A 57,001-nucleotide genomic window follows, 5' to 3' on the forward strand; every position below is an offset into this window, starting at 1 on the left:
CGCCCCCGCGCTCACGCCGGGCGGCACCCGCCCCCGCGCTCACGCCGGGCGGCACCCGCCCCGGCGTGAGCGCTTCCGGCGTCCGTGTTCACCGCGTCCGTGCTCACCGCGCACGTGTTCACCGCGTCGGTGCTCATCGCGTCCGTGTTCACCGCGTCCGTGCTCACCGCGTCCGTACGACCGTCGCCGCCCACCCCAGCACCAGCCACGCACCCGCCACCGCGCAGACCCCGCCCCAGCCCCAGTGGCCGTAAGCGGGGCCCGCGAGTGCCGAGGCCAGGGCGCCGCCCGCGAAGCCGGACACGACGTACGCGGTGTTGGCGGTGGCCGGAGCGGAGGTGGTGGTCAGGGCGAGGGTCTGGTTGGCGACGTGTGAGGCGACCAGGGCGGCGTGCACCAGGACCGCCGCCGCGCACAGGGCCGCCATCGCCTGCCCGCCCAGCCAGAACAGCGGCACCGAAACGGCGGCGAGCAGATACGCGGACCGTACGACCCTCGCGGCGCCGAACCGGTCGACCAGGCCGCCCGCGAGCGGCGCGACGACACTCGCCGCGAGCCCGAACAGGCCGAACAGCCCGGCCGCGGCGGTGGTCATGCCGTAGCCGTCGCCCCCGGCCAGGAGCAGAGCCAGCGAGGTCCACAGGGCGCTCCAGGCGCCGTACATCCCCGCCTGGCGCACGCAGGCGCGCCACAGGTCTGGCGAGCGGCGCACCACGCCGGGCAGCGCGGCGAGCCCGGCGAACAGCGAACCCTCACGCCGGCGCCGTTCCGCGGGCAGGACGTACGCGGTCGCCAGCCCCAGTACGGCGGTCAGGACGGCCGCGCCCACGAACACCACGCGCCAGCCGTAGGCCTGCCCGACCAGTCCGCCGAGCACGCGGGCCGCCACGATGCCGGTGAACAGGCCGGCGATGACGGCCGCGACATGACGGGCCCGGCGGTCGGCCGGGGCGCGCTCGGCGACCAGCGGGACCAGGAGCTGCGGGACGACGGTCGCGGCCGAGGCGACCAGGACGGCGCCCGCGAGTGCGCCGGTCCCGGCCGACGCGGCGCCGACGACCAGGGCCGCCGCGGCGACCAGCGCCAGGACGGCGACCAGGCGGCGCCGGTTCACGCTGTCCCCGAGCGGGGCGAAGAAGAGCAGGCCGGCCGCGTAACCGAACTGCGCGACCGAGGCGAGCCAGGCCACCGCCGAGGGCGTGGAACCGAAGTCGTGGGCGATGAGGGGGAGCAGCGGCGCCGCGAGGTAGATGTTGGCGGCCGTGACGGCGGTGCAGACGGCGATCAGGGGGAGGAAGAGACGGGAGGAGGCGGACGGCCTCTTCCGGGGCGCGTCGCGGACCTCGCCCTCCGGCGTGGTCCGGGTGGTGGCGGCTGACGGTGACGACATGGGCGGAGCGACTCCTTCGAGCGCACTAACAACTAACTGGTTGGTTGGAAGCAACTCCCGGAGTGTCATCCGCCTCCCTCCGCCTTGTCAACCAAATAGTTGGTTACCGCGCCCGCCCCGCTACCCTGTCCCCATGGGAGCAAGGGACCCCGAGGCCACCAAGGCTCGGATCTTCGAGGCCGCGGTCGCCGAATTCGCCCGCTACGGCATCGCCGGCGCCCGCATCGACCGCATCGCGGCCGAGGCCAAGGCCAACAAGCAGCTGATCTACGCCTACTACGGCAACAAGAGCGAGCTGTTCGCCTCCGTCCTCGAGAAGAAGATGCTCGACCTCGCGATCTCCGTCCCCGTCGACCCGGACGACATCGAGGGCTGGATCGACCGCCTGATGGACTACCACACCGCCCACCCCGAGCTGATCCGCCTCCTCTTCTGGGAGGGCATGGAGTACGGCACCGCCGAGCTGCCCCACGAGGCCGAACGCCAGGACCACTACGTCCGCAAGGTCGCCGCCGTACGGGACGGCCAGGCGCGCGGCGTGGTCACCGACGCCATCCCGGCGCCCGACCTGCTCTTCCTGCTGGTCGCGATGACCAACTGGGCGTCCGTCGTGCCGCAGATGAAGCGCATCCTGGTCGGTGGCGAGGACACGGACGCCGACCGCCTGCGCGCCTCGATCAAGGAGGCGGCGCGCAGGATCGTCTCCGGCCGGGGCTGCTGAACCCGGACCGGCGTCAGTTGGTCCCGATCCGCGAGAGCAGCTCGACGATCCGGGACTGCACCTCGCCGCTCGTGGAACGCTCCGCCAGGAACAGCACCGTCTCGCCCGAGGCCAGCCGCGGCAGGTCGGCCTGGTCGACGGCGGCGGTGTAGACGACGAGCGGGGTGCGGTTGAGCTGCCCGTTCGCGCGCAGCCAGTCGATGATCCCGGCGTACCCGGCCTGCCCGCGCTGCACCCGCATCAGGTCCATCACGACCAGGTTCGGCCGGAACTGCCCCGCCAGCGTCACCGCGTCGGCGTCGCTCGCCGCCCGCGCCACCTGCATCCCGCGCCGCTCCAGCGTCGCGGTCAGCGCCAGCGCGATCTCCGCGTGCTCCTCGATCAACAGCACGCGCGGCGGGTGCTGCTCGCTGTCCCGGGGCGCGAGCGCCTTCAGCAGTACGGCGGGGTCGGCGCCGTAGGCGGCATCGCGCGAGGCCTGTCCGAGCCCGGCCGTGACCAGTACCGGCACCTCGGCCGCCACGGCGGCCTGCCGCAGCGACTGGAGCGCCGTACGGGTGATCGGCCCGGTCAGCGGGTCCACGAACAGCGCGGCGGGGAACGCCGCGATCTGCGCGTCGACCTCCTCGCGCGAGTGCACGATCACCGGCCGGTAGCCGCGGTCGCTGAGCGCCTGCTGCGTGGAGACGTCCGGCGCGGGCCACACCAGCAGCCGGCGCGGATTGTCCAGCGGCTCCGGCGGCAGCTCGTCGTCCATCGGCTGCGGACGCGGCGGGTCCGCCACCTCCACGGCCCCGCCGGGCCCGTCCAGCGGCTCGGGCCCTTCGGCGGCGTTCTTGTCCGGCGCTCCTATGGCGTACGACCGTCCGGCGCCCTCGGTGACCGGCGCGCGCCGGGGCTGACCGCCGGCCGGCGACGGCTGCTCCTGCCCCTGCGACCGGCCCTGGGGCTGGGGCTGTTGCTGTGGCTGCTGCTGGGCCTTCGGCTGCGCCGCGGCGGGCGGCTGTTCGGCCGACGGATGCGGGCGGGCCGACGGTTCCGAGCGCGTCGCGGCCGGGTCGGGCGGCGTACCCAGCTTGCGGCGCCGGCCCGAGCCGCCCGGCTGGTGCGGGGCGGGGGTGGCCGACGGCTGCTGCACCTGGACCGCCTGCCGGTTGAACGGCACGCCCTGGCCCAGCGTCCGCACGCTGATCGCCTGTCCCTGCGTCGAACTCGGGTCGACGGGCGCGGACGCCTCGGCGGGTAGGGGCTGCGCCGCGCGCGGAGCGGGAGCGTTCTCCGGGGGCAGCGGGGTTCCCCGGCTCGGCGTGGAGGCGGGGACGCCCTGCGGGGGCGTCGAGGCGGGGGGCGCGGCAGGGGCGGGGCCAGTGGTGCCGCTCGGGGGTACGGGGGTGCCGGCGTCCGTGGCGTCCGCGGTGGCGGGCCACGGCTGCGGGGCCGGCTGACCGGCGGCAGCGGGCTGCGCGGTGTCGGCGGTGGCCTCGACGGGCTGGGGCGACTCGGGGTGGGCGGCAGGTGCTGGTGCGGACTCGGGTGCTGGTGCGGCCTGAGCGGGTACGCCCTGACCGGCCGTGTTCTGCGCGGCGGGGTGCTGTGCGGCGGTGTTCTGCGGAGGTACGGGGGCTCCCTGCGCGGGGACTCCATGTACGGGGGCTCCCTGCGCGGGGGCTCCGTGCACAGGTGTCCCCTGCACGGGGCCGCCCTGCGCAGGACGGCCACCTTGCGACGTCGACGCCGGCACCGCTTCTTCGGGCTGCTGGGCGGCGGCACCGGCCCGGCGACGCCGTCCCGTGGGTGCCTCGGCCGGGTGCGGCTGCGGCGGGGTGTGGTCGTCGGACTGGTCGTGCGGTACGGCGTCGTGCCGGCCGTCGTCGAGCGGGGCGTCCCCGGAAGCGGCCGGGCCGGGCACCTGGAGCTGCCCCGTGGGCGCCGTCACGGGCGCTGCGGCGCCGGCTGCCCCGTGCGGCTCCACCGTCCCGTCCCCGTCGGACGGCCGGTCCGCGTCGGCGGGCGGCAGGGCGAACACCTGACGCGGCGCCGCCTCCTGCGCGGCGGCACGCTCGTTCGCGGACGCCAGGGCACGTCGCCGGCGCCCGGTCGGCCGGGACGCGTCGTCCGGGTCCGACTCGCCGGCCTGCGCGGGCAGGGCCGGCGGCAGCGCCTGCTGCTCACCACCGTCCCGCCGGGCGCGCCGACCGCCGGGCGCGGGCACACCCTGCGGCGGTACGGTCCCGCCGAGACCGGTGTTGGAGGCCGCGGACCCTCCGCCGTGCTCGCCGGCCATGACGACGGCGCCCTCGGACACCCCGGGGGGCAGGCCTTGGGGCAGTCCCTCGACGGAGGCACCGACGGCCTCCGCGGACCGCCCGCGCCGGCGTCCGGTACCGCCGGACCCCTCGCCCGGCGCCGCCTGCGCGGGAACCGGAAGCGGTACGGACACCGGGACCTGTCCCTGCGAACCGTGGACCTGCTCCAGCGACCCCTGCCCTTGCTCCAGCGACCCCTGGACCTGTCCCTGCGATCCGTGGACCTGCTCCAGCGCCCCCTGCCCTTGCTCCAGCGACCCCTGGACCTGTTCCAGCGATCCCTGGACCTGCTCCTGAGCCTGAGCCGCACGCCGCCTGCGCCGTCCGGTCGGTGCGGTACCCGAGCCTTCGGGACCGGTGACGGCCCCTTCGTCGCCCTCGCCCGCCGCGCCCGCGACCTCGCTCCCGAGGAACGCGTCGACGGACGCCCGCCGAGCCCGCCGCCGCCCGCCACCGGGGGACGGCTCCTGAACGGCCAGGGCGCTGCCCGCACCCGCGGCACCCTCGACCTCGGCGGCCTGTGCCTGTGCCTGCGTCTGTGCCTGCGCCTGCGCCTGTCCTTGGACCGGGCCCGGGGCCTGGGCCCCAACAGCCCCCGCCCCACCACCGATCGGCACCTCCAGCACGTACGCGTTGCCGCTCATGCCCGGCACCTCGTGCGTCTGCAGCACGCCACCGTGCGCCCGCACGATTCCCCGCACGATCGGCTCGTGCACCGGGTCACCGCCGGTGTACGGACCGCGCACCTCGATGCGTACGACTTCGCCGCGCTGCGCCGCCGCGACCACGACGGTGTTGTCCAGGTAGCCGCCCGTCGCCGACACGGGCGAGTTGCCGGTGGCGTCGACGCCCGCCACGTCCGCGACGAGATGCGCGAGCGCGATGGCCAGCAGCCGGACGTCGACCTCGGCCTCGATGGGCGGCGCGTGCACGGCGAACTGCACCCGTCCCGGCCCGATCAGTTCCACGGCCCCGTCGACGCCGGCGGCCACGACGGCGTCGAGCATCACCTTCGAACGGGAGACGTTCTCGTTGCCGACGTCGAGGCGCTGATAGCCGAGGACGTTGTCGATGAGGGTGGTGATGCGCGAGTAACCGGCCGAGAGGTGGTGCAGCACCTGGTTGGCCTCGGGCCACAGCTGCCCGGCGTCGTCCGCGGCCAGTGCGGCGAGCTCCTGCCGCAGTTCGTCCAGGGGACCGCGCAGGGAGCCGCCGAGGAGGGTGAGCAGCTGCTCGTGCCGGGCGGCGATCGCCTCGTAGCGGTCCTTCTCCCGCTCACCGAGCGCGGCGTAGCGGTCGGCGTCCGCGGCGACCTCCTCCGCATGCTTCTCCCGCAGCTCCTCCAGCTCGGCCACGTGCTGTTGGCGCAGCGCGGTCAGCTCGGAGGCGTGCTCCTCGGCGAGCCGCTCCAGTTCCTCGGCGTGCCGCTGCTCCGCCTCCTCGTGCTCCTTGACGAGCGCGTCGTAGGGGCGCCGGTCGGTGAAGGTCATCACGGCGCCGACGAGCTGGTCGCCGTCGCGCACGGGCGCGGTCGTCAGGTCGACCGGCAGCTGGTCGCCGCTCTTGGCGAACACCACCTGCCCGCGCACCCGGTGCTTGCGACCCGAGCGCAGGGTGTCGGCGAGCGGGGACTCGTCGTACGGGAAGGGTGAGCCGTCGGCCCGGGAGTGCAGGATGAGAGTGTGCAGCTCGCGGCCGCCGAGGTCGCTGGCCCGGTAGCCCAGTATCTGGGCGGCGGCCGGGTTGACGAGGACGATCCGTCCGTCGGTGTCGGTCCCGACGACGCCCTCGGACGCGGCCCGCAGGATCATCTCGGTCTGCCGCTGCGAACGCGCCAGCTCGGCCTCGGTGTCGACGGTGCCGGAGAGGTCGCGGACGACGAGCATCAGGAGTTCGTCGCCGGTGTAGCCGTAGTTGTCGTAGGCCTGCTGGCCGGTCTCCAGGTTGGCGCTGGTGACCTCGACCGGGAACTCGGTCCCGTCGGTGCGTCGGGCGACCATCCGCGTGGGCTTGGTACGCGCCCGCGGATCAATGTGGTCCGGCCGCCGCATGGACCCGGGGATCAGCCGCGAGTCGAACTGCGGCAGCAGATCGAGCAGCCCGCGCCCGACCAGCGCGGTGCCCGGAGTCTCGAAGGCCTCCAGCGCGATGGTGTTGGCGTTGACGACGGTGCCGTTGGCGTTGACCAGTACCAACGCGTCCGGCAGAGCGTCCAGTATGGCTGCGAGGCGAGCAGTGCCTCGGGATGGCCTGCTGCTCACGAGACGCTTCCCTCCTGTTACCGCACTTGCCGACCGCCCGGGCCATATTGCCAATCGGTCCGCAGCGTGTCACGCGAGGGAGTCTAAGGGTTGGGGCCGGGCGGGCGGTGTGGGATGGCAGGGACGACGCACGAGGAAGTGACGCAGAACGTGTGACCGAGCGCCCGCGCACCGCCCTCCCGGCGCCGTACCGGAGCGCCTACGACCGTCCCCGCGCCTGCGGTCCCACCTCGGGCAGCAGCGGCACCATGCGGTCCCAGCGGGAGATCTCGCAACCGTCGCGGCGGTCGTACGTCACGTCGACGGGGCGTCCGGCCCAGGTCCCCGTGACGTGCGCGGTGGCGGGACCGCCGTACTGCATGGTGCAGACGCTGCCCTCCGGGACGGGGGCGAAGGTGTCCTCTCCCCACCGCGTGTCGCGCTCGACGACGGCACAGGCGCCGTCCGGGTCGGGGTGGCTGCCGCCGTGGGGGTGGCAGTACAGCTCGTACGTGCCGTCCGCGCCCGCGCCGGCGTCCCGGACGGTGACCGTCAGGTGATCGACGCTCGGCGCCTCGGTAGCGGCGGCGGCCGGGTGCGCGGCGGACAGGGAAGCGAGGGAGGCGACGGACAGGGCGGCGGCGCCGAGGAGACGGGCGGCGGCGGGGAGGCGGGTGAGCTGGAACATGACCTGACTAACGCGCCGACCTGCCGGACGTTGCGCGGCCGGGCGGTAAGGGCTTTGCCCTGCGGCCTGCCCGCCTAGTACCGTAGGGGTCGATTGGTGACAGCGCGCTCAACTGTGTCATCATCGGCACGCGCCACTCGCGCTCGCACGCGAGAGGTGATGTTGTCTGGAGGCGTCGCCTAGTCCGGTCTATGGCGCCGCACTGCTAATGCGGTTTGGGTCTTAAAGCCCATCGAGGGTTCAAATCCCTCCGCCTCCGCACGGATCATCGAAGCCCCGGCCCACCCGGCCGGGGCTTCGGTGCTGTCCGGGCACGTCTGGTCTCGATAGCTCGTTTCCGCAGGTCACAAGCGGTGCGGCCAATGGATTTCACATGGCGGCGGCAGTCATGTAATGTTCTTCCTGTCGCCGCGAGCGGGCCGAAAGGGCCGGGAGCGGCGGTAAAACTGAACAAGACAAGCACTCGTAGCTTAACGGATAGAGCATCTGACTACGGATCAGAAGGTTGCAGGTTCGAATCCTGCCGAGTGCACAGCAGAGCAGAGGCCCCGTCGAGGTGATCGACGGGGCCTCTGGCGTTCCACCGCCGGGGTGATCGCCGTTCGCGACTGTGTCTAGGGTGTGCCCATGTTGCGAGGACGCTTCTTCATATCCATCCGGATATCCATCCGGCCGAGCCTCGACGGAGGACGTCGGTGAACAAGCCGCTGAGGGCCGTGGCGATCTTCTGCGGGCTGCTGGTGCTCGGCCTGCTGATCCGCGCGAACTGGCTGCAGTACGTCCGGGCCCCGGAGCTCGCCTCCGACACGAAGAACCGGCGGGTGCAGATCGAGCAGTTCGCCACCGCGCGCGGGGACATCATCGTCGGCGGCCGGGCGATCACCGGCTCCACCGAGACCGAGGGCACCGACCTCAAGTACAAGCGCACCTACGTCGACGGGCCGATGTACGCGCCGGTGACGGGGTACGCGTCGCAGGCCCAGGGCATGACGCTGCTGGAGAAGACCTACGACTCCATCCTGACCGGCAAGGACGACCGGCTGGCCTTCCAGCGGTTCGCCGATGTCGTCAGCGGTGAGGGCCGGCGGGCCGGGTCGGTGGTCACCACCATCGACCCGAAGGCGCAGAAGGCCGCCTGGAAGGGGCTGACCGACCTGAAGGGCGCGCGGGGCGCCGTGGTCGCGCTGGACCCGGCGACGGGGAAGGTGCTGGCCATGGTGTCGGCGCCCTCCTACGACCCGTCGGTGTTCGCGGGCAGCACCTTCAAGGAGTCCGACCGCTTCGTGGCGCTGGACAAGAAGAAGAACAAGCCGCTGGCCAACCGCGCGCTGCGGGAGACCTACCCGCCGGGCTCCACCTTCAAGATCCTCACCGCGGCCGCCGCGCTGGAGCACGGGGTGGTCACCGATGTCGACGCCCGTACCGACGCCGTCTCCCCGTATCCCCTGCCCCAGTCCACCAACAAGATCGGCAGCGAGGCCGGCGACGCGGTCTGCAACAAGGCATCGATGAAGACCGCGATGCAGTACTCCTGCAACAACGTCTTCCTGGACGCCGCCTCCAAGCTGGGCCAGGACAAGCTGCGCGAGACGGCCGAGAAGTTCGGCTTCAACGAGAACGTCTACTCCGACGACTTCGGTGACCTGCTCGCCACGAAGAGCCTCTACCCCGAGAACCTCGACGCGCCGGGCACCGCGCTCACCGGCATGGGGCAGGGCAGCCTCACCAGTACGCCCATGCAGATGGCCATGGTCACCGCCGGGCTGGCCAACGACGGCAAGGTGATGCAGCCGTACATCGTCGACGAGGTCAAGGGCCCCGATCTCGGCACCCTCGAGAAGACCGAGCCCGCGGTGATGAGCGAGGCGGTCTCCGCCGAGACCGCGCAGAAGGTCCAGCAGATGATGGAGTTCACCGCCAAGGAGGGCAGCGCCCGCCGCGCCCAGATCGACGGCATCACGGTCGGCGGCAAGACCGGCACCGCGCAGCGCGGTGTCAACGTGGACGACGAGGTGCCGTACGGCTGGTTCGTCTCCTACGGCAAGAAGGACGACGGGTCCTCCGTCGCCGTGGCCGTCTTCATCGACCCGACCGACATGGACATCTCCCGTGAGGACATCTCCGGTGGCGGTCTGGGTGCGCCCATCGCCAAGAGCGTCATGGAGGCGGTCCTCAAGCAGTGACGCCGGAGGCGGTGGTGGTCAGGCGCCCGCGGCGTCGTACGCCTCGCGGGCCCGCTCGACCGCCGCCATCCGCCGCTCCGTCCACAGCGCAAGGTCCCTGACCTGCTCGGCCGCCTCACGGCCGAGGCCGGTCAGGGAGTAGTCGACGCGGGGCGGGATCACCGGCCTGGCGTCCCGGTGGACCAGACCGTCGCGCTCCAGGGTGCGCAGGGTCTGGGCCAGCATCTTCTCGCTGACCCTGCCGATCTCACGGCGCAGCTCGCTGAAGCGGTACGGGCGCTCCAGCAGCGCGATCAGGATCAGGGTGCCCCAGCGGCTGGTGACGTGCTCCATGACCAGCCGCTCGGGGCACATCGGCTCACTCTCTGCCATGTCCATACGGTACTTCCGCCGTTGTCAGTGGCTGCCTCTAGTCTCGACGGCGATGGCACAGGCATGGAAGTGCGCGGGACTTCGCTGGACGGGCGAAGGCCCCGTGCTGACGTGGGTCGGGGGCCGCGGCAGCGCGCTGTCCCGGGGGAAGCGGGTGGCCTTCGGGGTCGCCGAGGGGGGTGCGCGGACATGCGTGGGAGCGCGGGGGCACGCGTGTCCGGTGCGGGCCGGTGTGACGGGGCGGAGTACGGGGGCGCGGTGCGAGGAGTGTGCGCGGCTGGACCGGGCGCACTCCGTGGCCGCCGACACGATCGCGGACGATCCGCGGCCGTACCGCGTCTATCTGGCGTGGTTCGGACCGGGCCTCGTCAAGGTGGGGATCACCGCGTACGAGCGGGGAGCCGCCCGGCTGCTGGAGCAGGGGGCCGTCTGTTTCAGCTGGCTGGGTCGCGGGCCCCTGATGTCCGCGCGCCGGACCGAGGAACTGCTGCGGGCCGCGCTGGGCGTGCCCGACCGGATTCCGTACGCCCACAAGCGGGCGGTGCGGGCCGGGTTGCCGGAGACGGAGGCGGAGCGGGTGGCCGAGATCGCGGAGTTGCACGCGCGGGCGGTGGCGCTCGGCGGCTGGCCGGAGTCGCTGACGCCGGAGCCGTTCCGGGGCGTGGACCATGCGGGCGTCTTCGGGATCGAGGGGGACGGCCGTGGGCCGGCCGCCGTGGGGGAGGTGGCCGAGCTGGTGGTGGGCGGGGCGATCGGTGGTGACCTGGTGGCGGCCGCCGGGCCGGATCTGCATCTGGCGACGGAGCGCGGGGTCGTCGTGCTGGACACGCGGCTGATGACGGGGTGGGAGCTGGTGTCCGCCGAGGGCGAGCCGTGCGCCGTGCCCGTGCGAGAGCTCAGACGAGCGGCCGGAGTACAGGACGGGCTGTTCTGACCTCGTCCCTGGCTCCCTCCTCTCCCCCCGGCTCCCTCCTTTTCCCTCGTCCCCGGCTCCCTCCTCTCCCCTCACTCCCGGGCCCCTCACGCCTCGCCCCCTCGCCCTCTTGTCCGCGGGCGCGTGGGACGCGATCGTGGCCCCATGAGTGATCAAGAGGCCGGAGAGGTCCGCCGGTTCTGGGAGGAGCTGGAGCTGCCCGGACTGGTCGACGTGCACACCCACTTCATGCCCGAGCGGGTGCTGCGCAAGGTCTGGGGCTACTTCGACGCCCTCGGGCCGCTGACCGGCGGAGTGGAGTGGCCGATCACCTATCGGCAGGAGGAGGGCGAACGCGCGGCGCTGCTGAGGAAGTTCGGGGTGCGCGCCTTCACCGCCATGCTGTATCCGCACAAGGCGGGCATGGCACGGTGGCTGAACGGCTGGGCGGTGGACTTCGCCCGCCGGACCCCCGACTGCCTGCACACCTCCACCCTCTTCCCGGAACCGGGCGTCGAGACGTACGTCCGCGAGGCCGTCGAGGCGGGGGCGCGGGTCTTCAAGGCGCATGTGCAGGTGGGGGCGTACGACCCGGCCGACGAGCTGCTCGACGCGGCCTGGGGCGTGCTCGCCGAGGCGGGCGTGCCGGTCGTCGTCCACTGCGGCTCCGGGCCCGCACCCGGCAAGCACACCGGGCCCGAGCCCATCGCGCGGGTGCTGGCGCGGCACCCCCGGCTGCGGCTGGTCGTCGCGCACCTCGGGATGCCCGAGTACGAGGACTTCCTGGACCTCGCCGAGCGGTACGGCGAAGTGCGGCTGGACACGACGATGGCGTTCACCGACTTCAGCGAGCGTCTCGCCCCCTTCCCCGGACGGGCACTGCCCCGGCTGGCCGGCCTCGGCGACCGCATCCTGCTCGGGTCGGACTTCCCCAACATCCCGTACCCCTACCTGCACCAGCTGCGCGCGCTGGAGCGGCTGGAACTGGGGGACGCGTGGCTGCGGGGCGTGTGCCACGACAACGCGGCCCGGCTGTTCGGGCTGGCCGGCCACCGAGGAGCCTGACGGACAGTACCCGAGAGGCCTCTGTGGGTTTCTCAGAGAAATCACAGCTTGGGGAAAGGGTGCTCTCAGAGCGCCCCGACATCGTGTCCGGTATGACCACGACCTCGCCCCAGGGGCGCACCGAACTGCTGAGGCCGGACGGGAGCCCCGTCCGGGTGCTCGTGGTGGACGACGAGCTGTCCATCACCGAGCTGCTGTCCATGGCCCTGCGCTACGAGGGCTGGCAGATCCGCAGTGCCGGGGACGGACACGGTGCCGTCCAGGCCGCGCGCGAGTTCCGGCCCGACGCCGTCGTGCTGGACATGATGCTGCCCGACATGGACGGGCTGAGCGTGCTGGGGCGGCTGCGCCGCGACCTGCCGGACGTGCCGGTGCTGTTCCTGACCGCCAAGGACGCGGTCGAGGACCGCATCGCCGGGCTGACCGCCGGCGGGGACGACTACGTCACCAAGCCGTTCAGCCTGGAGGAGGTCGTCGCCCGGCTGCGCGGGCTGATCCGGCGCACCGGTGCCGCCGACCGGCGCGCCGAGTCCGTACTCGTCGTCGGCGACCTCACCCTCGACGAGGACAGCCACGAGGTCACCCGGGGCGGTGACGGCATCCACCTCACCGCCACCGAGTTCGAGCTGCTGCGGTTCCTGATGCGCAATCCGCGGCGCGTGCTGAGCAAGGCGCAGATCCTCGACCGCGTGTGGTCGTACGACTTCGGCGGACAGGCCAACGTCGTCGAGCTGTACATCTCCTACCTGCGCCGGAAGATCGACGCCGGTCGCGAGCCGATGATCCACACCCGGCGCGGTGCCGGCTACCTGATCAAGCCCGCCGCGTCATGAGCGGACGGCGACGACCGCGGCCGCGGACCCTGCGGACGCGGCTCGTCGTCGCGTCGGTGGCGCTGATCGCGGTGGTGTGCGCGGTGATCGGCACGGTGACGACGGTGGCGTTGCGGTCGCACTTGTACGACCAGTTGGACGACCAGTTGTGGGACGTGTCGATGCGGGCCGTGGGCGGTCCGGCGGACGGCCGTCCCGGCCCGGGCCCGAACCCCCTGGACGACCGCGACCCGCTCGAGTTCGTCGTCAAGGGCCCGCAGGCCATCGGCACCATCGGGGCGACCGTCGAGGACGGCGAGGCCACCGAGGGCCTCGTCAGCCGGGCCAAGGAGGAGAACGGGGTCAAGACGGCCGAGGCCGTCGTGCTCGACGAGAGCGGGCTGGCGACTCTCGACTCCGTCCCCAAGGACAAGAACCCGCACACCGTGGACATCCCCGGGCTGGGCGACTACCGCGTGTTGTACCAGAGTGGCAACGACGGGGAGTTCTACGTCGCCCTCCCGACGGAGGACACCGACAACATCGTCAACACCCTGATCCTCGTGGAAGTCAGCGTCACCGCCGCCGGCCTCATCGCCGCCTCCCTCGCCGGTACCGTCATCGTCGGTGTCGCCACCCGCCCCCTGCGCAGGGTCGCCGCCACCGCCACCCGCGTCTCCGAACTTCCCCTGCACACGGGCGAGGTGAACCTCGACGAACGGGTCCCGGAGTCCGAGTGCGACCCGCACTCCGAGGTCGGCCGGGTCGGTGCCGCGCTCAACCGGATGCTGAACCACGTGCACGGCGCGCTGCACGCACGGCAGGCGAGCGAGACGCGGGTCCGGCAGTTCGTCGCGGACGCCAGCCATGAGCTGCGTACGCCACTCGCCTCCATCCGCGGGTACGCCGAACTCACCCGCAGGGGACGGGAACAGGTCGGCCCCGACACCCGGCACGCGCTGGGCCGCATCGAGTCCGAGGCCGGGCGCATGACCCTGCTGGTGGAGGACCTGCTCCTGCTCGCCCGCCTGGACGCCGGGCGGCCGTTGCAGTTCGAGCGGACCGACCTCGTACCGCTCCTCGTGGACACCGTCAGCGACGCCCGCGCGGCCGGGCTCGACCACAACTGGCGGCTCGACCTGCCCGAGGAACCGGCACTGGTGTCGGCGGACGCCGCCCGGCTCCAGCAGGTGCTGGTCAACCTGCTGGGCAACGCCCGCAACCACACCCCGCCCGGTACGACCGTCACCGCGCGCGTGCGGGCCGACGGTGCCTGGCTGTGCGTGGACGTCGAGGACAACGGGCAGGGCATCCCGGCCGAGTTGCTGCCGCGCGTCTTCGAACGGTTCGCGCGCGGCGACTCCGCGCGGTCCCGCGCCACCGGCTCGACGGGGCTCGGGCTCGCCATCGTGCAGGCCGTGGCGTCCGCGCACGGCGGTGCCGTGACGGTCGACAGCGTGCCGGGGCGGACGGTCTTCACCGTGCACCTGCCGGCGCTCCCGGCCGGCGAAACGCAGTGGCAGCAGCACTCACAGGCACGGCACAGCGTCACCACACGGGCACGACAGGGGACTTGAGAAGAGTCGGTCCCATGCGAACCGACTCTTCTCCCGGCTCCCTGCCGGCGCGGGAGCATCTCCCGGCCGCAGGAGCCGGTACGCCTGTCCTGGACGTAGTGGTCCCCGTCTACAACGAGGAGAAGGACCTCCGGCCGTGCGTCCTGAGACTGCACGATCACCTGACGCGGACGTTCCCGTACGCCTTCCGCATCACGGTCGCCGACAACGCGTCCACGGACGCCACTTCGCACGTCGCGGCGCGGCTGGCGGCGGAGCTCGCCGAGGTCACGACCTTCCGGCTGGAGCAGAAGGGGCGCGGCCGGGCCCTGCGGACCGTCTGGTCGGCCTCCGACGCCCCCGTCCTCGCCTACATGGACGTCGATCTGTCCACCGACCTGAACGCGCTGCTGCCGCTGGTGGCCCCGCTGATATCCGGTCACTCGGACCTCGCGATCGGCTCCCGGCTCGCCCGCAGCTCCCGGGTGGTGCGCGGCGCCAAGCGGGAGTTCATCTCCCGCTCCTACAACCTCATCCTGCGCGGCTCCCTCCAGGCCCGCTTCTCCGACGCCCAGTGCGGCTTCAAGGCGATCCGCCGGGACGTGGCCCAGGTGCTGCTGCCGCTGGTGGAGGACACCGGCTGGTTCTTCGACACCGAGATGCTGGTGCTCGCCGAACGCGCGGGGTGCCGGATCCACGAGGTGCCGGTCGACTGGGTCGACGACCCCGACTCCACCGTGCACATCGTGAGGACGGCGACGGAGGACCTCAAGGGCGTGTGGCGGGTCGGCAAGGCCCTGGCCACCGGTTCGCTGCCGCTGGACCGGCTGGCGCGGCCCTTCGGCGATGACCCGCGCGACCGCGACCTGACGGACGTACCGCAGGGGCTGGCCCGGCAGCTCGTCGGCTTCTGCGTCGTCGGCGTCCTGTCCACCCTCTTCTACCTGCTGCTCTACAGCGGCTTCCGCCACTTCGGCGGCTCGCAGCTCGCCAACGCGCTCGCCCTGCTGGTCTCGGCGGTCGCCAACACCGCCGCCAACCGGCGGCTGACCTTCGGGGTGCGGGGCCGCGGCGGCGCCGTACGGCACCAGGCGCAGGGGCTGGTCGTCTTCGGTATCGGTCTCGCCCTGACCGCCGGTTCGCTCGCCGCCCTGAACGCGGCGACGGCCGACCCGGACCACTCCACCGAGCTGGCGGTACTGATCGCCGCCAACCTCGCGGCCACCGTGCTGCGCTTCCTGCTCTTCCGCGCCTGGGTGTTCCCGGACGCGCCGCCCGCCGTGGACGCGCCGCCGATCGCGGATCCGCCGGACGGTCGGCTTCCGGAGCCGTACCGCACCTGGAGCGACGCCACCGTGCGCCTGCAGCCGGTGCCCCCCGCCGACACCGACCCGAGGGACGGACGATGACGACGCACTACGACCGGACGACCCGCGCGGGGGACGCGCACCCCCCGGACGGCCAGGACGGGGCACCGCCGCCGGCGCCGCACGCCCCCGTGGCCGCGCCCGCGCCCGCTCCCGCTCCCGCGCAGCCACGGGAGCCACGGCAGCCCCGCCTCCGCAGACTGTGGCGGGGCCGCCCCGAGGACCCCCGCTGGGTGCGCCCGGCCTTCCTCGGCCTCCTGCTGGCCACCGCCCTGCTTTACCTCTGCAACCTGAGCGCCTCGGGCTACGCCAACTCCTTCTACTCGGCCGCCGTGCAGGCGGGCAGCCAGTCCTGGAAGGCGTTCTTCTTCGGCTCGCTCGACGCCGCGAACGCCATCACCGTCGACAAGCCCCCGGCCGCGCTGTGGCCGATGGCGCTGGCGGTGCGGATCTTCGGGCTGAGCTCGTGGTCGATCCTGGTCCCCGAGGTGCTGATGGGCGTCGCGACGGTCGCCGTCGTGTACGCGGCGGTGCGCCGCCGGTTCAGTCCCGCGGCCGGGCTGATCGCGGGTGCCGTGCTGGCGCTGTCGCCCGTCGCGGCGCTGATGTTCCGGTTCAACAACCCGGACGCGCTGCTGGCGCTGCTGATGTCCGTCGCCTGCTACCTCGTCGTCCGCGCGCTGGAGGACGGCCGGACCAAGTGGCTGGTGTGGGCCGGCGTCGCGATCGGCTTCGCGTTCCTCGCGAAAACCCTCCAGGCCTTCCTGATCCTGCCCGCGCTCGCCCTCGTCTACGGCGTCTGCGCGCCGGTGCGGCTGAGGAAGCGGCTGGGGCAGCTGGCCCTGGCGACCGTCGCGATCGTCGTCTCCGGCGGCTGGTGGGTCGCGGTCGTCGAGCTGTGGCCGGCCTCGTCGCGGCCGTACGTCGGCGGCTCGCAGAACAACAGCTTCCTGGAGCTGACCTTCGGCTACAACGGCCTCGGCCGGCTCAACGGCGAGGAGACCGGCAGCGTCGGTGGCGGTGGCGGTATGGGCGGCGCCGGCGGCGGGCAGTGGGGCGAGACCGGCTGGGACCGGATGTTCAACTCCGAGATCGGCGGCCAGATCTCCTGGCTGCTCCCGGCCGCCCTCGTCCTGCTCGTCGCGGGTCTGATCGCCACGCGGCGCGGCGGCCGTACCGACACGGCCCGCGCGTCCTTCCTGGTCTGGGGCGGCTCGCTGCTGATGACCACGGCCGTCTTCAGCTACATGGCGGGCATCTTCCACCAGTACTACACGGTGGCCCTCGCGCCCTACCTGGCGGCCGTGGTCGGCATGGGCGCGGCGGCGCTGTGGGAGCGGCGCGCGCGGGGCTGGGCGTCCCTCACCCTCGCCGCGGCCGTCACGGCGACCGCGGCCTGGGGATACGTCCTGCTCAACCGCACGTCCGACTACCTACCCTGGCTGAAGTGGCTGGTCCTCGTCGGCGGTCTGGTCGCCGCGCTCGGGTTGGTCTTCGTCGGACGGCTGGGGCGGCGGCTCGCTCCGGCCGTGGCGGGGCTGGGCGTCGTGGCGTCGCTGGCGGCACCCACCGCGTACACGCTGAGCACCGTGCAGGAGGGGCACAGCGGCTCCATCGTCACGGCCGGTCCGGCCGGCGCGAGCATGATGGGCGGCCCGGGCGGTGGCGGCGGTGGCCGGGGCGGTGGTCCCGGGGGCGGCGGCTTCCCCGGCGGCGGGAACGCGCCCGGCGGCCAGGGGCAGGGCCAGGGCCAGGGGCAGGGCGCTCCCGGCAACGGCGGCTTCCCCGGAGGCGCACCGGGCCAGGACGGCCAGACGGCGGCCCCGAACGGCCAGACGGCCCCGAACGGCCAGACGGCCCCGAACGGCCAGACGGCTCCCAACGGCCGGAACGGCCAGACCGGCGAGCGCGGCGGCATGGGCGGAGGCGGCGGCATGGGCGGGCTGCTCAACGGCGCGCAGGTCGACTCCGAGGCCAAGAAGCTGCTGGAGACCGACGCCGACCGGTACACCTGGGTGGCCGCCGCGATCGGCTCCCAGAACGCCGCGAGCTACCAGCTCGGCACCGGCGACCCGGTGATGGCGATCGGCGGCTTCAACGGCACGGACCCGTCGCCGACGCTTGCCCAGTTCAAGGAGTACGTGGCGGACGGAAAGATCCACTACTTCATCGGAGGCGGCGGCGCGGGCGGCGGCATGGGCGGCGACTCGGGTACCTCGTCGCAGATCACCTCGTGGGTCGAAGCCAACTTCAAGGAGGTCACAGTCGGTTCGGCCACCTTCTACGACCTCACGCAGCCGACGAACTGATCCGGAAAGACCATGCTGTACAGCGTATAAGAGCCCCTATACGCTGTACAGCATGACGACGTCCTCCCGGGAACAGGTAACCGTGCCCACGGTCCAGGGCCACCCGCAGCGTTGGCTGATCCTCGGTGTCATCAGCCTCGCCCAGCTGACCGTGGTGCTGGACAACACGGTGCTGAACGTGGCCATCCCCTCGCTCACCGACGAGCTCGGCGCGGCCACCTCGGACATCCAGTGGATGATCAACGCCTACTCGCTGGTCCAGTCCGGCCTGCTGCTCACCGCGGGCAGCGCGGCCGACCGCTACGGCCGCAAGAAGATGCTGGCCACGGGCCTCGCCCTGTTCGGCCTGGGCTCGCTGGCGGCGGGACTCGCGGACACCACCGGCCAGTTGATCGCGGCGCGGGCCGGTATGGGGGTCGGCGGTGCGCTGCTGCTGACCACCACGCTCGCCGTGGTCATGCAGATCTTCGAGCCCGCGGAGCACGCGAAGGCGATCGGCATCTGGAGCGCGGTCAGCGCCCTCGGCTTCGCGTGCGGGCCGCTGATCGGCGGCTTCATGCTGGACCACTTCTGGTGGGGCGCGATCTTCCTGATCAATCTGCCGGTCGTGGCGCTCGGCCTGGTCGCGGTCGTGACCCTGGTCCCGGAGTCGAAGAACCGGCAGGGCGACCGCCCCGACCTGATCGGCGCCGTACTCTCCACGATCGGCATGGCCGCCCTGGTCTACGCGATCATCTCCGGCCCCGAGCACGGTTGGACGTCGGGCCGGGTGCTCGCCACGGCGGCCGTGGCGACCGGAGTGCTCGCGCTCTTCGCGTACTGGGAGAGCCGCATCCCGTACCCCATGCTCGACCTGGCCTTCTTCCGCAACCAGCGGTTCACGGGCGCGGTGGCCGGGCTGGTGCTGATCACCTTCGGCATGGGCGGCGCGCTCTTCCTGCTCACCCAGCACCTGCAGTTCGTGCTCGGGTACGGCCCGCTGGAGGCGGGGCTGGCGACCGCGCCGCTGGCGCTGACCGTGGTGCTGCTGAACTTCTCCGGGGTGGCGGCGAAGTGGCTGGCCAAGCTGGGCACGCCGGTGGCGGTGCTGCTCAGCATGGTGCTGATGTCGGCGGGCCTGGTGGCCATCGCCACCCTCACCGGTCAGGGCTACGCCGGCACGCTCCTGGGCCTGCTGCTGATCGGCGTGGGCTGCGCGCTCGGCAACCCGGCCATGGCACACGCGATCATGAGCTCCATCCCGCCGGCCAAGGCGGGGGTCGGCGCGGGCATCAACGGTACGTTGGCGGAGTTCGGCAACGGGCTGGGCGTGGCGGTCCTGGGCGCGGTGCTGAACTCACGGTTCGCGGCGCTGGTGCCGGTGGCGGCGGCGTCGTTGCCGGCGGCGCTGGCCTCGGCGGAGGGGGAGGCGGAGCGGGAGCGGGTGATCGACGCGTTCTCCTCCGGACTGGAGCGCAGTCAGTTGGTGGGGGCGGTGGCCGTGCTGCTCGGCGGGGCCGTGGCGGCGGTGTTGCTGCGGCGGGCGGACAAGGGGGGCGCCCAATAACCCCGGGCGGTGGGGTATCCGCGCGGCTGCGGGCTCGTTGTGGCTGGTCGCGCCGTTCCCCGCGGCCCTGAAGGGGCGCCTAGCATGACCGGCATCGGTGAGCGAGGTGGGTACGTATGGCGAAGGCGGGCCAAGGGCCGCGGGCCAGTGTCTGGCTGGCGGGCGAGGGGCGTCGGAGCGGGCGGCGCGGCGGGCAGCCGTCCGGGCTGGACCGGGAGCGGATCACCGAGGTCACCGTCCGGCTGCTGGACGCCGAGGGCCTGGCCAAGTTCTCCATGCGCCGCCTGGCCGCCGAGCTGGACGTCACCGCGATGTCCGTCTACTGGTACGTCGACACCAAGGACGAGCTGCTCGAACTCGCCCTGGACGCCGTCTTCGGCGAGCTGCGCCACCCCGGCCCGGAGGTCGGCGAGGACTGGCGCGGGGAGCTGCGCACGCTGGCCCGGGAGAACCGCCGGCTGCTGGTGCGCCACCCCTGGATGTCCCAGCTGACCGGCACCTACCTCAACATCGGGCCCCACTCGCTGGCCTTCTCCCGGGCGGTGCAGGGCGTGATGCGGCGAAGCGGGCTGCCCGCGCACCGCCTGACCGGCGCCCTCTCCGCCGTCTTCCAGTTCGTCTACGGCTACGGCACCATCGAGGGCCACCTCCTCGGCCGGGCGGCGGCCAGCGGCCTGAGCCCCGACGACTACTTCCAGGCCTCCATGAGCGCGGTGGCCGAGTCGCCGGACACCGCGGACGTCATCCAGGAGTCCCGGGAGATCATGTCGGCCCGCGGCGGCGACACGGTCGCCGAGATGCTGGACCGTGACTTCGAGTTCGCGCTGGACCTGCTCGTGGCGGGCATCGAGGCGATGGTCGAACGAGGGTGAGTCAGTCGTCCGCCGCGAGCCGCGCCGGGAAGCCGCCCGTCGCCACCGGTCCCCACTTCTCCGGTGTCACCCGAATGATCGACTTGCCCTGCTCGACCATGGCCCGCCGGTACTCGTCCCAGTCGGGGTGCTCGCCCGCGATGTTGCGGTAGTACTCCACGAGCGGCTCCACGGAGTCGGGCGTGTCGATGACCTCCGCCGTGCCGTCGATCTGGACCCAGGGACCGTTCCACTCGTCGCTGAGCACGATGAGGCTGACCCGCGGGTCGCGGTGCGCGTTGCGGGTCTTGGCCCGCTCCGGGTAGGTGGAGACCACGATCCGTCCGGAGTCGTCGACCCCGCAGGTCAGCGGCGAACCCTGCGGGCCGCCGTCGGCCCGCCGGGTCAGCAGGACCGCCCGGTGCCGGGGGCGTACGAAGTCCAGCAGCTCGGCCAGGGAGACACGGGTGTTCGTCGCGATGTTCGGTGCCATGCCGCCAGCCTAGGCCGCGGCCCCGCTGTCCGGCCCGCTCTCCAGCTCGCTGTCCGGCTCGCTGTCCGGGTCGCCCTCATCGAGGTGGCCTTCCGGGCGCAGCGCCTCCGCCAGGTTGTCGTACACCGGCACGTCACGGCGCAGCCCGGACAGTTCCAGGACGCGGCTCGGTACGCCCTTCGGGGCGGCCACCACCCGCAGCCGGGTGTGCCGGTGTGTGCGGCGGCGTACCTCGGCGAGGAGGCGGACGCCCTGGGAGTCCATGAAGCGGGTCGCGGTCAGGTCCAGGACGAGGACGCGCAGGCCGTCGGAGTGGTGGTCCACCGCGGTCATGATCAGGGGCAGCAGCCCCGTGGCGTTGCAGAAGTCGATCTCGGGGGGCAGCGCGAGCACGGCGTAGCCGGGCGGGTCGCACGGCTCGCACGGTTTTGGGAGGAAGGTCACGTCACTCACCTGACAGACGTCCGCCGGCTTCCGGTCGAGGCCGCTTCCTGACCCGGCCCCCATTCCATCACGCCGCCGACGGGGCGGGGAAGGTGCCCGCCGGTCCTTCGGCCGGGCGTCACCGGCGCGCAACCAAGCAGCTAAAGTGCTGTTCGTCCTGTGCTCGCAGTCGGGAATGTGCTGCGGAGCTCTCCTGCGCACGGCCGTTTGGCCGCGCATGCCGAAGAGGTTCGTGGTGGCTGCGTCCGAATTTACTGATTTGCCGCGTTTTCCGGTGGGCTTCGAGCTGGCCGAAGCCCTGACGTCGGCGGCTCGGCAACTGCACGGGACGGGCACCCCGGACGAGACCCTGAACGCCGCGGTCGAGCTGGCGGTGCGCCTGCTGCCCGGCGCGGAGCACGCGGGCATCTCGGAGATCCAGCGCGGCAGCCGGCTCCGCACCCTCGCCTGGACCGACGAGTCCGTACGGTTCGCGTCCGAGCCCCGGCACGGCGGCGGCCGTGAGCCGCATCCGGACTGGGAGCGTCTGTGGACCACGCCCGTGGTCCGGACGGACGACAGCGACGCCGACGGCGGCGGCAACGCCCTCTCCGGCCTGGGCCTGCGTTCCGCGCTGTCCCTGCGGCTGCGCGCCGACCGGCGCCGCCTGACCGTGCTGACGGCGTACGCCCGCAAGCCGCAGGCCTTCAGCGAGGAGGCCACCCGCATCGGCCGGCTGTTCACCGCGCACGTCTCCCTCGCCCTGGACTCGGCGACCGTGCGCGAGCAGCTCACCGAGGCCATGCGCACCCGGGACCTGATCGGCCAGGCCACCGGCATCCTCATGGAACGGCTGGACATCGACGCGGCCGGCGCCTTCGACTCCCTGGTGAAGGCCTCGCAGCGGGAGAACGTGAAACTGCGCGACCTCGCCCGCCGCATCGTCGACGCGAACACGGGCGCGGGGTGACGAGGCTTGGGCGAGCGGTGACGGGATATCCGTACGGTCATGACCTCGGAGATACCTGACACGCTCGACCGTGCGATAGCGCGCAGCCAGGGTCTCGACACCCTGCTGCGCGACCTGACCGACCGCGCGGTCGTGCAGGTGCCCGGCTCCGTCGCCTGCTCGGTGACGGTGCGCCGCGCCGACCGGCTGATGACCCTGGCGGGCAGCTCCGGCCTGCCCAGCGGCCTGGACCTGCGGCAGTACGAGAACGGCTCGGGCCCCTGTGTGGACGCCGCCGAGACGGAGAGCCCCCGGTACTCCCCCGACCTGGCCGCCGAGACCCGCTGGCCCGCGTACACGGAGTACGCGCTGGCCACCGGCGTGCGCTGCGTACTGGCGCTGCCGCTGGCCGTCGAGGGCGAGACGGGCGCCGCGCTCAACTTCTACGGCGTCGAGCCGGATTCGCTCGCCGACGGGCGCGAAGCGGCCCGCACCTTCGCGGAGCGGGCCGCGGACGCCGTGAACGAGGCCCTGCGCCTGGAGCGGCAGCAGGCGTCGGCCGCCGATGTGCGCACCGCTCTGCTCTCCCGCAGCGTCATCGACCAGGCGGTCGGCATGCTCATGGCCCGGGAGCGGATCGACGCCCACCGGGCCCTGGAGCGGCTGCGCCGGGCCTCGCAGCACCGGAACGTCAAGCTCCGGGACCTGTGCGGCGAGCTGGTGGCCCGCGCGTCCGGCGGCGCCTCGAGCGGCGGGCGGTGAACCAGGCGGCGGGCCGGACTCAGGCGGACGGCAGTGACTCGCCCTGGACCGCCTGGATGTCCAGCTCGACCCTGAGCGTCGTGCCGATGGCGGCGATGCCGGCCTGGAGTACCTGGTTGTAGTTCATGGCGAAGTCCTCGCGGCGCAGTTCCGTCGTCGCGCGGAACGCCGCCCGGGTGCCGCCCCACGGGTCGGCGCCGGTGCCGAGGTAGGCCAGGTCCAGGTCGACCGGGCGGCTCACGCCGTGCAGCCCCAGCTCGCCGTGGACGGTCCAGCGGTCCGGGCCCGCCTGGGACACCCCGGTGGAGCGGTAGGTGATCTCCGGGAACCGCTCGGTGTCCAGGAAGTCGGCGGAGCGCAGGTGGGTGTCGCGCATACCGTTGCCGGTGTCGATGGAGGCCGCCCGGATCACCGCTTCCACCCGGGACTTGGTGACGTCGTCCGGCGCGATCTCGACGGTGCCGGAGAACTCCGTGAACCGGCCGTGCACGCTGGAGATGCCCAGGTGCTGGGCGACGGCGGCCACGCTGGAGTGCGCCGGGTCGACGGTCCACGGCCCCGGCGGCGGCAGCTCGGTGCCGCCCTGGCGGGCCAGCGTCACGGTGCCGACCTCGGCCCGGCCGCTCGCGGTGACGATGGCGCTGGACGCGGCGGGCGCGTAGCCGACGGCGGTGACGATCACGGTGTACGCGCCCGGCGACAGTGGGGTGGCGTCCCGCACGGCGCCCTCGGCGTCCGCCTCGGCGCGCAGCACCTGCGTGCCGGTCATGTCGGTCACCGTGACGACCGCGTGCGACACGGCCCATCCGTCCCGCGTTCGGATCCTCGCGGTCAGTCCCATCCCGTTTTCTCCCTGCGAAAGCTCAGAAAATGGTCGTAAAGCTCGTGAAAGTCGTAAAGGTCGTAAAGAAACCGGCCCGTGGTGGGCGGGCGCACCTCCGCTCAGAGCGCGCTCGCCACCACGGGCCGGGGTCTCGCTACTCGCCGGGGTGGGCGAGCTCGATGTCGTGGCCGTCGGCACCCTGGCCGGCGACCGTCAGGGCCGTCGCCACCGGCGGGTAGCCGGTCGCGATGACGGTGTACTCACCGGCGTCCAGGTCGGTGAAGGCGTACGCCCCGTCCGCGCCGGTGGTGGCCGTGCCGACCACGTTGCCCGCCGCGTCGACGAGCGTGACGCGGGCGTCGGCCAGCGGACCGTGCGGCGCCCGCACGACGCCCTGGACCTGCGCCCCGGCCTGGAGGTCGACCTCGACGCGGGTGACGCCGGTGCCACCGACCTCCAGCGGCAGGGCGCGCGGCCGGTAGCCGGCGGCGTTGACCGCGACGGTCACCGTGCCCGGCACCAGCTCGGTGAAGGAGAACTCGCCCGCCTCACCGGTGGCGGCGGAGGCCAGCAGGTCCCCGCGCACATCGGTCACGATCACCATCGCGTCCTTGACCGGCAGCCCGCTCTCCACGGCCCGGACCAGGCCGTTCAGCCCGCTGGTGCCGCTGAGCAGGATGTCGTAGGCGACCGGCTCGTCGTTCACGACGATCGTCGACGCCTGCGGCTGGAAGCCGTCGGCGGAGGCGATCAGGACGTACGATCCCGCGCTCGGCGCGTCGAGGACGTAGGAGCCGTCGGCCTGGGCGACCGAGCGGCCCAGCTGCCGGCCGCCCAGCGAGATCAGCGTGACCGCGGCCTGCGGGACCGGCGCGGACTCGGCGCCGCGGACGAAGCCGCGGACCGCGATGCCACCGGAGACGGGCGCCCCCGGCTCACCGGAGCCGGTCGCCGTCGCGACGGCGGCGAGCCGCTGCGTGGCCTCGGGCCGGAGACCCGGCTCGGCGACCGAGGTGGCCGAAGTGGCCGAAGTGGCCGAAGTGGCCGGGGGAGCCGCCGACGCGGCAGCCGTGGCACCGGCCGGGACCGGCTCGGGGGCGACCCGGGTGGCCTCGGCCGGGGCCGGGGCCACGGGGGAGGCGGTCTCGGCGGAAGCCTCCGCCGCCTGGGCCAGGGCACCCGAGGTGCGCAGCGGGACTTCCTTGATGAACAGCGTCACCACGAAGCCGAGCAGCGCGATCGGCGCGACGTACAGGAAGATGTCGGCGATGCCGTGCCCGTAGGCGCTCTCCAGCCATTCGCGGATGCCGGGGGGCAGCAGGCTCATGTCGGGGATCGCGCCGCCGCCGGAGGCCTTGGCGGCCGCGGCCTGCTCCTGCGGGCTGAGCTGCCCGATGGTGTCGGAGGCGTAGTGGCTGATCCGGGACGACATCACGGAGCCGAGCACCGAGACGCCCACCGCGCCGCCGAGGGACCGGAAGAAGGTCACGACGGAGGAGGCCGCGCCCAGGTCGCTCGGGGCCACCTGGTTCTGCGTGCACAGGACCAGGTTCTGCATCATCATGCCGACGCCGAGGCCCATCAGCGCCATGAAGATCGCGATGTGCCAGTACGCGGTGTCGTAGCGCATGGTGCTCAGCAGGCCCAGGCCCGCCGTGAGCAGTACGCCGCCGGCCAGCAGCCAGCCCTTCCACCTGCCGGTCCTGGTGATGATCTGACCGGAGACCGTGGACGAGACGAACAGGCCGCCGATCATCGGGATGGTCATGACGCCCGACATGGTCGGGGACTCACCGCGTGCCAGCTGGAAGTACTGGCTGAAGTAGACGGTGCCCGCGAACATCGCGATACCGACGAACAGCGAGGCCAGCGAGGCCAGGGTGATGGTGCGGTTCCTGAACAGGCGCAGCGGGATGATCGGCTCGCTGGCCTTCGACTCGACGAAGAGGAAGATCAGCGTCAGTACGATCGCGCCGCCGACCATGGCACCGGTCTGCCAGGACATCCAGGAGTACTTGTCGTCGGCGAAGGTGACCCAGACGAGCAGCAGGGAGACGGCCGCGGTGACGAAGAAGGCGCCGGCCCAGTCGACCTTGACCTTCCGCTTGACCACGGGCAGGTGCAGCGTCTTCTGCAGCACGACCAGCGCCAAGAGCGCGAAGGGCACGCCGACGTAGAGGCACCAGCGCCAGCCGAGCCAGCTGGTGTCGGTGATGACACCGCCGAGCAGCGGACCGCCGACGGTCGCGACGGCGAAGGTGGCGCCGAGGTAGCCGGAGTAGCGACCGCGCTCACGCGGGGAGATCATCGCGGCCATGATGATCTGCGCCAGAGCGGCCAGGCCGCCGGCGCCCAGGCCCTGGATGCCGCGCGCGGTGATCAGCATCCCGGGGTTCTGCGACAGACCGGCCACGACGGAGCCGATGACGAAGACGATCAGGGCTATCTGGACCAGGGCCTTCTTGCTGACCAGGTCCGCGAGCTTGCCCCACAGGGGGGTGGAGGCGGTCATCGTCAGCAGCGAGGCGGTGACGACCCAGGTGTAGGCGCTCTGGCCGCCACCGAGGTCGCCGATGATCTCGGGCAGGGCGTTGGTGACGATGGTCGAGGACAGGATGGCGCAGAACATGCCGAGCAGCAGCCCGGACAGCGCTTCCATGATCTGCCGGTGCGTCATCGGAGCGTCTCCGTTGGAGCCTCCCCCGTGCTTGGCATGAGCCCGCACACCGGCTGGTGTGGTCGTTGCCATGGACTTCCTTTACTTACGTGGTGATCGCGGGTGTACGGGTGGACTGTTCGTCCCCGGACGGTGCGGGTGGCCGGGGAGCGGGCCCCCGGCAGTCGTCGAAGCTGGCCCTGAGACGGGCCATGAGCCGGGTGAGCTGGCCGACCTCGTCGTCGGACCAGTCGCTCAGCCGGTGGGCGAGCATCTGGCTGGTCCGGTCGGCGATCGCGTCGAGCCGGCCCTGCCCCGCGGGCGTCAGGCGCAGGATGCGCGAGCGCTTGTCCGCGGGGTCGGAGAACCGTTCGATCCAGCCCCGCTCGGCGACGTGGGCGACGTGGCGGCTGGTCACCGACATGTCCACGGCGAGCAGCTCGGCGAGCTTGCTCATGCGCATGTCCCCGTGGCGGCCGAGCAGCGTCAGTACGGCGGCGGATCCGCCGGGGCAGTCGGCCGGCAGCAGCCGTCCCATCTCCCGCTTCACGGCGCCGAAGGCGCTGAACTGGCGGATCAGCTCCTCGTACTGCGCCTTCTCGGCCATGCGCACCTCCCGTTATTCGTTGCTTAGGGCAACCATAGGTTCGGTTGGTTGCTACAGGCAAATAAAAACAGGTCGCTCAGGCATAAAAAGTTGGCAAAGGCAAGTATTGCGATAGTAAACGTGCAGGTGACGGGTGTTGGGCGGGGGCAAGGGGGCTGGGGAGCCCCGCACTTGGGCCGCATCCACGGATTCGCTAGTGTCTCGGCCCATGGCTAACAACCAGGGCCCCCAGGGCAATAACGACCCCGCAGGCAGCACCCAGATGTTCCGCGCGTTCGTCGACGAAGGCCCCCAGTCCCGGCAGGCGGCCCCCGCCGCCTCCTCCGGGCCCCGCATCGGCCTGATCGTCGGCATCGTGGCCGCCGTGGTGATCGTCGCGGCCGTGGCCTGGCTGGCGCTGAAGTAGAACCGGCGCCGGAGCGGAACCGGCACCGCACGGACGCATACGACGGCGACCGCCGCGGCACCCCCGAGGTGCCGCGGCGGTCGCCGGCCTGTCGTGCACGGCCCTTGAGGGCCTGGCGCGGATGAGGCCTCGCGCGCTAGTCGGAGATGAGGCCCTCGCGCAGCTGGGAGAGGGTCCGGGTCAGCAGCCGGGAGACGTGCATCTGCGAGATGCCGACCTCCTCGCCGATCTGCGACTGGGTCATGTTGGCGAAGAAGCGCAGCATGATGATCCGCCGCTCCCGGGGCGGCAGCTTGGCCAGCAGCGGCTTGAGGGACTCGCGGTACTCCACGCCCTCCAGCGCCGTGTCCTCGTAGCCCAGGCGGTCCGCCAGCGAGCCCTCGCCGCCGTCGTCCTCCGGCGCCGGGGAGTCCAGCGAGGAGGCGGTGTACGCGTTGCCGACCGCGAGGCCGTCGACGACGTCCTCCTCGGACACGCCCAGCACGGCGGCCAGCTCGCCGACCGTCGGGGAGCGGTCCAGCTTCTGGGACAGCTCGTCGCTGGCCTTCGTCAGGGCCAGGCGCAGCTCCTGGAGCCGGCGCGGGACGCGCACCGACCAGGAGGTGTCGCGGAAGAACCGCTTGATCTCCCCGACCACCGTCGGCATCGCGAACGTCGGGAACTCCACGCCCCGTTCGCAGTCGAAGCGGTCGATCGCCTTGATCAGGCCGATGGTGCCGACCTGGACGATGTCCTCCATCGGCTCGTTGCGGGAGCGGAAGCGCGCGGCGGCGTAACGCACCAGCGGGAGATTGAGCTCGATCAGGGTGTCCCGGACGTAGGCACGCTCCGGGCTGTCCTCGTCGAGGGCGGCGAGCCGCAGGAACAGGGAGCGGGACAGGGTGCGGGTGTCGATGGCCTCCGTGGCCGGAAGGGTCTGGGCCGGCACGGCGTCGAGGGTCGGTACGGCTTCGATGGCCTGGACGTCATCGACGGGGCCGAGCGCCTCGATCGTGTCGGGCGCGGTCTCGCTCTCCGCGAGCGCGAGCACCTTCGAGCTGCCCTGGTCTGCGGACATGCCACCCCCTTTGGGTCGCGGGACGGTCACGGCGAACGCTCCCATGCCGGGAACGCAGCCTCCACCTGAATACCGGAGCCGAAGCTCCGGCAAACGCGTCTCCGGCAGAATGTCACATGTCGGCAACGCGCTGTAGTGACATGTCGACATCCGAGACGCGAATTCCCCCTGGAAAAAGGCGGTCTGACGGTCTATCGGCCCGATTCCGCCCGCAACGGCCCTGGTGAGCGATTCGCTCGCCCCGGTGACCCCTGGCACGCGCTTTCGATATGCGGGGAGGCCGTGTGGCGAGACTACGCGTCGATCCGGTTCGAGGACCTCAATCGCTGGAAACTACGCGCCAGTAGCCGCGAGACGTGCATCTGGGAGACGCCGAGTTCCGCGCTGATCTGCGACTGGGTGAGGTTGCTGTAGTAGCGCAGCAGCAGGATGCGCTGTTCCCGTTCCGGGAGCTGGACGAGCAGGTGCCGGACCAGGTCGCGGTGCTCGACCCCGTCGAGGGCGGGGTCCTCGTAGCCGAGCCGGTCGAGCAGCCCGGGCAGCCCGTCGCCCTCCTGGGCGGCCTCCAGCGAGGTGGCGTGGTACGACCGGCCCGCCTCGATGCAGGACAGCACCTCCTCCTCGGTGATGCGGAGCCGCTCGGCGATCTCGGCGGTCGTCGGGGAGCGCCCGAAGGCGGTCGTCAGGTCCTCGGTCGCGCTGTTGACCTGTACCCACAGCTCGTGCAGCCGGCGCGGTACGTGCACCGTGCGGACGTTGTCGCGGAAGTACCGCTTGATCTCGCCGACGACGGTCGGCATCGCGAACGTCGGGAACTGCACGCCGCGCTCCGGGTCGAACCGGTCGATGGCGTTGATGAGCCCGATGGTGCCGACCTGGACGACGTCCTCCATCGGCTCGTTGCGGGAGCGGAAGCGCGCGGCGGCGTAGCGCACCAGCGGGAGGTTGGCCTCGATGAGCGCCGCGCGCACCCGGTCGTGCTCCGGCGTGCCCGGCGTGAGGCACTTCAGCTCACCGAAGAGCACCTGGGTCAGGGCCCGGGTGTCGGCACCCCGGCTGCGCTGCGGCGCCGGCTCTCGCGCGGGCGGCTCCTGGCCCTGTGCGGACGGCTCCCGCCCCTGTGCGGGTGGCTCCTGGGCCTGTGCGGGCGGCGCGGGTTGTGCGGGCGGTGCTTGAGGCGCAGTACTGGCCGGCACGGTCAACTCCACCTCGTGATCCGTCAACTCTTCCATAACTCATCCGTCAAAAGCGGTCATAGCATCACAAGACATGTGCACTGTGTGCAAGCACCGCATAACGTCGTGTTGAGTGAACGCGGACGTGAACGCGAAGCGGCCCCGCACCGTACGGGTGCGGGGCCGGGGCGGTGTGGCCGGGCTAGAACTCGTAGTCGGCGATCACCCAGGTGGCGAACTCCCGCCACAGCGCGACGCCCGCCTGGTGCGCCGGGTGGTCCACGTAGCGCCTGAGGGCGTCGGTGTCCTCCACGGCCGAGTTGATGGCGAAGTCGTAGGCGATGAGCCGGTCGCTGATGTTCCAGGCGCACTCCCAGAAGCGCAGCTCCTCGATGAGGCCGCCGAGCGCCCGGAAGGCCTCGACGCCCTCGACGACGCGCGGGTCGTCGCGCTCCACGCCCTCGTTGAGTTTGAACAGCACCAGGTGGCGGATCATCACTTTCCTCCGTTGGCGGCCCAGGTCATGAAGTCGCCGACGGCGCTCGCCGCGTCGGAGATGCCCTGGAACCCTATCTGGACGTAGTCGGCGGCCTTCGCCGGATCCGTGATGATCACATAGAGCGCGAAGACCACGAGCACGTAGACGGCGATCTTCTTCGCATTCACCGCCACCGCGGCCTCCCCTGTCCCTTCGACGCACGCCTTCGATCGGTCATGATCGCACGAAGGGCCCCGTCTTTCGACGGGGCCCTTCAAGAGCGGTAGCGGAGGGATTTGAACCCTCGGTGACTTGCGCCACACTCGCTTTCGAGGCGAGCTCCTTCGGCCGCTCGGACACGCTACCGAGAGAGACCTTACAGCACAGTGCGGCATGGTTTGAAATCGGTTCTGGCGCCTTGGCGGATCGCCGTCAGCGGTCGCGGAAGAAGTCCGTGAGCAGGCGGGCGCAGTCGTCCGCGAGCACGCCCTCGATCACTTCGGGGCGGTGGTTGAGGCGCCGGTCGCGCACGACGTCCCACAGGGAGCCGGCCGCGCCCGCCTTGTCGTCGCGGGCGCCGTAGACGACTCGGTCCACGCGGGACTGCACGAGCGCGCCCGCGCACATCGTGCACGGCTCCAGGGTGACGACGAGCGTGCAGCCGGTCAGCCGCCACTCGCCCGCTTCCGCGGCGGCCCGCCGGATCGCGAGGACCTCGGCGTGGGCCGTCGGGTCGCCGGTGGCCTCGCGTTCGTTGTGCCCGGCCGCCAGCACGGTCCGCCCGTCCGGCGCCAGCACGACGGCGCCGACGGGGACGTCCCCGCCCCGCGCCGCCCGCCCGGCCTCGGCCAGGGCGAGCCGCATCGCGGCCCGCCACGGGTCGCGCACCGGGTCGGGCGGGCCGTGCGGGACGGAGTGGTCCGCCGGTTCTCCTTCTCGGTCCTGTTCGGTCGGCACGGTCAGCGGACGGTCTCCAGGACCTCGGAGGCGCCCAGGGCCTCGGCGATCTCGCCGACCGCGTCCCCGGACATCGAGCGCAGTTCCTTCTCGCTCACGCCCAGGTCGTCGAGGACCTCGGCGTCACCGACCGGGCCGTGCGGCACGGCCTCACCCGTACCGGCGGCCGTGTCGCCGCCGTCGCCGCCCTCCTCGTCGTCCTCGTCGTCGGATTCACCGTCCTCCGTGCCGTCGAGGTCGAGGGCGTCGAGGTCGTCGCCCTCCACACCGGGGTCCCGGCCGAGCAGCTCGTCGGTGAGCAGGATCTCGCCGTAGCTGCTGCGGGCGGCAGCGGCGGCGTCCGAGACATAGATACGGGGATCCTCCTCGCCGTCCACCCGGACGACTCCGAACCACGCGTCCTCCTGCTCGATCAGCACGAGCACCGTGTCCTCGTCGGGAGAGGCTTCCCGGGCCAGGTCGGCCAGATCCGACAGGGTCTCCACATCGTCGAGCTCCGTGTCGCTCGCTTCCCACCCGTCTTCGGTGCGCGCGAGCAGTGCGGCGAAGTACACCGTGACTCTCCCACTGGTCATAGGCGTGCCGGTTGGGGATCCCCCCGGCGGAGGCTGCGGGCGGGGGAGCGGTGCTCCGAGCCCCACCCACTCGGAATCGTGGCAGAAACAAGGCCTTCAGGGGACGTCTTCGGCGCCCTGTGTCCGGCAGTTTCGTGTTCAGCGGTTTCGGCCAGGGTCCCGGGAGTACCTACCCGGGAAGCCACCCGTCAGCGCACTTGTCGCAGCCACGTGCGGATCGTACGCGGATTCTCGCGGCGCCCGCGTACGCCCGTCGTCGTAACGTCGGCGCGGCGCGCGATCTTCCCCGGCCGGGCCGGAAAGTCACCAGCGGAACGTGCGCATGCGCATCGCGTGGCGCAGCCGGGCGGCCTTGGCGCGGCGCGGCTGGACGCGGTCCCGCAGTTCCCTGGCCTCCGCCAGGTCGCGCAGGAACTGGGCGCGGCGCCGACGGCGCTCGGCCTCCCTGTCCAGCTCCGTGCTCCGCTCCGCCCCGCGCCCCGCCCCCGGCTCCTCGCCGGGGGACGGCGTGTCGTAGAAGTCCCGGTCAGGCACAGTCTCACCACCCAGCGTCCGTCCCTCCCACCTTCCCCTGGTCGGGCGGTTTGACGCCGGGGAACGGGTGGAGCCGTGGCCGGGGCCCAGGGGGTGTCGTTCGGATCCTGCCGGGGGCCACCGGTCCCACGGGGCCCGGCTACTGTGGAGGACATGCGTCTCCACGTCGTCGACCACCCCCTGGTCGCCCACAAGCTCACCACGCTGCGCGACCAGCGCACCGACTCCGCGACCTTCCGCCGTCTCGCCGACGAGCTGGTCACCCTGCTCGCCTACGAGGCCACGCGCGACGTGCGCACCGAACAGGTCGACATCCACACGCCGGTCTGCCCGACCACCGGCGTCAAGCTCTCCCACCCGCGCCCGCTGGTGGTGCCGATCCTGCGGGCCGGCCTCGGCATGCTCGACGGCATGGTCCGGCTGCTGCCGACCGCCGAGGTGGGCTTCCTCGGCATGATCCGCAACGAGGAGACGCTGCAGGCCTCCACGTACGCGACCCGTATGCCGGAGGACCTCTCGGGACGTCAGGTGTACGTCCTGGACCCGATGCTGGCCACCGGCGGCACCCTGGTCGCGTCGATCCAGGAGCTGATCAAGCGCGGCGCCGACGACGTGACGGCCGTGGTGCTGCTCGCCGCCCCCGAGGGCGTCGAACTCATGGAGCGCGAGCTGGCCGGCACCCCGGTGACGGTCGTGACGGCCTCGGTGGACGAGCGTCTCAACGAGCAGGGCTACATCGTGCCGGGCCTCGGCGACGCGGGTGACCGGATGTACGGGGCCGCCGAGTAGCGCACGCGCTCCGGGGCTGTCACGCCCCCGTACGGCTGCTCAGCAGCTCTTCTTCTCCGCGGCGGACGCCGGCTGCGGCGCCGCCAGCTCGGCCAGCGCCGCGTCGGCGTCCGCCCGCTTCGCGAGGCCCTTGAAGCCGTTGCCGATGATCAGGTCGACGGCGGCGCCCTTACGGGCCGCGTCGGTGCGGCGTTCGGCGGCGGGGAGTTGGGTGCCGAGCACGGGCAGCGAGGTCTTCGGGGAGGCGGCCGGGCCGAGCAGGAGGCCGGTGCCGTCGACCTTCTTGTCGTACTTCTTGGGCGCGTTGCTCACGTCGCCGATGCGGAAGCCGCGCTTCTTCAGTTCGTCGGCGGTCTTCTGCGCGAGGCCGCCGCGGGTCGTCGCGTTGAGCACGTTGACGGTGACCTGGGCCGGCTTCGGCACGGCCACGGCGGCGGGCGAGGCGCTCGCCTTCGCGGCCGTGACCCCGCAGTCCGTCGCGGCACCGGCCGCCGAGGCCTTGTCGCCGCCGGAGAAGACGTCGATGAGCTGCAGCGTGCCCCAGCCGAGCACCCCGAGCACGGTGACACAGGCGACGGCCACGACCGCGAGTCGGCCGCGTCGTCGGGCCGGTCGCATCCGCGGGTACTTGCCCCCCGTGATCTTGTACTGGCCGCCCATACCAGGGGGAGTGAGCATGCTCATGGGCGCAGCGTAGTGCGCCCGGGCGGCGATGCCTATTAGATGATCAGTCGGTGTTCCGCGGTTCGGTGCAATGCAACCCGAAAGGGTCAAGCCGAAGCGTCGAAGGGGCCGTCGCGGGTGGTGCGAGGGGGGGGCGAGGGTCCCGGTCAGTCGAGTTCGAGGACCCGTGCGTGCAGCACCTGGCGCTGCTGGAGCGCCGCGCGCACCGCGCGGTGCAGGCCGTCCTCCAGATACAGGTCGCCCTGCCACTTCACGACGTGCGCGAAGAGGTCGCCGTAGAAGGTGGAGTCCTCGGCGAGGAGCGTCTCCAGGTCGAGCTGGCCCTTGGTCGTCACGAGCTGATCGAGGCGGACCGGGCGCGGCGCGACGTCCGCCCACTGCCGGGTGCTCTCCCGGCCGTGGTCGGGGTACGGCCGGCCGTTTCCGATGCGCTTGAAGATCACACGGAAAGCCTACCGGCCAAGACGTTGCGGGCGCAGCCATGGCGCCGGAGCGCGGCGCTGGAAATGACGCCGTAAACGGGGGCAAACGGGAACGGGGGCCCGGGACGGGCGACCGTGAGTGTGCTCCGCCGGAGGCGGAGGCGGTGTCGGGCCCGCCTCCGCCGCTCGGGCGGCCGCGTCAGTCACGCCTCCCTTCCCGCGCGGGCGGCCGGGGTTCACTCGGGGCCTGCGGCCTGCTGGTGTCGGGCTTGGGGGTGCGGCGGGCGGCCTCGGCGCGCAGGAGGGCGCGCAGGACGGCGTAGGGGTCGTTGAGCATGGCGGATTCCTCGTTCCTCGTTCCGTGTTCCGGGTGTCGCGTGCTGCGTTCCGTGTGTCGCGTTCCGCGTGTCGCGTTCGTGCGGTGGGCCGGCGGCCGGTGCGGTCGGCGCCGGTCCGGTCCTGTCAGCAGCGCAGGACCACGGAGCGCGGGGCGCGCGGGGTGGGCGGCGACCCGGTCGGAACGGGTGGTGCGAGGGTCCGGTTGGTGGGGGCGTGGCGGCCGGGCGCCGGGGGCGGCGGGACGGACAGGGCCACGACGGAGCGCCGGCCGCCGCGGGCCGGAGTGCGCAGTGCGGTGGTGTCGAGGTGGTCGTGCTCACCGGTGGTGCCCGGGGCAGCGCCGCCCGGCCCGCCGCCGACGACTCCCCCGCTCCCGCCGGCCACCGAAGCGGTCGGTGCCGCCTGGGCCGTCGCGTGCGTGCACGGCACGATCAGGACGAGCAGCAGGACCAGGGCCCGCAGGCAGGCCCTGCGGCGTCTCATGCGCGCCGCACGCCCCGCACGCCCCGCACGCCCCGCACGCCCCGCACGCGCCGTATGTCCGGCGCGCGCGGCGCGGGCGTCGGCAGCGGCGTGCGGTGCGGGGCTCACGACAGGTCGTGTCCCCGCCGGGCGTACGCCGACCACCGCGCCGGGGCGAGAACCGCTCGCTCGGCGTAGGGGCGGTTCACAGGGCGCGCGGGACCTGGTGGGCGCGCCCACGCAGGCGTACGGACGTGACGATCTCGACCACGCCGACGGCCACCAGCCACCAGCCGCCGAGCAGCATGAGGACGGCCGCCGACTCCACCGGCGAGTCGATCAGCACGATGCCGGCGACGACGGTGACGGCGCCGAGGAAGATGTGCCAGCCGCGCGCGGGCATCGCCGGGTCGTGGACGGCGGCCAGGATCTGCGTGACGCCGCGGAAGAGCCAGCCGATGCCGATCCACAGCGCGAGCAGCAGCACCGACTGCAGGGGGCCGCGGAAGCAGAACAGGCCCAGCAGGATCGACACGGCGCCGCTGATGAAGGCGAGGACCCGCAGCGAGGTCGTCCGGTGCGTGCCGAAGGCGGCGGCCAGTTGGAGGACGCCGCTGATGACGAGGTAGAGGCCGAAGAGCACACCGGCGGCGCGCAGTGACGCGCCCGGCCAGACCAGGACCAGCACGCCCAGGACGAGTGAGGCGATCCCGGTGAGCAGCACGGTCTGCCATGCGGCGCGGGACAGCTGGTGCAGCGGTCCCTCGAAGGCGGGTTCGGGTTCGGGCCCGGGCTCGTGCCGTCCGGCTGTCGGGGTGTGCGTGCCGTGGCCCGTGCGGGCGTGGATCCCGCGGTCGTCGTACGGCTGCGGCTGCCCTCCGGGGGTGCCGTTGGGTGGCTCGGTCATGCTCCATGCTGGGAGCGGGGGTGGTGGGGGCGCCAGTTGGGGCGGGCCAGTGGGCTGACGTGGGCGTGGGCGTAGGCGTGGGCGGGGGTTCGCGGGGCGCCCCTGGCGTGGGTGTGGGGCCGGGGGTGGGTGTCGCGGCCGGCGCTGGCCGGTGCCGCCGCGTCCACCCGTGCCGCCCCAGCGGCACGGCTGCCCGCAGCGGGGACGGCACGACCGCCCGCAGCCGGGGGAGCGGAGGGGCGTCTACCTGCTACTTGTCGGGGGCCTTCGCCGCCTTTGCCGCCGCCTTCATCTCCTGCTTGTGCGCGCGGACCTTCGTCAGGGACTCCGGGCCGGTGATGTCGGCGACGGAGCGGAAGGAGCCGGGCTCGCCGTAGGCACCGGCGGCCTCGCGCCAGCCCTCCGGGTGGACGCCGAGCTGCTTGCCGAGCAGGGCGAGGAAGATCTGGGCCTTCTGCTTGCCGAAGCCGGGCAGGTCCTGGAGCCGCTTCAGCAGCTCCTTGCCGGTGGGGACGCCCCGCCAGACGGCCTCGGCGTCACCGTCGTAGGTCTCGACGAGGTACCGGCACAGCTGCTGGACGCGGCCCGCCATCGAGCCGGGGTAGCGGTGCACGGCCGGCTTGTCGGAGAGCAGGGCGGCGAACGCCTCCGGGTCGTGGGCCGCGATGTCGTGCGCGTCCAGATCCTCCGCGCCCATGCGCCGGGCGATGGTCGACGGGCCCTTGAACGCCCACTCCATGGGGACTTGCTGGTCGAGCAGCATGCCGACCAGCGCGGCGAGCGGGCTGCGGCCGAGGAGCTCGTCGGCCTCGGGGTCCTGGGCGAGGTGAAGTGTGACGTCCATGCCCCCGATGATCGCGCGTGCGGGCTCAGGTCGCGCGCCAGTACCCCAGCGCGTTCACCCGCTGCTTGGGCAGCCCCAGCTCCTTGCGGGCGTAGGAGGCCAGCGCCCGGGTCGTCGCCGTGTCGCAGGCGATCCAGACGAACGGCTCGGGCGTCGACCGCAGCAGCTCCGGCAGCGCCTCCTTCACCTGCGCGACCAGGTGGGCTCCCGCGTCGCGGCGCGGGACCGTGCGGACCTCGTGGCGGGCGGGGTCGGTGCGGAACGGCAGGCCGTCGGTGCCGGTGCCGGTGCCGCCGTCCTCGAACCAGATCGTCGCGGGGACCGGTCCCAGCGCGTCGAGGAGGGAGTTGAGGGCGGGCAGGGAGGCCGGGTCCGCGACCGCGAAGACACGGGACGGGACCGGCTCCGGGACCTCGAAGCCGGTGCCCTGGACCGTCGCCTCGATGCGGTCGCCCGGCTTCGCCGCCCTGGCCCAGTCGCTCGCGCACCCCTCGTGCAGGGCGAACTCCATGCCGAAGGTGCCGGCCGCCGGGTCCGGGTCGACCAGCGTGTACGCCCGCTGGTGCGGCTTGCCCGCGTTGTCGAACCACAGCCGCACCCACATCGTGGGGTGGACGCCGGTCGCCGCCAGCATGCCGCCGTCACTCAGGCGCAGCCTCCGGAAGTCCGGCGTCACGTCCTCCGCGTCCGTCACGGTGAACTCGAAGTCCTTCGCACGCATCAGCTTGAGGACCGCGCCCTCCCAACCCCGCCCCTGCCCCATCGTTTCTTCACCCTTCACGTACTATTCGGCCACGACGTAAGACTTAGGTGAGCCTAACCTAAAGGAAAGTAGGGGCACAGGGGTGAGCGCCGAGACATACCGCGACGCCTGGGGGATCCCGCACCTGCGCGCGGACAGCACGGACGAACTCGCCCGCGCGCAGGGCCGGGTGACCGCAGGTGACCGGGCCTGGCAGCTGGAGGTCGAACGGCACCGCGCGCAGGGCACCTCCGCGTCCTTCCTCGGGCCCGGGGCCCTGTCCTGGGACCGGCTCGCCCGGCGGGCCCGGCTCGCGGACACCGCCCGCCGCTGCTTCACCGCCCTGGAGGACAAGGACCCCGAGACGGCCGCCTGGGTGCGGGCGTACGTCGACGGTGTGAACGAGGGGCTGGCCGAGACCGGGTCCGCCGCTCCCGAGTTCGCGCGCGCCGGTCTCGCCCCCGGCCGCTGGGAGCCCTGGACCCCGCTCGGCGTCTGGCTCGCCACGCACATCCTCTTCGCGGGCTTCCCCGCCAAGCTCTGGCGCGAGCACATCACCGCGCACCTCGGCCCGGACGCGGTCGCCCTCTTCGCCGCCGACGGACCCGGCACCGCCGGCAGCAACGGCTGGCTGGTGAGCGGCGAGCGGACCGCGACCGGGCACGCCGTCATCGCCGGCGACCCGCACCGCTTCATCGAGGACCCCGGCGTCTACCAGCAGATCCACCTGTCCTGCCCGGAGTTCGACGTCGTCGGCCTCGCCGTGCCCGGTGTCCCCGGCATCGCCCACTTCGGCCACACCGGCACGGTCGCCTGGGCCATCACCAACGCCATGGCCGACTACCAGGACCTGTACCGCGAGCGCCTGCGCCGCACCGGCGCCGGTGTCGAGGCGCTCGGCCCCGACGGCACCTGGCACCGCGCCGCCCGGCACACGGAGACGATCCGGGTCGCGGGGGAGAAGAGGGAGGAGGGGCAGGAGGGGCAGGAGGAGGAGATCGTCGAGGTCGAGGTCATCGAGACCGACCGGGGCCCGGTGATCGCCGGCGGACCCGAGGGACTCGACGACGGCACCCCCACCGCCCTCAGCCTGCGCTACCCGCCCCGCGTCACCGCCGACCTCGGCTTCGGCGCCCTGCTGCCGCTGCTGCGGGCCCGCCGGGTCGCCGACGTGGACCGCGCCCTGGACGCGTGGGCCGAGCCGGTCAACGTCGTGCAGGCAGCCGACACCGCGGGCGGGCTGCTGCACCGGGTGGCGGGGCGGGTGCCGGTGCGGTCCGCCGCCAACGGCCTCCGCCCGGTGCCCGCCTGGGAGCCCGGCCACGAGTGGGAGGGCTGGCACACCCCACCCCGCGCCGGCCTCACCGACGGCGTCGCCGTGATGGCCAACCAGCGCGGCCCGGCCGCCCCGCTGGGCGTCGAGTTCGCCCCGCCGCACCGCGCCGACCGCATCGCCGCTCTGCTCGCCGGGAAGGAGCGCTGGTCGGCCGCCGACATGCCCGCGATCCACACGGACACCCTCCTCGCCTCGGCCGGCCCGCTCCTGGACCGTCTGACGGCCCTGGACGACCTGACCCCCGAGGCCGCCGCCCTCCGCGACCGGCTCCTGTCCTGGGACCGGCGCATGGACGCCGACAGCACCGGCGCGGCGGCGTACGCGGCCGTACGCGGAGCGGTCGTACGGCGGTTGGCGGCGCACCCGGTCCTCGCCCCGGCGTCCGTGCCGCCCGCGTACCCCGAGGTGCTGCTGCCGTGGCTCGCGCTCGTGCCGCGCGTCGGCCACGCCCTCGAACACCTGCTGCGCGCCGAGGACCTGTACGGCATCGACCGTGCCGGGGCCGTCCGCGCGGCGCTGGAGGAGGTGGCCGCCCGGCCGCCGGCCGGCACCTGGGGCGACACCCACCGCCTCGCCCCCTGGCAGGCGCTGCCGGACCCCTCCCACGCCGACGAACCCCGGCTCTCCGGAGACCACGACTGCGTGCTGTGCACCTCCGCCGTCCCCGGCCTCACCGACCGCGCCGCACGCGGCCCCGCCGCCCGCTACGTCTGGGACCTGGCCGACCGCCAGGACAGCCGCTGGGTGGTGCCGCTCGGCGCCTCCGGCGTCCCCGGCTCGCCCCACCACCGCGACCAGCGGGCCCTGTGGCTCGACGGTGAACTCGTCCCGGTGGTCACCGACTTCGACCGGCTCACGAAGGAAACCGATGTCTGACCAGCACCCGCCCCCGTACGCCTCCCGCGCCGCCGTCCACGAGCAGGAACTCGACGGCTTCGGCACCGTCCGCGTCCTCCCGCTCGACGCCGCCGCGGACGCCGGCGTGATCCACCGCTGGGTGAGCGAGGAGCGGGCCGCCTTCTGGGGCATGAACGGCCTGACGCGGGACCAGGTCGCCGGCGTCTACGCCCACATGGGCACGCTCGACACCCACCACGCCTTCCTGGTGGTCAAGGACGGCGAGCCGGTCGCGCTGCTCCAGACCTACGACCCCGAGGCCGACCGGGTGAGCGAGTGCTACGACGTCGAACCCGGCGACATCGGCCTCCACCTGCTGCTCGCCCCCGCCGGGACCGAGGGCGCGCGGCCCGGCTGGACCGCCGCGCTGGCGGGGTCCCTCATGGCGTACGTGCTGCTGGGCCTGGACCGGCAGCGGATCGTGGTCGACCCGGACGTCGGCAACGAGAAGGCGATCACCCGCTTCCTCAGACAGGGCTTCACCGCCGGGCCGGCGGTCGTGCTGCCGGAGATCGACCTGCCGGACGTGTACCTGCCGGAGAAGAAGGCGCAACTCGCGTTCCTCCGCAGGGAGGTAGCGTTCGGCGGGTGACTTCCCCGCCGACCGCCGAGGATCTGATCGCGCACTACGGGCTGGAGCCCATCCCGCGTGAGGGCGGACTGTTCCGGCGCACCTGGGCCGGGCCCGAGCGCCCGGACGGACGCCCGGCGGGCTCCGCCATCGTCGCCCTGCTGACCGCCCGTCCGGGTGACTTCTCCGCCCTGCACCGCCTGCCCGCCGACGAGACCTGGCACTTCTACCTCGGCGATCCGCTGGAGCTGCTGCTCCTCGACCCGGACGGCGGCGCGCGTACGGCCGTGCTGGGACCGGACGTCCTGGGCGGGCAGCACGTGCAGTTCACCGTCCCCGCCGGGACCTGGATGGGCGGCCGGGTGGCGGCGGGCGGCGCATGGTCGTTCTTCGGGTGCACGATGGCGCCCGGATTCACCTACGGGGACTACGAGCACGGCGACGCGGCCGGCCTCACGGCGCGCTATCCGGCGGCGGCCGGGCGGATCGTGGAACTGTGCCGCCCATGAACCTGCTCGACGGTCAGGTGGCGCTCGTGACGGGCGCGGGCGGCGGCATCGGACGGGGCGTCGCGCTGCGGTTCGCCGAGGAGGGCGCGGCGGTCGCGGTGCACTGCCGTACGGCGGTCGAGGCGGCTCGGGACGTGGCCGCGCGGATCGGGGAGCGCGGCGGCCGGGCGGTGGTACTGCGGGCCGACCTCACCGACGAGGACGCCTGCCGGCGCCTGGTGGAGGAGGCCGCCGACTGGGGCGGGGGACGGCTGACGGCGCTGGTCAACAACGCGGGCGTGCAGCCGCTGCGGGAGCTGGCCGGCATGACCGCCGCCGAGTGGCGGGCGGTGGTGGACACCAACCTCACCAGTGTCTTCGCGTGCACGCAGGCCGCCGCCGGGATCATGCGGACCCAGGACGCCGGCGGCACGGTCACCCACATCGCCTCGATCGAGGCGAACGCCCCCGCACCCGCCCACGCGCACTACAGCGCCTCCAAGGCGGCGGTCGTGATGCACGCCCGTTCCGCCGCGCTGGAGTACGGCCCGTGGGGAGTCAGGGTCAACACAGTCTCGCCCGGCCTCGTCGACCGGGACGGGCTCGCGGCGGCCTGGCCGGACGGCGTACGCCGGTGGCGGGAGGCGGCGCCCACAGGACGGTTGGGGCGGCCGGAGGACGTGGGCGACGCGTGCGTGTTCCTCGCGTCGCGGTTGGCGTCCTGGATCACCGGCCACGACCTCGTGGTGGACGGCGGGGTGACGGCACGCCCGTCGTGGTGAGGACCTGACCGGGCCTTCGGTGAGCGGTAGGGCGCCCGCGTCCGTACGTATCCCCGAGGCAGTGGGTCCCGACGACGGAGATGCGACGTGAGGTGTGGTGGCGGTACGCGCGCTGGAGCCCGGGGCGGCCGGAGACTACGGGGACTGGCGCTGCTGGGCACCGTGCTGGTCCTGCTCGTCCTCGGCGGTGCGGGACCGGCGTCCGCCCACGCCGCCCTCCGCTCCACCGACCCCGAGGACGGCAGCATCCTCCAGCGGGCCCCTCGCCACGTCACCCTGACCTTCACCGAGTCCGTCGGCCTGCGCGACGACTCCTTCCGCGTCCTCGACCCCGGCGGCCACCGGGTGCGCACGGGGGAGGCCGGGCGCGCCGACGGCCGTTCCGACACGGCCCGCGTCGCGCTGACGGGCGAACTCGGCGACGGCACGTTCACGGTGGCCTGGCGGGTGGTGTCGGCCGACAGCCACCCCGTCTCCGGGGCCTTCACCTTCTCGGTCGGCAAGCCCTCCGTGACAACCGCGTCCGTGGACACCGGTCCCACCGAGGACCCGCTGACCGCCGCCCTCCACAAGATCGCCCGCTACCTCGCCTACCTCGCCGCGGCCCTGCTCATCGGCACGGCCGCCTTCGTCGCCCTGTGCCGCCCGCCGGATCCCGCCCCGCTGCGCCGGCCACTGGTGGCGGGCTGGTGGACCCTGCTGGGCTCGACCGTCGCCCTGCTGGTGCTGCGCGCCCCGTACGAGGCGGGCACGGGGCCGTCGGAGGCCCTCGACGCCGACGCGCTCGGCGGCACCCTGACGTCCCGGCCCGGCGTGCTGCTGCTGGTGAGGCTGGCGCTGCTGGTGCCGGTCGCGCTCTTCCTCGTCCGCATGGCCCGCGGGGCCCGGTACCGGCACCGGGAGCGCGCCCCGCTCGCCGCCGCGGTGGGCGCCGCGCTCGCCGTCGGCCTGGCCCTGACCTGGGCCGCGGCCGAGCACGCCGCCGCGGGGGTCCAGGTGCCGGTGGCGGTGACGTCGGCCGTGCTGCACCTGCTCGCCACGGCGGTCTGGCTCGGCGGCCTCGTGGCCCTGCTCGCCACCCTGCGCTCCGCCCCGGACGCCGCCACGGTCGCCCGCTTCTCCCGGACCGCCTCCGCCGCCGTGACCGTCCTGGTCGTCACCGGCGTCTACCAGTCCTGGCGCGGCCTCGGCTCCTGGCCGGCGCTCACGGAGACGACGTACGGCAGGCTGCTGCTCGCCAAACTGGCCGGGGTGGCCGTGCTGCTGGCCGCGGCGGCGGTCTCGCGGCGGTGGACGGCCGCGTGGGTGACGGTGGGGGCTGGTGCGGTGCGTGCGGTGGGTGTGGGTGTGGTGGGTGTGGCGAGTGCGGTGGAGGCGGTGGATGCGGAGACGGCCGTACGCGAGCGGGTACGTGAGCGGGTGCCGGAGCCGGTGGGCGGGCCTCCGTCGCGGGCGTCGGAGCCGTCCGAGCCGGAGCCGTCCGAGCCGGGGTCGTCCGAGTCGCCGCCGTCCGCCGCCGGGGCCGCCCGCCGTCGCGGGCTGCGCCGGTCCGTCCTGGTCGAGGCCGTCGTCGCGGCCGTCGTCCTGGTGGTCACGACCGTGCTCACCAGCACGCTGCCGGGCCGGGCGGCGGACGAGGCGGCACGGGCCGTACCGGCGGGCGGGGTGCTGCCCGCGTCCGTCACCGCGATCCCCTTCGACGTCGGCGCCTCGGGCCGGGGCACCGTCCAGATCACCCTGGACCCCGGCCGCACCGGCGACAACGCGGTGCAGGCCGTCGTCTTCGGCCCCGACGGCAGCCTGGCCGCCATACCCGAACTGCGCCTCTCCTTCACCCTCCCCGACCGGGGCGTCGGCCCGATCGACGCGGAACTCGTCGATCGGGGCGGCTACTGGAGCGCCAACTCCCTCACCCTTCCCCTCCCCGGCGCCTGGACGATGAAGACGACGGTCCGGGTGTCGGAGGTCGACCAGGTGAGCGAGACGAGGCGGATCCGGATCGAGCGGTGACGGTCAGGCGTAGAACAGGACGATGCCGAGGAGTACGACGATCAGTGCCGCGCCGACTCCCATCACGCAGCCGGGCTTGTTCATCTGCTCGGTGAGCCGGGCCGTGAAGTCGGGCCGCTCCGGTGTGGGCGCGGAGGGCGCCCGCAGGGTCGGTGCCGGCGCCGCCGCCGTCGCCGGCGGAGGGAGGGCGGCGGGCCCGCCGTTCCGTCTCAGCGCGTCGCCCACGATCTGCTGCCACAGCACGGGTGGCAGGTCGGGGGCCTGGCCGTTCGCGGGCGCGACGATCGCCTTGTGGAGCCAGTTGCCCGCCGTGGGGCTGGGGTCCCGGAGCATGCGGTGCAGCAGCTCCCGCAGGTCGGGCAGGTAGCGCTCGTCGCGGGCCAGGGGGGCGACGGCCCAGGTGAAGAGGCCGGCCGCGCGGTCCGCCAGCGCCGTTCTCGACACGGGCCCCCCGGGCTGCCCGTACGGCGGCCAGTACAGGTTTCTGCGGAGCACCAGCTCGCACAGCGCGTGCCGTGTCGCGTCCTCACGCGTCCGGATCCGGTGGGGTGCGCTCAGCTCGTCGAGCAGCAGGTCCACGGAGTCCGGCGGCAGGTCCTCGGAGCGCAGCTCCTCCAGCAGGAACTCGTCGGGCAGTGCGCGCAGTTCCGTCCGCAGGACCTCGCGGCGGAGAGGCTCCTTGTGCTGGGCCTCCCGCAGTTCCCGGCGCAACGCGTACATCTCGCGATCGGGGGCGGAGGGGGGACCAGGGGTGCGGTCGGGGCCCTGGATGCGGCCGCGGTCGTGGATGTGGTCGCGGCCGTGGTCGTGGGGAGTGGGGTACGGGTTCGGGTTCGGGTTCGGGTACCGCGTCGGAGACGGGGCGGGGTGCGGGTCCGTGTACGGGGGGCCGGAGTACGGCGTGGGGGCGAGCGGGGCCGCGTCCCGCTCCTGGTCGCTTTCTGGCATCGGCGCCGGGGTCGGAGTCGGAGTCGGTGCCGCGAGGTCCGGGTGGGCCGGGGACGGGTTCGGGGGGCGCGTTCCGGTCCGGTCGGCGCCGAGGATCTCCCGGAGCCGTGCGCTCCGCCGCGTCCAGTCCCACGTCGCCCCGTCGGCGAAGGCGTCGACCAGCTGCGGCACACCGGCGGACGCCTCCGGGTCCGGGTGCGCGAGGAGCTGGTCCACCAACCGGTCCGCCACCAGGTGCTCGACACCGGGGCCGGACACCGGGCGGCCGGTCACCCGGGCCAGCGGGCCGGAGCCGCCGGTGTCCGGCTCCCAGCGCGGGACGGACATCAGCCGCAGCGGATGGGTGTCCACCGCGTCGTAGGTCGCGAACGTCCACTCCCGTCCCAGCCAGGGTCCGAAGAGCAGGAACAGCCCCAGGTAGACCAGCGCGGCCTCGTCCCGGTCCGGATGGCCGGGCCGCCGTTCCCCGGGCTCCGTCCGCAGCGACACCCGCTGGGCGGGATCGCGCAGCCACTCCGCGGTGACCACGGCCAGGGTGTCCCGGACCGTCGGCAACCGCTCCAGCATCTCCGGCAGCCGTTTGCGCGCCACCCGGTCGAGATCCGCGCAGTCGACCTCCTCCTGCCGGCCGGACGCCGTCTGGGCGGCCTTCCGGGTCCCCCAGCCGGCGTACGCGAGAGCGAGGCACTGCCGCGTCTTCAGGGTGCCGGGCCGGCCGACCAGCACATGGCTGACCGTGCTGGGCCGGCCGCCCGGGTCGGTGGTGGGCCAGCGGCGGACCAGCATGACGTCCCCGTCGCGGGACAGGGCGCGCACGGTGCTCGGCCGCGAGGCGGCGGCGCCGGACACCCACAGCAACGGGCCCAGCTCCCGGCCCAGTTCCTCGGCCCGCTCGACCGTGCAGGAACGGGCGACGGCGTTCATGCCGGTGCCCTGCCGCCCGTGGTTGCCGTCCCACCGGAAGACGACCTGCTGCACCGAGTCGGTGCCACCGCCCGGCCCACCCGGCCCGCGCGGGGCGGCCGCTCCCCCGCGGCCCTGGTTTCCGCTCTGCACGTCGCTCATTTCCGTTCCCCTCCTCGGGCGTCCTCCACCGGCACCGCCTCGAACGCGGGCGTCTCACCCAGGGCGAACGTCCCCGCACCGCCCGGTACGTCGATGAGCCCGTGCATCGCGAGCAGCGACAGCAGGGGCTCCAGCACCCTCCTCGGACCGGCCCCGGCCGGGTAGCGGCCCCGGTCCTCCTGGCCTCCGGTGGCGGAGGCGACGTGCAGGGTGCAGCGGCGGATCGCGTCGAAGGGACGCAGCCACGCCTGGCCGGCGTGCCGGTGCAGCAGCCGGTGCACGTCCCGGCTCTCCTCCCGCACCAGCGCGGGGTCCAGGGAGGCGGCCGGCGGCCGGTCCAGCCACCGGTCGACGGGCGGCTGGAACCTGAGCAGGTCCGCCTTGCCGAGCACCATCGCGGCCGCCACGTCCAGGTAGGGGCCGTTCTTCGGCAGGCGGTCCAGGACGGTGCCGAAGGCGAGGTCGCCGTCCCGGTTCACCTCCACCCCCAGGCGTTCCCTGGCGTGGTCCAGGTGCGGCAGCGGCAGGGCCAGCGCCGGGTCGACCACGAAGACCAGCGCGTCGATGCCGAGGAGGAACCGCAGCGCGGAGTCGGTCCGTACGAGGTCCTCGCCGCCGAGGTCGAAGAAGGCGACCGGCCGCACCCGGCCCTGGGCGTCGGTGATCAGCAGCGACTCCACGAACCGGGCGAAGCCGTCCAGGCCGACGCCGGGGGTGTGGTCCAGGACCCTGCCGTTGCGCAGGGGCTGCACCCACTCCCGAACGAAACGGGCATGCTGCTCCGGGTTGACGGACTGCCACTTGAGGCCGAACGGCTCCAGCCCGCCGTCGGTGATCGCCGCGATCATCTGGGTCAGCAGATGGCTCTTGCCGGTGGAGGACTGGCCGACCATCGCGACGGTCAGCGGTCGCCCGTAGGTGAGGTACGGCACCGGGATGTAGTGCTCGGGGAAGTCCGGGTCGGCCGCGCACTTCTGGACGGCACCGCGCATGACGTCCTGCCGACGCAGAGGGTTGCCGATCCCCGTGGGGTCCAGTGGCCGGTACTGCATCCTGCTGTCGGTGACGTACAGCGCCGTGAGGTCGAGCCGGATGGTCTCCAGGCAGTACGGGCAGAGCACCCCGCCGTCGCCCTCCCCGGCCGCCGCTCCCGGCTCGGGCCCCGAAGGGGCGGCGGTGGCCCGGCGCTTGAGCCGCAGCGCCTGCTCGAAGCCGTCCGCGTCGTCCTCCTGGCGGGCTCGCGGCTCGGCGGCGGAGGTGGCGAGCGCGGCGCGGCGGGCGGCGCCCGGCACCAGCAGGTCGAGCAGTTCCGCGGGCGTCGGCCGGTCGGCCGCCCGGGGGGCGAACGCGTCGCGCAGCGTCCGGGCGAGCATCCGGTGCTCGTCGAGGTCGGCGGGCGCCCGGTCGGCGTGGCCGGGTCTGCCGGTGACGAGCTGGTAGAGCACCTGTGCCGCGCTCCACACCGCGTCCCGGGAGTCGGTGAGCCCCTCGCCCCGGCGCTGTTCGGGGGAGCAGTAGGGCGACCGGCCCCAGGGCCGCCTCGGCCGTCCGGCACGGGCCACCCCCTCCAGGCCCCAGAGCTGGGCCGAGGCGCCGTCCCACAGCACGGTGGCGGGCGAGACGCCGCACGGCACCAGGCCCTGGAGGTCCAGCAAGTACAGGGCCAGCAGCAGGTCCCGGGTGAGACCCCGCTGATCGGTCGCGGACATCACATGGGTCCGTGCGGCGGCGGTGCCGCGCGGCGCCGCGTACAGCAGGAACGGCTCCGCCGCGTCCAGGTCGTAGCCGATGATCCGGGGGAAGAGAGCCGCGTACTCGGTGTCGTCGAGCGTCCGGTACAGGGACAGGGCGGTGCCCGCCTCCGTGTCCAGCAGCTCACGCGCTCCCGGGTTGGCGGCGTCGGCCGTCGTGAGGCGTACCTGCACGCACTGCTGTCCCTCGTCGTCGAGCAGGCCGTTGCGGACCAGTTGGGGCAGCAGCGGATCCCGACGGGACTCGGGCCCCAGGCGCACGGGGGCGACGCGACGCCGCCCCGAGGGCGTGGTGAACGCGAGCGTGGCCGCCCGCGGGCCGCCCGGCCCCGCCGTGAGCCGGTGGGTAGTGCTGGTCACCGGAGATCGCCGTCCCCTCGCTCGTATCGCTCGTACGGACCGGCCGGGTCGGCCGCGTCGGCCTGGTCCACCGGGTGCACCGGGTCGGCCGGGTCGGCCGGGTCGTATGGGCTGGCACGGTCGTACGTGTCCGTCCGGTCGTACGCCTGGTGGCGGCTGTCCGCGCGTTCGTACCTGTCCGTCCTGTCCGTCCTGTCCGTCTCGCCGTACCGGCCGGTCCGGTCGTACGCGTCCGTGTCGTCGTACGAGGCGGCCCGGTCGTACGGGTTCCGCGCGCCGTACGTGTCCGGCCGTCCGTACGTGTCCGTGCCGTCCGGGCCGGTGTTCTGGCGGGGCCGGACGGTGTCCACCACGCCCATCCGCAGCGGGGTGAGCCGCAGCAGGCCCGCGTAGCGTCCCGAGGACGTCCACAGCACCGCTCCCGGCTGCGTCGAGCCGCTCGCCTCCCAGGCCTTCTCGACCTCGTCCCGTACCGCCTGCGGGGCGAACCTGATCCACACCGCGGCGGCCGGGTCGCGGCTGAGCAGCGTGCCCTGCTCGGGCGAGGAGAGCTGCACCACCGCCTGCCGGTCCGCCTCCGCGCCGACGAGTTCCGCGAGGCCCCGCGGGTCGGTGCCGAGCAGGCTCGCCGAGGTGGCGCGGACCCGGCGGGCGGCGGCGAACGGGGGCGGCGCCAGCACCCCGTTGTGCCGCAGGTGCCGGCGGGCGGCCGACAGCAGTTCGCGCACCCGTTCCTCGGTGCGGCGCAGGGCCAGTGCGCCGGCCTGGCCGCGCTCCACGGCACCCCAGTACGGCCCCATGGCCACCAGGGCGGCGTCCGTCAGGTCGGCGGCCAGCGTGGCGACCAGCTCCGGACCGCCCTCGCCGTTCTCCCGGTCCAGCCAGCGCGGCGCGCTCGCCGCACGGTCCTCCCACGGCGCCCCGGCCGGCCGCTCCCCGGCGGGCTCGTCCCACGAGGGCGGGCCGTCGCGCCGGGCGTACGCGCTCGCCCAGTCGGCGTCGTCGTCCCCGGCGAAGGCGTCGGTCTCCAGGACCGAGGTGCTGGAGAGCCAGTCGTCCTCGGCGACCGTACCGGCGCGGTCCTCGGCGCCGGACCCCCCGCCGGCCACGGGCCGTTCCGGCTCGGGCACCGCCTCGGCCTCCGCGGCGGCGGCCGTGGCCCGCAGCATCCCGGCGACGGACCGGGCCGCGTCCGCGCAGTACAGGCGTTCCTCCACGGCCCAGTGCTCGCGGACCGCCTCGGCGAGCAGCGCGTCGAGTTCGTCCAGGGCGCGGTGGAGGGCGGCGGTGGCGTGGCCCGGGGCCCACGCGCCGGCCGCCGCGCGCCAGAGCCGGCGTACGGTCTCGGCCGCGACACCGAGGGCCACCAGCAGGCCCACGGTGCTCAGCCAGCGCGGAGGATCGGCCGCGTAGGCCAGTGCCGCCCCGACCGCGGCGCCGGTGAAGGCCGCGACCCGGGGGGCCACGGCCCAGCGGCCGGTACGTCCGGTGTCCCGCAACCGGGCCGTGCCGAGTACCGCCATGCCGACGAACAGCAGCGGGACGGCGAGCGCCAGCGCGAGCAGCGGCCCCTGCCACAGCGCGCCGAGCAGGCCCGCCGCGGCCGCCGCCGCTGGACCGGCGACGGCCGCGACGTCACCGCGGTCCCACGCCCCGTCCCCGTCACCGGCGGGATCCGTCACGTCGCCGGACGGGCAGGCGGCCAGCCTCGGCAGCAGTGCCGTACCCGGTACCGGCTCCACCCGCCCGGCGAGGCCGGTGAAACGCTGGGCCACCGACCGCAGGGTGAGGCCCTGGCCCAGCAGTTTCCCGGCGAACTCCTTGAGGCCCTCGCCGATCCGCTCGCCCGTGCCCTCCGCCGAGGGCACCCGCAGCCCGAGGGCCGCGAGCCGGGCCGCCGCCTCGGCCGCGGACGCCGTCGCACCACCGCCGCGCAGCGCGGCGCCCACCAGTTCGCGGTAGGAGTCGAGGTCGTGGCGCGCCTGGTCCACGTCCGCCTCGAACGCCTCCCGGCGGGCGGGCCGCAGCAGTCCCGGCAGGGACCCCAGCCCGGCCAGCGCGTCCTCGGCCCGTCCGATGGAGTCCACGCACGCGCGGTACGCGTCGTCCGCCACCCCGCCCGGGTCGCGGTGCCGCTGGTCCCGGGCGCCCCGGCCCGTCACCAGGCCCCGCAGGGGCTCCGGCAGGTCGGCTCCCGACGAGGCCGGCGCCAGCACCTCCGGCGCGAGTTCGGTGTCCTCGCCGGCGAACCGGGCGAGCGCGTCCCGCCAGGCCCGGTCGCGCACCTCGGGCGGCAGGTCCTGCTCCAACAGCCGGACTCCGGGCGCGGCGACGGCGTCGGGCAACGCCTCCAGGCGGTCGAGGACCGTCAGATAGACGTCCGGCACCGCCAGCACGTCCACCAGGACCGCGAGCGCGTCCGGGGCGTCGGGCGTGGGCTGCTCCAGCGCCGTCCGGGCGGAACGCAGATCGCCCGCCCAGAGCAGCGCGCAGCCCGACGCGCGCAGCACCGCCGGCCGCACCAGCCGGCGGTCGGGCTGGAACGCCTCCCCCTCACCCGCGTACGAGCCCGGCGCGCTGCCCACCAGGAGGACCAGGATCCTGACCTCGCCCACCGCGCGGTAGCCGGTGAGCAGTTCGTACTGCGGCTGGTGGTCGGTGAGTCCGGCCGGGGTGTCGACGACCAGGAACAGGGGATCGTCCGGCTCCGGCAGCCCGGCCTGGCCCAGCTGCCGGGCGACCCTGGCGCGCAGGGCCGGCGGGGTGTCGAGCTCCGCCGCCCCGGTGCGCAGGTCCAGGTGGATGACGGCGCCGAACTCCTCGGGCGTGCTCACTGCGCGTCACCGTCCCAGGGGTTGCGGCGGTCACGGTCACGGTCGTGGGCGTCGGTGTCCGCCGGCTCGTCCCACGGCGCCCGGGGGCGCTCGGCACCGTCCCCGGCGGCGACGCGGTCGTCCCCGTCGCGGTCGCTCGCGGGCGTGCGGCGCTCCGGCACGCCGTACCGCTCGCCGCGACCGGTGCCGTACGGGTCGCCGTGGTTGTCGGTGGGCGTGCGGCGTGGGCCCGTGTCGTAGTCGTCGGCGGGTGTGCGGCGGGGCTCCGCGTCGTAGTCGTCCGCCGGTGCGCGGCGCGGGCGTTCGGCGCGGCCGGTGCCGTACTCGTCGTCGTGGTTGTCGGCGGGTGCGCGGCGTGGACCTGCGTCGTAGTCGTCGGTGGGTGTGCGGCGGGCCCCTGTGCCGTAGTCGTCCACAGGTGCGCGGCGGGCCTCCGCGTCGTAGTCGTCCGCCGGTGCGCGGCGCCGGCGTTCGGTGCGTCCCGTGCTGTACGGGTCGTCGTGGCCGTCGGCGGGAGCGCGGCCCGTGCCGTAGTCGTCCGTGGTCGTGCGGCGGGGGCGCTCGGCGTGGTCGTCGGCCGCGGTCCCGCGCCGTGTCCCGGTGTTCTCCGTGCGGTACGCGGCGAAGGACTCGCGCGGCGCCGTGCCCCAGTCGTCGTCATCGTGGACGGCCCGCCTGGGAGCCGGCAGGTCGTCGGCGACGCGGGGCCGTACCGTGCCGAAGCGGACGTGCTCCAGCAGCGTGCGCAGCGTCGGCTGGACGGCGCGCTGGTCGCCGAACTCGGTGTCCAGCGCGGCCGGCAGCGTCTCCGCCCAGAACTCCCACAGCGGCCGGACCCAGCCCTCGACCCGCTCGCCGCCGCGCTCCCGGCGGTCCGCCAGCAGCTCCAGCTGGCGCGGGGCGATCTTCTCGACCAGCTCGACGAAGAGCGGGTGCGGATCGCTGCCCGCCCGCGCGAGCCCGGCCGGCTGCGCCCCCATCAGCTCGCGGCAGTAGTCCTCCACGGTCCGCTCGTCGTCGAGGACCGTCCACCGTTCGTACGAGCGCAGCAGCTCCGCCCAGCTCGACACACCGCCGGGGAAGTCCCCCAACCGCAGCCGCACGCCCGGGACATGGGCGCCCTCCTCGGGGAAGAGCCGCAGCCGGATGCGGGCGGGCGAGGCGTCGTCGCCGTCCACCACGTCCACCTGGCCGTTCCACATGCAGCACAGCAGCCGGTGCAGGATGGTGCGCCGGTCGTCCTCGCTGCTCACCATCCAGCTGTCCCGGAAGCCGAGCCGCTGGCGCCAGCGCAGCACGTCGTGGGCCTGCTCGGAGTCCTTGGCGCGGGCCCACTGGCGCAGCACCTTGCGGGCCTCGGGCACCTGCGTGAGGCTCATCTCGCTGCGGAAGAGGACCACGGTGACCGAGTCGCTCTCCACACCCCGGTACTCCACGGAGTTCTTGGCGTCCGAGGGCAGCCGCAGCGTCTTGCCCAGGTACTCCTGCACCTCCTCCACCGCCTGCACCCGCGGATACGTCACCAGCGCCCGCAGCGGCCCGGTCCCCTCCGGGGTGAAGCCCACCGGCAGCAGCCCGGTCAGCTTCCGGCCGAACAGGTCCAGCGCCTCCTTGCTGACCTGGTCGGTGGCGCCCTGGTCGCCCGCCGCGGCGGCCAGCAACGTGCTCATGGCCGGCAGCAGCGGACGCTCCTCCAGACGTTCGCCGCTCTCCGCGAACAGCCGCGTGATGCGGCCCTCCAGCAGCGCCTTGACGGTCGCCACCGCGCCCTCGGGGTTGCGGCGGCTGACCGCGTGGACCGTGCGCCAGGTGTCCCCGCCGACCAGCCGGAGCAGCAGCGCCGCCTCGTCGTCGGTCTCCCGCAGGCCCTCCCGGCGGATCAGCCGGGTGACGACGTCCTCGTAGAAGTGGTTGAGGGTGCGCTGCGGCGGCAGCAGGTACGAGATGCCCGTGCGGTCCTCGTAGAGTTCCAGGCCCTTCTGCTGGGACACCTTGCGTTCCTGGTCGCTGTGCCTGCGGAAGGCGTTCACCAGGCGTCCGAGGTCGGCCCCGGCCGTGTCCGCCTGGGACTGCCAGTGCTGCTGCTGCTCGCGCCACGCCTCGTGCCACACCGTCCGGCAGCGCCACCGGTACCAGTCGTCCTGTTCCTGGACGGCCGCCTGGACGTCCTCGTCGCCCCAGCGGGCCGGGGACATGCCGGCCAGCCGGCCCTTGATCCGGGGGGCCTTGGGCGGCTGCTCGGTCACGCCGGGCGGCCGCTGGGGAGCGCGGGACCGGTTGTCCAGCATGCCGAGGAAACCGAGCCGGGTGATCGGCTCGTCGCTGTCCGGGACGCCCCGCACGACCCGCTCGGCGAGGAAGGGGTCCACGGTCTGCAGCAGCTTGTCGATGGCGGGACGCGGCGCGAACCGGTCGGCCATCACGGTGGCCTGCCGTTCGGCGTCGATCCGCAGGTCGGACAGCAGCCGCTGCATGTCCGAGATCCGTTCGCCCAGGGCCTGTTCGATGTTCTTGCCCCCGCGCGGCAGCGGATCCGGCTCGGGCACGTCCAGTTGCCTGCGTTCCCAGAGCTCCTCCAGGTGGGAGTCGGCGAACAGCTGGCGGATCATCGGCACCGTGCTGTCCCGCTGCATCGCGCGCGGCCGCTCCACGAGGTCCGTGACCGCCTCCCGCAGCAGTCGGCCGGCCACCAGGTCGGCCAGCTGGTCCATCGGCGCGGTCATGGACGCCACCAGGCTGGTGGAGACGCCCTGGCGTCCGATGCCGGTGGGGGACAGGGCGCTGCGGTGCACGCCGCGGTTGATGAAGCTGGCGGCGAAGGTCTGGTAGTCGTCGTCGGCCGCCATCGTGCGGCCCTTGGAGCGGCCGTCGCCGAGTTCGGTGCCGATCAGCGACATCACCAGGGACACGATGGAACGGCGCAGGTCGTCCGCGCGGATGCCGGCCGTCGGGCTGAACAGGAACGCCGTCGGCAGGATGCCGGTGCGCAGCCGGATCGGCATGGTGCCCGGGTAGCGGACGCCCATCCCCGCGTCGTGGTCGAGGTCGCCGATCTCCGCGCCCTCGGTCGGCGCGTTCTGTCCGTCGACCAGGCGGAACAGGTCCACCAGCGCGCGGGCGGCGTTGAGGTCCGCCTCGCGCCCGCCGCCGGAGGCCGCGGAGAACGACGACGGCATCACGACCAGCGGGTAGATCTTCACCCCGTCGAACCGGCGCAGCTGGAAGGCGTGGTTGATCAGGTGCAGGTAGTCCAGGAAGATGCCGGCGCCGGTGCCGCCCGCCACCGAGAACGCGACGAACACGTCGCAGCCGTTGGTCTTGCCGCCGCCGAACTCGCTCAGCCCGCCCGCCGACTTGGCGATCAGGTCGATCGCCTGGAGGAGCGGTTCGAGGACCGGACCGAGGCCGTGCCGGAGCGTGGCGAACAGTGCCGCGCGGCCGACGGTGGGCAGCTGGCCCGCGCCGTTGTGCAGCGGGGTGACCTTGGGCTCGTCGATGCGCGGCGGCAGCCAGTCGGCCACCTCCTCGCGCATGCTCGCCCGGAGCATCTTGGTGACCTCGGGCGAGGCGTCGAAGTTCGGCAGCAGGTTGTGGGTGGCCCGGGAGGTGCGGGCGTACGCGGCCCGCAGTGACGGGTCCACGTTGAACTGCGGCAGCCGCTGGAGGTCGCTCTCGCTGTAGTCCGCGTACACGAACTGGAGGCCGTCGGGCAGCTGGTAGGGCGCGTAGCCGTTCAGGCCGGTGAGGGCCAGGCCGTCCGGGCCGCACAGTTCGGCGCGCAGTCTGCGTTCCAGTTCGGCGCCGACCAGGCCGCCGGTGCCGCCCAGGCCGACGAAGAGCATCGGCTGGAAGATCTTCATGGGTTCCTCCCCGCTGGCGGCCGTCGCGGGCCGCAGGTTCGTGCTCGGTACGTCCGTGAAGTGCGCGTGGCGTGCGTTGCTTCGCGTGGTGCACGTGGCGGGCGGGGGCGGGCGCGGAGGTGAGGCGCCCGCCCCCGCGCGTCACATGTACGAGTCGTAGGCGCCGCCCGTGCTCCCGCTCCCGCTCTCGCCGGAACGGGAGCCGGACCCGGTGCCGGAGGCGGTGGCCGCGCCGCTGCGGGCCGCGGCCGCCGGCCTGCGGCCGCGGGGGCCGCGGGTCTCCTCGCCGAGGGCCAGGCTCACCGTGTCGTTGAGCGGGACCTGCCCGCGCACGGGCAGCGGCGTCCGGCCGCCGCCGCGCCTGCGCAGCACCGCTCCGCCCTCGGGGTTGCGCTGGACGGCGTACTCGCCGTGGGTCCGGCGTTCGATCCGCGGGGCGCGGTGCGGTTCGACCAGGGCGAACTCGTACCACTGCTTGTGTCCGTGTCCGGCCACGTGATCGGTGCCGACGGCCTCGCCGTCCGCGGAGACCAGGCGCAGCACCAGTCCGTGCGGGTCCCTGCGGGTGCGGCGCTGCCGTACCCAGGCGAGCACCGCCACGACGGCCGCCGCGAGCACCGCGGCGCCGGTCACCACCGCCCACCAGTACTTCTCCCAGAAGCCGGGCTCCGGGGTGACCTGTACGGAGAGCGGGGTACGGACCAGCGTCCGGTCGTCGTCGGTGGTGTCGACGGCCGTGACGGTGCCCGACAGGCGCAGTCCGTCGTCGCCGAGCCGGTCGCCGAAGACGTCGGCGGGGGCGACCGCGACGGTCACCTTCCGGGTGCCGGACTCGCCGGGCGCGAGCTGGATCTCGGCCGGGCTGATCGACAGCAGCCCGGAGCGCACGTCGGCCACGGACAGCCGCAGGGTGTGCCGGGCGTCGCTGTTGTTGCGGACGGTGAGGGTGCCGGTGACCTTGCCGCCGGGGTGGGTGTCCCCGGCGGCGATCTCCAGCGCGGTGGTGACGGGCAGCTCGCCGGGCGCGACCTGGCCGAGTTCGCTGCGGGTGTCGGCCCGCAGTCCCGAGGCGGTGAGCGTGCCGTCCACCTTCAGCGCACCGTCGGCGCCCTCGGGGATGCGCGCCGAACCGCTGAAGGAGCCGTCGTTCGCGTCCGGGTCGGGGCCCTTGCCGTCGTCGGTGAGGGACAGGGACTGCGGGGCGAAACCGTCCCCGGTCAGCTCGCTGCTCACGCGCAGTCCCTCGTAGTGCTCCGGGTCCTTGATCTGGTAGCCCTCACGCGTCTGGAGCCGCATCGTCACCGTGACCTTCTCCCCGGGCCGCGGCGAGGGCGGGTCCATGGTGATGGCGCCGCGCAGCTCCCCCTGCCACAGCACGCTGACCGAGACGGGCAGCGAGCGGTGCCCTTCCGGGGCCTCGGCCTTCACCCGCCAGGTGCCGGGCAGCGGGTCGACGATCTTCAGCGCCTCGACGGTGCCGTCGCCGCCCGCCAGTTCGAAGCGGGACTTGCGGTAGGTGCCGGTCGTGGGGACCTCGTGGCCGCTGGGGTCGAGGTAGCTGATCCGCACCTCGGGGTCGCCCTTGTCGACGACGATGCTGCCGACGGTCGCCAGCGGCGAGATGCCGATCTCCAGGGTGGCCGGCGGCTTCTTGCTGGGGCCCTCCTCGTGGCGCAGGCAGTGCGCGGCGGCGAAGATCTTCTCCAGCGTGGTGCCGACGTCCTTCGCGCCGGAGACCTTGTGCGCCTTCGGGCTTGCGGAGGGCAGGTTCACACAGCCCTTCTGGTAGCCGCCGGCCGCCATCCGGTCGAGCTGCTCCTTGTCCGGTTCCGGTCCGAAGCCGAGCGGCCAGATCTGCACGTTCTGCGCGCGGGCGTTCTCCAGCTCCTTGGTCAGCTGCCGTTCGCCCTCGGCCTCGCGGTGCGCGGGGTCGCCGTACTTCTCGCTGTCGGTGACGTCCATCTTTCCGTCGGTGAGGACGAACAGCACGCGGGGCTCCGACGGGTCGGTGCCGGTGGTGAGTTCGTGCACTCCCTGACGTATCGCGGTCGGGAAGTCGGTGCCGGTGCCCTCGCTCTCCTTGCGGGTGCGGAGCTTGTCCACGCAGGCGCCGATCGTCTTGCGCCCCGCCGCGTCCAGGGTGGTGCGCGGGCACACCGGGTCGACCGCGCGCTGGCTGGCGGACTCGGCGGCGGCGAAACCGAAGACGGTGACGTGGGAGGACGAGGAGACGTCGCCCAGCGCGATGCGGGCGGCGGCGGCCTTCTCGGCCTTCATGTCCTCGGGCGCGAGGCTGGCGGACTCGTCCACGGCGACCGCGTAGTTGACCGACGGGAACGCCGGCTCGGAGTCCGCCACCGGCACCGGATCACCGCCGGTGGGTGTCAGCAGGGACGCGAGCACCGCGGCGCCGCCCAGCGCCAGGACCGTGGCGCGGTGCGCGCGGCCTCTTCCCGTCCGCCGTCTTGCCCAGGCTCTCTGCACGGCCGTCCCCTTGGTTCTCGGTGGTACTCGGTTCGTCTCTGCTTCGTGTGCGGGCCCCGGCCGCGCCGTCAGCGCGCGGTCAGGCCCCAGACCATGGCCAGCGCCGCGGAGGTCGCGAGGGCGGCCATCCCCCACCGGATGGCCCGGTACTTGGCGGTCAGGATCGAGCTGACGTCCACGGCCTGGACGAGCAGCCACCCGGCGGGGTCCCG

Annotated in this window: 48 protein-coding genes and 3 tRNA genes (1 of these 51 cut by a window edge); 21 read left to right on the forward strand and 30 right to left on the reverse strand. The window is 73.6% G+C overall.

Annotated elements, in window-relative coordinates:
- Positions 1-163: 163 nt before the first annotated feature.
- The gene (locus ACFW48_RS30390; RefSeq protein ID WP_386320183.1) at positions 164-1,390 is read right to left on the reverse strand and encodes an MFS transporter; all 1,227 of its coding nucleotides are present in this window, start codon (positions 1,388-1,390) and stop codon (positions 164-166) included.
- 133 nt (positions 1,391-1,523) lie between these two features.
- Between ACFW48_RS30390 and ACFW48_RS30395 the strand changes: the two genes are divergently transcribed.
- Complete coding sequence (locus ACFW48_RS30395; protein WP_386320185.1) at positions 1,524-2,111, forward strand: TetR family transcriptional regulator; 588 nt, start codon at positions 1,524-1,526, stop codon at positions 2,109-2,111.
- A 13-nt stretch (positions 2,112-2,124) separates the two neighbouring features.
- On the opposite strand, the gene ACFW48_RS30400 is transcribed toward ACFW48_RS30395, so the two are convergent.
- Both ACFW48_RS30400 and ACFW48_RS30405 read right to left on the reverse strand, forming a co-directional pair.
- On the reverse strand, positions 2,125-6,678 hold the full coding sequence (locus ACFW48_RS30400; RefSeq protein ID WP_386320188.1) for a PAS domain-containing protein: 4,554 nt from the start codon (positions 6,676-6,678) through the stop codon (positions 2,125-2,127).
- A gap of 199 nt (positions 6,679-6,877) precedes the next feature.
- Complete coding sequence (locus ACFW48_RS30405; protein ID WP_386320191.1) at positions 6,878-7,345, reverse strand: SSI family serine proteinase inhibitor; 468 nt, start codon at positions 7,343-7,345, stop codon at positions 6,878-6,880.
- A gap of 168 nt (positions 7,346-7,513) precedes the next feature.
- Between ACFW48_RS30405 and ACFW48_RS30410 the strand changes: the two genes are divergently transcribed.
- From ACFW48_RS30410 to ACFW48_RS30420, 3 genes are all read left to right on the forward strand, one after another.
- Positions 7,514-7,604, forward strand: a tRNA-Ser gene (locus ACFW48_RS30410).
- Between the two features lie 200 nt (positions 7,605-7,804).
- A tRNA-Arg gene (locus ACFW48_RS30415) sits at positions 7,805-7,877 on the forward strand.
- Positions 7,878-8,040: 163 nt separating this feature from the next.
- The gene (locus tag ACFW48_RS30420) at positions 8,041-9,528 is read left to right on the forward strand and encodes a peptidoglycan D,D-transpeptidase FtsI family protein (RefSeq protein WP_386320194.1); all 1,488 of its coding nucleotides are present in this window, start codon (positions 8,041-8,043) and stop codon (positions 9,526-9,528) included.
- A gap of 18 nt (positions 9,529-9,546) precedes the next feature.
- Here the strand turns inward: ACFW48_RS30420 and ACFW48_RS30425 are convergent, their stop codons facing one another.
- On the reverse strand, positions 9,547-9,906 hold the full coding sequence (locus tag ACFW48_RS30425; RefSeq protein ID WP_386320196.1) for a winged helix-turn-helix transcriptional regulator: 360 nt from the start codon (positions 9,904-9,906) through the stop codon (positions 9,547-9,549).
- A 46-nt stretch (positions 9,907-9,952) separates the two neighbouring features.
- Here ACFW48_RS30425 and ACFW48_RS30430 point away from each other — a divergent pair, with 46 nt between their 5' ends.
- The 8 genes from ACFW48_RS30430 to ACFW48_RS30465 all read left to right on the forward strand — a co-directional run bounded on the left by ACFW48_RS30430 (position 9,953) and on the right by ACFW48_RS30465 (position 20,340).
- Complete coding sequence (locus ACFW48_RS30430) at positions 9,953-10,834, forward strand: DUF2797 domain-containing protein (protein ID WP_386320198.1); 882 nt, start codon at positions 9,953-9,955, stop codon at positions 10,832-10,834.
- 144 nt (positions 10,835-10,978) lie between these two features.
- Positions 10,979-11,878: an amidohydrolase family protein gene (locus tag ACFW48_RS30435; protein ID WP_386320200.1), complete on the forward strand. Its 900-nt coding sequence runs from the start codon at positions 10,979-10,981 to the stop codon at positions 11,876-11,878.
- 92 nt (positions 11,879-11,970) lie between these two features.
- On the forward strand, positions 11,971-12,711 hold the full coding sequence (locus tag ACFW48_RS30440; protein WP_386320203.1) for a response regulator transcription factor: 741 nt from the start codon (positions 11,971-11,973) through the stop codon (positions 12,709-12,711).
- Entirely contained in the window at positions 12,708-14,267 is a 1,560-nt protein-coding gene (locus tag ACFW48_RS30445; protein ID WP_386320205.1) for a sensor histidine kinase, read from the forward strand. Before ACFW48_RS30440 ends, ACFW48_RS30445 begins: the two co-directional genes overlap by 4 nt.
- 14 nt (positions 14,268-14,281) lie before the next feature.
- Entirely contained in the window at positions 14,282-15,655 is a 1,374-nt protein-coding gene (locus tag ACFW48_RS30450) for a glycosyltransferase (RefSeq protein ID WP_386320208.1), read from the forward strand.
- The gene (locus tag ACFW48_RS30455; RefSeq protein WP_386320210.1) at positions 15,652-17,922 is read left to right on the forward strand and encodes an ArnT family glycosyltransferase; all 2,271 of its coding nucleotides are present in this window, start codon (positions 15,652-15,654) and stop codon (positions 17,920-17,922) included. Before ACFW48_RS30450 ends, ACFW48_RS30455 begins: the two co-directional genes overlap by 4 nt.
- Before the next feature lie 52 nt (positions 17,923-17,974).
- The gene (locus ACFW48_RS30460) at positions 17,975-19,468 is read left to right on the forward strand and encodes an MFS transporter (protein ID WP_386320212.1); all 1,494 of its coding nucleotides are present in this window, start codon (positions 17,975-17,977) and stop codon (positions 19,466-19,468) included.
- A 116-nt stretch (positions 19,469-19,584) separates the two neighbouring features.
- Positions 19,585-20,340, forward strand: a complete 756-nt coding sequence (locus ACFW48_RS30465; protein ID WP_386320214.1) for a TetR/AcrR family transcriptional regulator — start codon at positions 19,585-19,587, stop codon at positions 20,338-20,340.
- Between the two features lies 1 nt (position 20,341).
- Here the strand turns inward: ACFW48_RS30465 and ACFW48_RS30470 are convergent, their stop codons facing one another.
- Positions 20,342-20,812, reverse strand: a complete 471-nt coding sequence (locus tag ACFW48_RS30470; RefSeq protein ID WP_386320216.1) for a PPOX class F420-dependent oxidoreductase — start codon at positions 20,810-20,812, stop codon at positions 20,342-20,344.
- A 9-nt stretch (positions 20,813-20,821) separates the two neighbouring features.
- Positions 20,822-21,256 (reverse strand): STAS domain-containing protein, encoded by a 435-nt coding sequence (locus tag ACFW48_RS30475; protein WP_386320219.1) that lies wholly within the window; start codon positions 21,254-21,256, stop codon positions 20,822-20,824.
- A gap of 217 nt (positions 21,257-21,473) precedes the next feature.
- Here ACFW48_RS30475 and ACFW48_RS30480 point away from each other — a divergent pair, with 217 nt between their 5' ends.
- Positions 21,474-22,205: an ANTAR domain-containing protein gene (locus tag ACFW48_RS30480; protein ID WP_386320458.1), complete on the forward strand. Its 732-nt coding sequence runs from the start codon at positions 21,474-21,476 to the stop codon at positions 22,203-22,205.
- 39 nt (positions 22,206-22,244) lie between these two features.
- The gene (locus ACFW48_RS30485) at positions 22,245-22,946 is read left to right on the forward strand and encodes a GAF and ANTAR domain-containing protein (RefSeq protein ID WP_386320222.1); all 702 of its coding nucleotides are present in this window, start codon (positions 22,245-22,247) and stop codon (positions 22,944-22,946) included.
- Between the two features lie 19 nt (positions 22,947-22,965).
- Here the strand turns inward: ACFW48_RS30485 and ACFW48_RS30490 are convergent, their stop codons facing one another.
- The 3 genes from ACFW48_RS30490 to ACFW48_RS30500 form a co-directional block, all read right to left on the reverse strand.
- Positions 22,966-23,787, reverse strand: coding sequence for a YceI family protein (locus ACFW48_RS30490; protein WP_386320225.1), 822 nt, complete (start codon positions 23,785-23,787; stop codon positions 22,966-22,968).
- Positions 23,788-23,923: 136 nt separating this feature from the next.
- Positions 23,924-26,518, reverse strand: a complete 2,595-nt coding sequence (locus ACFW48_RS30495; RefSeq protein ID WP_386320228.1) for an MFS transporter — start codon at positions 26,516-26,518, stop codon at positions 23,924-23,926.
- 13 nt (positions 26,519-26,531) lie between these two features.
- Complete coding sequence (locus ACFW48_RS30500; protein ID WP_386320231.1) at positions 26,532-27,032, reverse strand: MarR family winged helix-turn-helix transcriptional regulator; 501 nt, start codon at positions 27,030-27,032, stop codon at positions 26,532-26,534.
- Positions 27,033-27,240: 208 nt separating this feature from the next.
- Between ACFW48_RS30500 and ACFW48_RS30505 the strand changes: the two genes are divergently transcribed.
- Positions 27,241-27,438, forward strand: a complete 198-nt coding sequence (locus ACFW48_RS30505; protein ID WP_310872499.1) for a hypothetical protein — start codon at positions 27,241-27,243, stop codon at positions 27,436-27,438.
- Positions 27,439-27,574: 136 nt separating this feature from the next.
- On the opposite strand, the gene ACFW48_RS30510 is transcribed toward ACFW48_RS30505, so the two are convergent.
- From ACFW48_RS30510 to ACFW48_RS30545, 8 genes are all read right to left on the reverse strand, one after another.
- The gene (locus ACFW48_RS30510) at positions 27,575-28,495 is read right to left on the reverse strand and encodes an RNA polymerase sigma factor SigF (RefSeq protein ID WP_121747903.1); all 921 of its coding nucleotides are present in this window, start codon (positions 28,493-28,495) and stop codon (positions 27,575-27,577) included.
- A gap of 293 nt (positions 28,496-28,788) precedes the next feature.
- Complete coding sequence (locus tag ACFW48_RS30515; protein ID WP_386320235.1) at positions 28,789-29,727, reverse strand: RNA polymerase sigma factor SigF; 939 nt, start codon at positions 29,725-29,727, stop codon at positions 28,789-28,791.
- 145 nt (positions 29,728-29,872) lie between these two features.
- On the reverse strand, positions 29,873-30,166 hold the full coding sequence (locus ACFW48_RS30520) for a Dabb family protein (RefSeq protein WP_386320238.1): 294 nt from the start codon (positions 30,164-30,166) through the stop codon (positions 29,873-29,875).
- Positions 30,166-30,342: a hypothetical protein gene (locus tag ACFW48_RS30525; RefSeq protein ID WP_210962193.1), complete on the reverse strand. Its 177-nt coding sequence runs from the start codon at positions 30,340-30,342 to the stop codon at positions 30,166-30,168. Before ACFW48_RS30525 ends, ACFW48_RS30520 begins: the two co-directional genes overlap by 1 nt.
- 87 nt (positions 30,343-30,429) lie before the next feature.
- Positions 30,430-30,514, reverse strand: a tRNA-Ser gene (locus tag ACFW48_RS30530).
- A 66-nt stretch (positions 30,515-30,580) separates the two neighbouring features.
- Positions 30,581-31,012: a tRNA adenosine(34) deaminase TadA gene (gene tadA / locus ACFW48_RS30535; RefSeq protein ID WP_386320460.1), complete on the reverse strand. Its 432-nt coding sequence runs from the start codon at positions 31,010-31,012 to the stop codon at positions 30,581-30,583.
- A gap of 95 nt (positions 31,013-31,107) precedes the next feature.
- Positions 31,108-31,659, reverse strand: a complete 552-nt coding sequence (locus tag ACFW48_RS30540) for a hypothetical protein (protein WP_386320462.1) — start codon at positions 31,657-31,659, stop codon at positions 31,108-31,110.
- A gap of 324 nt (positions 31,660-31,983) precedes the next feature.
- On the reverse strand, positions 31,984-32,214 hold the full coding sequence (locus tag ACFW48_RS30545) for a hypothetical protein (protein WP_386320241.1): 231 nt from the start codon (positions 32,212-32,214) through the stop codon (positions 31,984-31,986).
- Positions 32,215-32,367: 153 nt separating this feature from the next.
- Between ACFW48_RS30545 and upp the strand changes: the two genes are divergently transcribed.
- Positions 32,368-33,003, forward strand: coding sequence for a uracil phosphoribosyltransferase (upp, locus tag ACFW48_RS30550; RefSeq protein WP_121747899.1), 636 nt, complete (start codon positions 32,368-32,370; stop codon positions 33,001-33,003).
- A gap of 39 nt (positions 33,004-33,042) precedes the next feature.
- Here the strand turns inward: upp and ACFW48_RS30555 are convergent, their stop codons facing one another.
- The 7 genes from ACFW48_RS30555 to ACFW48_RS30585 form a co-directional block, all read right to left on the reverse strand.
- Positions 33,043-33,663: a LytR C-terminal domain-containing protein gene (locus ACFW48_RS30555; RefSeq protein ID WP_386320465.1), complete on the reverse strand. Its 621-nt coding sequence runs from the start codon at positions 33,661-33,663 to the stop codon at positions 33,043-33,045.
- A 170-nt stretch (positions 33,664-33,833) separates the two neighbouring features.
- Complete coding sequence (locus ACFW48_RS30560; RefSeq protein ID WP_003999914.1) at positions 33,834-34,130, reverse strand: type II toxin-antitoxin system VapB family antitoxin; 297 nt, start codon at positions 34,128-34,130, stop codon at positions 33,834-33,836.
- 178 nt (positions 34,131-34,308) lie between these two features.
- Complete coding sequence (locus ACFW48_RS30565) at positions 34,309-34,446, reverse strand: hypothetical protein (RefSeq protein ID WP_386320244.1); 138 nt, start codon at positions 34,444-34,446, stop codon at positions 34,309-34,311.
- A 125-nt stretch (positions 34,447-34,571) separates the two neighbouring features.
- Complete coding sequence (locus ACFW48_RS30570; protein ID WP_386320247.1) at positions 34,572-34,931, reverse strand: hypothetical protein; 360 nt, start codon at positions 34,929-34,931, stop codon at positions 34,572-34,574.
- A gap of 184 nt (positions 34,932-35,115) precedes the next feature.
- A complete protein-coding gene (locus tag ACFW48_RS30575; protein WP_386320250.1) occupies positions 35,116-35,817 on the reverse strand; it encodes an HdeD family acid-resistance protein in 702 nt (233 codons plus the stop codon).
- 250 nt (positions 35,818-36,067) lie between these two features.
- Positions 36,068-36,661, reverse strand: a complete 594-nt coding sequence (locus tag ACFW48_RS30580; protein WP_386320253.1) for an HhH-GPD-type base excision DNA repair protein — start codon at positions 36,659-36,661, stop codon at positions 36,068-36,070.
- Between the two features lie 25 nt (positions 36,662-36,686).
- Complete coding sequence (locus ACFW48_RS30585; protein ID WP_386320256.1) at positions 36,687-37,424, reverse strand: siderophore-interacting protein; 738 nt, start codon at positions 37,422-37,424, stop codon at positions 36,687-36,689.
- A gap of 82 nt (positions 37,425-37,506) precedes the next feature.
- On the opposite strand from ACFW48_RS30585, the gene ACFW48_RS30590 reads away from it, so the two are divergent.
- The 5 genes from ACFW48_RS30590 to ACFW48_RS30610 all read left to right on the forward strand — a co-directional run bounded on the left by ACFW48_RS30590 (position 37,507) and on the right by ACFW48_RS30610 (position 43,487).
- Entirely contained in the window at positions 37,507-39,615 is a 2,109-nt protein-coding gene (locus tag ACFW48_RS30590) for a penicillin acylase family protein (RefSeq protein WP_386320258.1), read from the forward strand.
- Positions 39,608-40,228, forward strand: a complete 621-nt coding sequence (locus ACFW48_RS30595; protein WP_386320260.1) for a GNAT family N-acetyltransferase — start codon at positions 39,608-39,610, stop codon at positions 40,226-40,228. Before ACFW48_RS30590 ends, ACFW48_RS30595 begins: the two co-directional genes overlap by 8 nt.
- Positions 40,225-40,716, forward strand: coding sequence for a cupin domain-containing protein (locus ACFW48_RS30600; RefSeq protein ID WP_386320263.1), 492 nt, complete (start codon positions 40,225-40,227; stop codon positions 40,714-40,716). The genes ACFW48_RS30595 and ACFW48_RS30600 overlap by 4 nt, the downstream gene beginning before the upstream one ends.
- Positions 40,713-41,477, forward strand: coding sequence for an SDR family NAD(P)-dependent oxidoreductase (locus tag ACFW48_RS30605; protein ID WP_386320265.1), 765 nt, complete (start codon positions 40,713-40,715; stop codon positions 41,475-41,477). The genes ACFW48_RS30600 and ACFW48_RS30605 overlap by 4 nt, the downstream gene beginning before the upstream one ends.
- Positions 41,478-41,639: 162 nt before the next feature.
- The gene (locus ACFW48_RS30610) at positions 41,640-43,487 is read left to right on the forward strand and encodes a copper resistance CopC/CopD family protein (RefSeq protein WP_386320267.1); all 1,848 of its coding nucleotides are present in this window, start codon (positions 41,640-41,642) and stop codon (positions 43,485-43,487) included.
- A 3-nt stretch (positions 43,488-43,490) separates the two neighbouring features.
- Here the strand turns inward: ACFW48_RS30610 and ACFW48_RS30615 are convergent, their stop codons facing one another.
- The 6 genes from ACFW48_RS30615 to ACFW48_RS30640 form a co-directional block, all read right to left on the reverse strand.
- The gene (locus tag ACFW48_RS30615; RefSeq protein ID WP_386320269.1) at positions 43,491-45,500 is read right to left on the reverse strand and encodes a hypothetical protein; all 2,010 of its coding nucleotides are present in this window, start codon (positions 45,498-45,500) and stop codon (positions 43,491-43,493) included.
- Positions 45,497-47,611, reverse strand: a complete 2,115-nt coding sequence (locus ACFW48_RS30620) for a hypothetical protein (RefSeq protein WP_386320272.1) — start codon at positions 47,609-47,611, stop codon at positions 45,497-45,499. The genes ACFW48_RS30615 and ACFW48_RS30620 overlap by 4 nt, the downstream gene beginning before the upstream one ends.
- Positions 47,608-50,445 (reverse strand): hypothetical protein, encoded by a 2,838-nt coding sequence (locus ACFW48_RS30625; protein ID WP_386320275.1) that lies wholly within the window; start codon positions 50,443-50,445, stop codon positions 47,608-47,610. The genes ACFW48_RS30620 and ACFW48_RS30625 overlap by 4 nt, the downstream gene beginning before the upstream one ends.
- Positions 50,442-54,305: a tubulin-like doman-containing protein gene (locus tag ACFW48_RS30630; RefSeq protein ID WP_386320277.1), complete on the reverse strand. Its 3,864-nt coding sequence runs from the start codon at positions 54,303-54,305 to the stop codon at positions 50,442-50,444. Before ACFW48_RS30630 ends, ACFW48_RS30625 begins: the two co-directional genes overlap by 4 nt.
- A gap of 141 nt (positions 54,306-54,446) precedes the next feature.
- Entirely contained in the window at positions 54,447-56,789 is a 2,343-nt protein-coding gene (locus ACFW48_RS30635; RefSeq protein WP_386320279.1) for a VWA domain-containing protein, read from the reverse strand.
- A 68-nt stretch (positions 56,790-56,857) separates the two neighbouring features.
- Positions 56,858-57,001: the final stretch of a Pycsar system effector family protein gene (locus tag ACFW48_RS30640; protein ID WP_386320280.1), read on the reverse strand. The gene runs 438 nt beyond the window's last position; the window shows 144 of its 582 coding nt (coding positions 439-582); its start codon lies beyond the right edge, outside the window; the stop codon is at positions 56,858-56,860.

This window comes from Streptomyces sp. NPDC058812, from assembly GCF_042744565.1.
Lineage (GTDB): Bacteria > Actinomycetota > Actinomycetes > Streptomycetales > Streptomycetaceae > Streptomyces > Streptomyces thinghirensis.

Coding starts and splice junctions, on each gene's coding strand:
- ACFW48_RS30390 (WP_386320183.1), bottom strand. CDS start 1,390: ATGTCGTCACCGTCAGCCGCCACCACCCGGACCACGCCGGAGGGCGAG.
- ACFW48_RS30395 (WP_386320185.1), top strand. CDS start 1,524: ATGGGAGCAAGGGACCCCGAGGCCACCAAGGCTCGGATCTTCGAGGCC.
- ACFW48_RS30405 (WP_386320191.1), bottom strand. CDS start 7,345: ATGTTCCAGCTCACCCGCCTCCCCGCCGCCGCCCGTCTCCTCGGCGCC.
- ACFW48_RS30425 (WP_386320196.1), bottom strand. CDS start 9,906: ATGGACATGGCAGAGAGTGAGCCGATGTGCCCCGAGCGGCTGGTCATG.
- ACFW48_RS30430 (WP_386320198.1), top strand. CDS start 9,953: ATGGCACAGGCATGGAAGTGCGCGGGACTTCGCTGGACGGGCGAAGGC.
- ACFW48_RS30435 (WP_386320200.1), top strand. CDS start 10,979: ATGAGTGATCAAGAGGCCGGAGAGGTCCGCCGGTTCTGGGAGGAGCTG.
- ACFW48_RS30440 (WP_386320203.1), top strand. CDS start 11,971: ATGACCACGACCTCGCCCCAGGGGCGCACCGAACTGCTGAGGCCGGAC.
- ACFW48_RS30445 (WP_386320205.1), top strand. CDS start 12,708: ATGAGCGGACGGCGACGACCGCGGCCGCGGACCCTGCGGACGCGGCTC.
- ACFW48_RS30450 (WP_386320208.1), top strand. CDS start 14,282: ATGCGAACCGACTCTTCTCCCGGCTCCCTGCCGGCGCGGGAGCATCTC.
- ACFW48_RS30455 (WP_386320210.1), top strand. CDS start 15,652: ATGACGACGCACTACGACCGGACGACCCGCGCGGGGGACGCGCACCCC.
- ACFW48_RS30460 (WP_386320212.1), top strand. CDS start 17,975: ATGACGACGTCCTCCCGGGAACAGGTAACCGTGCCCACGGTCCAGGGC.
- ACFW48_RS30465 (WP_386320214.1), top strand. CDS start 19,585: ATGGCGAAGGCGGGCCAAGGGCCGCGGGCCAGTGTCTGGCTGGCGGGC.
- ACFW48_RS30470 (WP_386320216.1), bottom strand. CDS start 20,812: ATGGCACCGAACATCGCGACGAACACCCGTGTCTCCCTGGCCGAGCTG.
- ACFW48_RS30480 (WP_386320458.1), top strand. CDS start 21,474: ATGCCGAAGAGGTTCGTGGTGGCTGCGTCCGAATTTACTGATTTGCCG.
- ACFW48_RS30485 (WP_386320222.1), top strand. CDS start 22,245: ATGACCTCGGAGATACCTGACACGCTCGACCGTGCGATAGCGCGCAGC.
- ACFW48_RS30490 (WP_386320225.1), bottom strand. CDS start 23,787: ATGGGACTGACCGCGAGGATCCGAACGCGGGACGGATGGGCCGTGTCG.
- ACFW48_RS30495 (WP_386320228.1), bottom strand. CDS start 26,518: ATGGCAACGACCACACCAGCCGGTGTGCGGGCTCATGCCAAGCACGGG.
- ACFW48_RS30500 (WP_386320231.1), bottom strand. CDS start 27,032: ATGGCCGAGAAGGCGCAGTACGAGGAGCTGATCCGCCAGTTCAGCGCC.
- ACFW48_RS30505 (WP_310872499.1), top strand. CDS start 27,241: ATGGCTAACAACCAGGGCCCCCAGGGCAATAACGACCCCGCAGGCAGC.
- ACFW48_RS30510 (WP_121747903.1), bottom strand. CDS start 28,495: ATGTCCGCAGACCAGGGCAGCTCGAAGGTGCTCGCGCTCGCGGAGAGC.
- ACFW48_RS30515 (WP_386320235.1), bottom strand. CDS start 29,727: ATGGAAGAGTTGACGGATCACGAGGTGGAGTTGACCGTGCCGGCCAGT.
- ACFW48_RS30520 (WP_386320238.1), bottom strand. CDS start 30,166: ATGATCCGCCACCTGGTGCTGTTCAAACTCAACGAGGGCGTGGAGCGC.
- tadA (WP_386320460.1), bottom strand. CDS start 31,012: ATGCGGCTCGCCCTGGCCGAGGCCGGGCGGGCGGCGCGGGGCGGGGAC.
- upp (WP_121747899.1), top strand. CDS start 32,368: ATGCGTCTCCACGTCGTCGACCACCCCCTGGTCGCCCACAAGCTCACC.
- ACFW48_RS30555 (WP_386320465.1), bottom strand. CDS start 33,663: ATGGGCGGCCAGTACAAGATCACGGGGGGCAAGTACCCGCGGATGCGA.
- ACFW48_RS30565 (WP_386320244.1), bottom strand. CDS start 34,446: ATGCTCAACGACCCCTACGCCGTCCTGCGCGCCCTCCTGCGCGCCGAG.
- ACFW48_RS30570 (WP_386320247.1), bottom strand. CDS start 34,931: ATGAGACGCCGCAGGGCCTGCCTGCGGGCCCTGGTCCTGCTGCTCGTC.
- ACFW48_RS30575 (WP_386320250.1), bottom strand. CDS start 35,817: ATGACCGAGCCACCCAACGGCACCCCCGGAGGGCAGCCGCAGCCGTAC.
- ACFW48_RS30580 (WP_386320253.1), bottom strand. CDS start 36,661: ATGGACGTCACACTTCACCTCGCCCAGGACCCCGAGGCCGACGAGCTC.
- ACFW48_RS30585 (WP_386320256.1), bottom strand. CDS start 37,424: ATGGGGCAGGGGCGGGGTTGGGAGGGCGCGGTCCTCAAGCTGATGCGT.
- ACFW48_RS30595 (WP_386320260.1), top strand. CDS start 39,608: ATGTCTGACCAGCACCCGCCCCCGTACGCCTCCCGCGCCGCCGTCCAC.
- ACFW48_RS30605 (WP_386320265.1), top strand. CDS start 40,713: ATGAACCTGCTCGACGGTCAGGTGGCGCTCGTGACGGGCGCGGGCGGC.
- ACFW48_RS30615 (WP_386320269.1), bottom strand. CDS start 45,500: ATGAGCGACGTGCAGAGCGGAAACCAGGGCCGCGGGGGAGCGGCCGCC.
- ACFW48_RS30630 (WP_386320277.1), bottom strand. CDS start 54,305: ATGAAGATCTTCCAGCCGATGCTCTTCGTCGGCCTGGGCGGCACCGGC.